Source organism: Embleya sp. NPDC055664, assembly GCF_053618075.1.
In genome coordinates this window covers 233790-291460 of record NZ_JBSHGZ010000008.1, presented here as the reverse complement: position 1 = coordinate 291460, position 57671 = coordinate 233790, and the positions used below count along the sequence as shown (strand labels likewise).

Genomic DNA, 57671 nt, shown 5'->3' with positions numbered 1-57671 from the left:
CGGCCTGGCCGTGTCGGGCCTCGCCTCGGTGCTGCTGGGCCTGCTGTAGGGCCGGTTTTCCCGCCCCCGGCACGCACCGGGTCGATCCCGGGACGCACGCGAGCGGCCCTCGACCCGGGTGGGGTCGAGGGCCGCTCGCGTGTGCGTACCGAAGGGTCAGGCCGTCGGGCCGATCCGGTCGATCAGGATCGGGGTCGGCTCGAACGTGGTGCCCGTCGGGGCGATCGTGACCGCGTCGGACAGGATCTCGGTCGCGTACTCGAAGCGCTCCGGGGTGTCGGTGTGCAGCGTCAGCAGGGGCTGACCGGCGACCACCGTGTCGCCCGGCTTGGCGTGCAGTTCGACGCCCGCGCCCGCCTGGACCTGCTCCTCCTTGCGGGCCCGACCCGCGCCCAGGCGCCAGGCGGAGACGCCGACCGCGTAGGCGTCGAGCCGGGTCAGCACGCCGGACGAGGCGGCGGTGACCACCTGCGTCTCGCGCGCAACCGGCAGCTTGGCGTCCGGGTCGCCGCCCTGGGCCCGGATCATCCGCCGCCACACGTCCATCGCCGAGCCGTCGCGCAGCGCGTCGGCCGGGTCGATCCGGGTCTGCCCGGCTGCGGCCAGCATTTCCCGGGCCAGCGCCACGGTCAGCTCGACCACGTCCGCCGGACCGCCGCCGGCCAGCACCTCGACCGACTCGCGGACTTCGAGGGCGTTGCCCGCGGTCAAGCCGAGCGGGGTGGACATGTCGGTCAGCAGCGCGACCGTCTTGACCCCGTGGTCCACGCCCAGCCGGACCATGGTGCGGGCCAGTTCGCGCGCGTTGTCCAGGTCCTTCATGAACGCGCCCGAGCCGACCTTGACGTCGAGCACCAGCGCGCCGGTGCCCTCGGCGATCTTCTTGCTCATGATCGAGCTGGCGATCAGCGGGATCGCCTCGACCGTGCCGGTCACGTCGCGCAGCGCGTACAGCTTCTTGTCGGCCGGCGCCAAGCCGTCGCCCGCCGCGCAGATCACCGCGCCGACGTCCTCCAGCACCCGCAACATCGCGTCGTTGGACAGCGCCGCCCGCCACCCGGGGATGGCCTCCAACTTGTCCAGCGTGCCGCCGGTGTGGCCGAGGCCACGACCGGACAGCTGCGGCACCGCGACGCCGCACGCGGCGACCAGCGGGGCCAGCGGCAGGGTGATCTTGTCGCCCACCCCGCCGGTGGAGTGTTTGTCGGCGGTGGGCCGAGACAGCGTGGAGAAGTCCATCCGCTCGCCCGAGGCGATCATCGCGTCGGTCCAGCGGTTGATCTCGGTCGCGTTCATCCCGTTGAGCAGGATGGCCATCGCGAGCGCCGACATCTGCTCGTCCGCGACCTCGCCGCGGGTGTACGCATCGACCACCCAGTCGATCTGAGCCGCCGTCAGTTCACCGCGGTCCCGCTTCGTTCGGATGACCGAAATCGCGTCCATGCCGTCCATTTCCTCTCGGCCGCCGAGGCGGCCCGTTCGACTCACGAACACACGGTGCTACGCGAGGTCCTCGGGCCCGAAGGCATCCGGCAGGATCTCCCGCAGCGGCCGTATACCGTGCTTGGTTTCCAGCAACATCCCGGGGCCGCCGTGCTCCCACAGCAGTTGCCGGCAGCGCCCACAGGGCATCAGTACCGCACCCTCGCCGTCCACGCAGCAAAACGCCACGAGCCGGCCGCCCCCGCTCGCGTGCAGCGCGGACACCAGACCGCACTCCGCGCACAGCGTCAGGCCGTACGACGCGTTCTCCACGTTGCACCCGGACACGATCCGGCCGTCGTCGACCAGGGCCGAGGCGCCGACCGGATACTTCGAGTACGGCGCGTAGGCACCGCGCATCGCCGCCGTCGCCGCGTCCCGCAGCGCCGGCCAATCGATCTCCGACACGCCTGTCAGCCCTTCGTGTAGGGCTTGTTGGCCGCCGCCGGAGCGCGCACCTTGCCGACCAGACCGGCCACCGCGAAGATCGTCACCACGTACGGCATCATCTGCAGGAACTGGCTCGGGATCGACGTGTTCAGCGGCTGCAACGAGGTCGCGAGCGCGCTGGTGAAGCCGAACAGCAACGCCGCGGCCACCGCGCCCAGCGGACGCCAGCGCCCGAAGATGACCGCCGCGAGCGCGATGTAACCCGCGCCGGAGGTCATGTCCTTCGAGAAGGTGCCCACCGTGCCGATGGTCAGGAACGCGCCGCCGATACCGGCGATCGCGCCCGCCATGATCACGTTGCGGTAGCGGGTCGCGTTGACCTTGATGCCGACCGTGTCCGCCGCCGTGGGGTGCTCGCCCACCGCGCGGGCGCGCAGCCCCCAGCGGGTGTGGAACAGGCCCAGGTGCACGATCACGATCAGCGCGTACATCAGGTACACGATCACGTTCACGTCGAACAGGACCGGGCCGATCACCGGGATGTCGGCGAAGCCCGGGATCCGGATGTTGTCGAACACGCCCGGGTTGTTGTACTGCTCGGGGTCCTTTTGCAGCAGCTGTGTGTAGAGGAAGCCGGTGATGCCGGTGACCAGCAGGTTGATCACCACACCGAGGACGACCTGCTCGACGAGGTAGCGCACCGCGAAGACCGCGAGCAGCCCGCCGATCAGCGCGCCCGCGACCGCGCCCGCGGCCAGCCCGGCCCACAACGACCCGGTCACCGAGCCGGTCAGCGCGGCGGCGAACGCGCCGAACAGGAACTGACCGTCGATGGCGATGTTGACCACGCCGGAGCGCTCGCCGATCACGCCCGCGAGCGCGCCGAGCACCAGCGGCACCGCGGCCAGCAGGGTGTTCTGCAGGGCGCCCGCGAAGGACATCTGCTTGCCCGCGACCGCCCACACCAGGAACGCGATCACGAACGCGATCAGGAACAGCGCGATGCTCAGCCGGGTGGCCAGGCGCGAGCGGTCGAAGGCGATCCGCAACCCGCCCGCGACCATGCACACCACGGACATCGCGATCGCCACACCGCGCGCGGGCAGCGACAGGTCGCCCACGTGGGTGGTGTCGCGGTTGGGCACGGTCATCCCGAAGACCGCGTCCTCACCACTCGAGGTGCCGAAGCCGAACGCCCACAGCGCGTACAGCCCGACCAGGACGAACCCGATGCCCGTGATCAGGGCCTTCTTCCGGGCCGCGGCCCGCACCACGTCGGCGGCCTCGCCGGTGGGGTTCACCGGGGCCTCCACGTCGGGGGCGATCACGGTGTCCGCCACCTGCGTGCCTCCTTCAGGATTCCGCTCGGTCATGCCTGGACCCCCACGGTCTCCTTGGCGGCCAGCGGCCCGCCCTCGGCGCCCGTGCGGGCACCGCGCAGCCGGAAGATCGAGCGCACCAGCGGCGGCGCCGCGACGAACAGCACGATCACGGCCTGGATGACGATGACGATGTCGACGGACACGTTCGCGGACGCCTGCATGACCGAACCGCCCGCGCGCAGCGCGCCGAACAGCAGCGCGGCCAGCACCGTGCCCAGCGGCTTGGTCCGACCGAGCAGGGCCACGGTGATCGCGTCGAAGCCGATGCCGGCGTCGATGCTCGGGGTCAGCGTGTGTGCCGGGTTGGTCGAGCTCATCACCTGCGAGACACCGGCGAGACCGGCCATCGCACCGGCGATCACCATCGCCAGGATCTGCGCCCGGGCCACGCTCATCCCCGCCGTACGGGCCGCGTCCGGGTTGGAGCCCACCGCGCGCAGCTCGAAGCCGAGCGTGGAGCGGTTGAGCAGCCACCAGTAGATCCCGGCCGCCAGCAGCGCCAGGATGATGCCGAAGTGGATCCGCAGGTTGTCGCCGAACAGGTTCGGCAGCACCGCGTTGTCGTGCGCGTCCTTGCCGATCGGCTGCGACTGCCCGCCGCGCCGGAAGGTGTCGGTGGTCAGCAGCCAGCCGAGCATCAGCACCGCGATGTGGTTGAGCATGATCGTGACGATCACCTCGTGCGCGCCGAAGCGGGCCTTGAGAACACCGGCGATGCCCGCGTACAGACCGCCGCCGATCACGCCGGCGAGGATCACGAACACCAGGTGGATCACCGGCGGCAGGTCGACGACGAACCCTACCCACGACGCGAACACCGCGCCGGCGATGATCTGCCCCTGCGCACCGATGTTGAACAGCCCGGTGCGGAACGCGATCGAGACCGCGAGACCGCCGAAGATCAGCGGCGTGGCCTGGGTGATCGTCTCGGAGATCGGCCGGAAGTTGTCCTCGAGCGAGCCGTCGGCGAACAGGTCCGGGTTCATGATCGAACCCTTGAACATCGCGCTGTAGGCGTCGGAGACCAGGCTCCACGAGGCGGAGAGCGCGTCGCCGGGGGCGGCGGTGAAGTACTTGTACTGGTCGAGCACGTCCTGGTCCGCGAGGATCATCAGGACGCCGCCGACCACCAGGGCGAGCAGGATGGCCAGGAAGGTCACCACGGCCGAGTTGCCGGTGATGATCGCGTCGAGCATCGCTCGGCCCAGGGACGGCTTGGGCGGCGCGGTCGCGCTCGCCCCGGTCGCCGCCGGCTTCGCCTCGCTCGGCTCGCCGGGCGTGCTCTTGTTGTCCTCGGTCACGCTGGGTCCTCCTCCCCCGGGGTTGCGTCGCTCTCGTTCGTCTTCGTCTCGACCGGTCCGGCCGGGGCCGTGTCGGCGCGGGTCGCTCCGGCGCCGTCGGCGTGCTCCGCGCCGGGCAGCACGCCGGCCATCAGCAGGCCCAGGTCGCCCCGCGAGGTGGTCGGCGAGACGATGTCCACGATCCGGCCGCGGTACATCACCGCGATCCGGTCGGCCAGCGCGACCACCTCGTCCAACTCGGTGGACACGATGATCACCGGGGTGCCCACGTCGCGCTCGGCCACGATCCGCTTGTGGATGAACTCCATCGCCCCCACGTCCACCCCTCGGGTGGGCTGCGAGGCGATGAACAGCCGCAGCGGGCGCGAGAGTTCGCGCGCGACGACGACCTTTTGCTGGTTGCCGCCGGACAACGTGCCGGCCGGCGAGTCGATGGTCTGGGTGCGGATGTCGAACTCCTCGACCCGCTTGCGCGCGTTGTCGCGCACCGCGCCGGGCACGATCGACCCGCGCCTGCCGAACGGCGCCTGGGTGACCATGTCCAGGACCAGGTTCTCGGCCACCGTGAAGTCGCTCACGATGCCGTCGTGCTGCCGGTCCTCGGGGACGAAGCCGACCCCGGAGCCGAGGATCTGCCGAGGGCTCATGCCCGCCAGGTCCTTGCCGTCCAGGCTGATCGACCCGGCCGCGGGGGTGCGCAGCCCCAGGATCGCCTGGGTCAGCTCGCTCTGGCCGTTGCCGTCCACGCCCGCGATGCCCAGGATCTCGCCCTCGCGCAGGTGCAGGTCGACCCGGTCCACCACGGCCTGGCCGTTGACGTCGAGCACGGTCAGGTCGTTGATCTCCAGGCGCACCGCGCCCGGCTCGGCCTCGGTCTTGTCGACCACCAGCTTGACCGGCCGGCCGACCATCAGCGACGCGAGTTCCTTCTCCGAGGAGGCCGGGTCGGCGGTGCCGACGACCTTGCCGCGACGGATCACGGTGATCCGGTCGGCGACGGCCTTGACCTCCTTGAGCTTGTGCGTGATGAACACGATGGAGTGGCCGGACTCGCGCAGCGCGCGCATCACCCGGAACAACTCCTCGGTCTCCTGGGGTGTGAGCACCGCGGTGGGCTCGTCCAGGATCAGCACCTTGGCGTCGCGCACCAGCGCCTTGAGGATCTCCACCCGCTGTTGCAGACCGACGGGAAGATCCTCGACCAGCATGTCCGGGTCGACCTTGAGGCCGTACTCGTCGACGAGGTCGAGCACCTTCTTGCGGGCCCGACGGCGGTCCAGCCAGCCCATCGGCTTGGTTTCCTCGTGGCCGAGCATGACGTTCTCGGCGACGGTGAAGACCGGGACCAGCATGAAGTGTTGGTGGACCATGCCGATGCCCGCGTCGATCGCGTCACCGGCGGTACGGAACTTGCGGGGGGTCCCGTCGACGACGATCTCGCCCTCGCTGGGCTCGTAGAGCCCGTAGAGCACGTTCATCAGGGTCGACTTGCCGGCACCGTTCTCACCTAGAAGGCAGTGGATCTCCCCCGGCTCGACGGTCAGGTCGATGTGGTCGTTGGCGACCAGCGACCCGAACCGTTTCGTGATTCCGCGCAGTTCGAGCTTCAACGCGGAGACCTCCTCGGCTATGCCCCCCGCGAGGGGCCGCTACGGGTTCGACCCGGGTCCCCTCGGGGCCCGGGCGGGACGGACACGGGCGCCGCGGAATTGCTTCCGCGGCGCCCGATCGCTTAAGTCAGCTCTTCGGCTGGTTCTTCGAGGTGATCTTGATCTTTCCGCTGACGATGTCGCCCTTGACCGCGGTCAGCTCGGACTTCAGGTCGGCGGGGACCTTCGCGTCGAAGTCGTGGAACGGGGCGAGGCCGACGCCGTTGTTGGCGAGAGTGCCGATGGTGGCCTTGGTGGTGAACTGGTTGTTCGCCGCGGCCTTGACCGCGTTGAACACCTGGGACTTGATGTCCTTGGTCACCGTGGACAGGAACACCGACTTGTACTGCGGGGCGCTCTCGTAGCCGTCCTGGTCGACCCAGATGACGCTCGCCTTGCCGCCGCTCTTCTGCACCGCGGAGGCCGCGCCGAGACCGGTCTGGCCGGCGACGGGCATGATCACGTCGGCGCCCTGGGCGATGAAGTCGTTGGCGATGCGCTCACCGTCGGCCGGCGAGTCGAACTTGCCCGCGAGCGAGCCGTCGCCCTTGACGTCGTCCCAGCCGATGACCTGGACGTTCTTGCCCTTGACCTGGTTGTAGTACTTCACGCCCTGGACGTAGCCGTCCATGAACACCGTGACCGGCGGGATCGGCAGCGCGCCGAAGGTGGCGACCTTGCCGGACTTCGAGTAGCCCGCGGCGAGGTAGCCGCCGAGGAAGCCGGCCTCGGCCGTGTTGAACTCCAGGCCCTGGACGTTCGGCTCGATGCTGGACGAGTCGACGATCGCGAACTTCTGGTCCTTGTGCGTGGACGCGGCGGCCTTGGTCGCGTCGGCCATCAGGCCGCCGACCGCGACGATCAGCCCGCACTTGTCGTTCACGAGGCTGTTGAGGTTCGGCACGTAGTCGTTCTCGGTCTTCGAGGTGATGTACTTCACCTCGACGCCCAGCTCCTGCTTGGCCTGCTGCAGGCCCGCCCACGACGACGCGTTGAACGAACGGTCGTCGATGCCGCCGGTGTCCGTCACCATGCATGCCTTGAAGTCGATCTTCGCCGCCTGCGTCCCACCGGGGGTGGCGCTGGTGCCCGAGTTCGACTTCTTGTCGTCGGGCTTGCTACCGCACGCGGCGGTGGCGGTGAGGGCGAGAGTGACGCCGACCGCAGCCGCGGTCACCTTGGATACCCGGCGCACGGGTGTCTCCTTCCGATGAGCGCCCCTTCGGGCGCTGCTCCCAGATGCAGACTCTGACGCGCTTGGATCCCTGGTAAACGCGCGTAGACCTGCTAACCGTCGGAGAGCATACCTAGTAAAAGAATATGAGCGACAAAAACCGTGAATCGCCACCGCAACACGCCCCGTTAGCCCGGCCGAGTTGACGAGGCCGAGACGGGTCGGCGCGGAACCGGGCAGTCCGCGACATGACAAGACGTGACAAGACGGAAAAGACCCGGTGCCGCACGACGTCGAACGGCACCGGGTCGGAACATTACAGACTCACGAACGCGACAGGAACGGGGACCGGAGTCGCGATGGTTAACAGTTCCGCATACGTCCGTTCCGGACCCGGCCGGCCGTACGGGCGGCGCCGGGTCCGGTCGGGGTCAGCGGAAGGGGCGCAGCGCGAGCCCGGTGAACAGCTCGACACCGATCCCGATCGCCCGCTCGTCGACGTCGAACTGCCCCTGGTGCAAGTCGTATACGGGATCTCCGACCGGTCGCACGCCGAGCCGGGTCAGCTCGCCGGGAACCCGTTCGAGGAACCACGAGAAGTCCTCGCCGCCGAGGCTCTGCTCGGTGCCCTCGACCGCACTCGCGCCCAGCACGCCGGTGGCGATGGTGCGCATCGAGGCGACCGCGTCGGGGTCGTTGACCACCGGCGGCACGCCGCGGTGGTGCTCCAGCTCCCACTTCGCGCCGTAGGTCGAGGCGATCACGTCCACCAGCTCGTGCATCAGATCCGGGGCCTGCCGCCACGCCTCCAGGTCCAGGCAGCGCAGGGTGCCCTCCAGCTCGCCGTGCTGCGGGATCACGTTCGGCGCGGAGCCGGACTCGATCCGCCCCCACACCAGGCTCGCGCCCGAGCGCGGGTCGATCCGGCGCGAGAACGCCGAGGGCAGCTCCGCGGCGAGCTTGGCGAGCGCGGTGACCAGGTCGGTGGTGCGGTGCGGGCGGGCGGTGTGACCACCGGCACCCGTGAGCGTGATCACCACCCGGTCGCAGGCCGAGGTGATCGCCCCGGAGCGCAGCCCGACCCGGCCGACCTCCACCTTGGGGTCGCAGTGGATCGCGTGGATCTCCGAGACGCCGGCCAGCCCGCCGGCCTTGATCACGTCGAGCGCGCCGCCCGGCAGCTTCTCCTCTGCCGGCTGGAAGATCAGCCGGACCGGACGCGGCAGCAGTCCCTCGCGGGCGAACTCGGCCAGCACCAGAGCAGTGCCGAGCACGATCGAGGTGTGCACGTCGTGTCCGCAGGCGTGCGCACGGCCCGGCACGGTCGAGCGGTACGGCACATCCTTGACGTCGTCGACCGGCAGCGCGTCGATGTCGCCGCGGAACGCGATCAGACCCTCGTCGGCGCGACCGCCGGGTGAGGCACGTTCGGGTCTGATGTCGCACACCAGGCCCGTCCCGGGCAGCAGTCGCGGGCGCAGACCCGCGCGCACCAGCCGTTCCCGGACGAGCCCGGTGGTACGGAACTCCTCCCGACCCAGCTCTGGGTGCATGTGCAGATCGCGCCGAAACGCAATCAGCTCGTCGGCGAAAGCCGCGGCCTTGCCGGCGGCCTGGGCGTGGAGGGAGTCGCTCACCCACGCAAGGGTACGTTGCATTGGTCTTCGCGACGTGGTAGGGAGCGAATTACCCCCGTTCGGGTGAGAAAAAAGCCTCCCGCCGGCGCATGCGCTACGGCCGGTAGGGGTATGACTTACCGCTCGTTCCCACATTGGAACACTTCTGCCCACTCGCGCCGCTATAAACCAAGCGCCCGATTGCTCAGGACTCCCCTTGCCGCCCATGGAACGCGTCCAGGATGCGAGACGCGGCAAGGGTCGCGGTGAGATGGCCGGCCCGGACGTCGCGTTCGAGGGCGGGCACGATAGCCCGTACCGAGGGGTGCTCGCGCAACTCGGCGAGGAGCGCGTCGTGCACCGTCGCCCAGGTCCAGTCGACCTGCTGGCGGCGACGCAATTCGGCCAACTCGCCCGTGGCCTCCAGGGTCCGCCGGTGTTTGAGGACGGTGTCCCAGACCTCGTCCAGCCCCTCCCCGGACAACCCCGAACAGGTCAGCACCGGCGTCGTCCACGACTCCCCGGCCCGGCGCATCAGCCGCAGCGCGCCCGCGAGTTCGCGGGCGGCCCGGCGCGCGGCCAGGGCATAGTCGCCATCCGCCTTGTTCACCGCGACCACGTCGGCCAGCTCCAGGACGCCCTTCTTGATGCCCTGGAGCTGATCGCCGGTGCGGGCCAGGGTCAGGAACAGGAAGCAGTCGACCATGTTCGCCACGGTCGTCTCGGACTGACCCACGCCGACCGTCTCGACCAGGACCACGTCGTAACCGGCCGCCTCCATCAACACGATCGACTCGCGGGTGGCCCGAGCCACCCCGCCGAGCGTGCCGGCGGTCGGCGAGGGCCGTACGAACGCGTGGTCGTCCACCGCGAGCCGGCCCATCCGGGTCTTGTCGCCCAGGATGCTGCCGCCATGCCGGGAGGAGGACGGGTCCACGGCGAGCACCGCGACCCGATGGCCCACGCCGGTCAGCCGGGTGCCCAGCGTCTCGATGAACGTGGACTTGCCCACGCCCGGCACGCCGGTGATGCCCACCCGGTGGGCACCGCCGGCGTGCGGCAGCAACTTGACCAGCAACTCCTGCGCCAGGTCGCGGTGGTCGGCCCGGGTGGACTCGACCAGCGTGACCGCCCGGGCCAGGATCGTGCGATTGCCCGCGAGCACACCCTCGGCGTACGCGCCGACGTCGATCACCCGTGCCATCAGTCGACCGGCAGCTCGTGGTCCAACTGCTTGTACAGGCCCCGGAGCAGGTCCACCGCGGCGTCCGCGATCACCGTGCCGGGCGGGAAGACGGCGGTGGCGCCCATGTCGAGCAGCGGCTGTACGTCGGCGGGCGGGATCACCCCGCCGACCACGACCATGATCTCCTCGGCGTCCAGCGCGGCCAGCTCCCGGCGCAGGGCCGGCACCAGGGTGAGGTGACCGGCCGCGAGCGAGGACACGCCGACCACGTGCACGTCCGCCTCGACCGCCTGTCGGGCCACCTCGCCCGGCGTCTGGAACAGCGCGCCGACGTCCACGTCGAAGCCGAGGTCGGCGAACGCGGTGGCGATCACCTTCTGCCCCCGGTCGTGCCCGTCCTGGCCCATCTTGGCCACCAGGATGCGCGGCCGGCGGCCCTCCAGCTCCTCGAACCGGGCGACCAGCCCGCGAGCCGTCTCCACGTTGGCCGACATGCCCACCTCTTCCCGGTAGACCCCGGTCAGCGTGCGGATCTGCGCCTGGTGCCGGCCGTACGCCGACTCCAGCGCGTCGGAGATCTCGCCGACGGTGGCCTTGGCCCGGGCCGCGTCCACGGCGAGCGCGAGCAGGTTGTGTTCGAGATCACGCGGCCTGGTGCCCTCGACGTCCGCCTGCGCGGCGCCGGAAAGCGCGGCCAGCGCCCGGCGCACGGCGTCGTCGTCGCGCTCCTCGCGCAGTCGGCGCAACTTCTCCAGCTGGCCCTCGCGTACTGCGTTGTTGTCGATTTTGAGTACGTCGATCGCCTCGTCGCTGGCGACCAGGTACTTGTTGACGCCGATCACCGACTGCCGGCCCGAGTCGATCCGGGCCTGGGTGCGCGCCGCCGCCTCCTCGATCCGCAGCTTGGGCAGGCCCTCGGCGATCGCCGACGCCATGCCGCCCGCCCGCTCGGCCTCGGCGATGTGCTCCCGGGCGCGCACCGCGAGGTCGTGGGTGAGGCGTTCGATGTAGGCCGAGCCGCCCCACGGGTCGATCACGTCGCACGTGCCCGACTCCTGCTGGAGCAGCAACTGGGTGTTGCGCGCGATCCGGGCGGAGAAGTCGGTCGGCAGCGCCAGCGCCTCGTCCAGCGCGTTGGTGTGCAGCGACTGGGTGTGGCCCTGGGTCGAGGCCATCGCCTCCAGGCAGGTGCGCACCACGTTGTTGAACACGTCCTGGGCGGTCAGCGACCAGCCCGAGGTCTGCGAGTGGGTGCGCAGCGAGAAGGACTTGGGGTTCTTCGCGCCGAACGACTTGACGATGTCGGCCCACAGCAGGCGCGCCGCGCGCAGCTTGGCGACCTCCATGAAGAAGTTCATCCCGATCGCCCAGAAAAACGACAGGCGCGGCGCGAACGCGTCGATGTCCAGGCCCGCCTCGACGCCCGCGCGCAGGTACTCGATGCCGTCCGCGAGCGTGTAGGCCAGCTCCAGGTCGGCCGTGGCCCCGGCCTCCTGGATGTGGTAGCCGGAGATGGAGATCGAGTTGAACTTCGGCATCTTCTGCGAGGTGTACGCGAAGATGTCGGAGATGATCGACATCGAGGGCTTGGGCGGATAGATGTAGGTGTTGCGGACCATGAACTCCTTGAGGACGTCGTTTTGGATCGTCCCCGTGAGCTGTTCCGGTGCCACCCCCTGCTCCTCCGCCGCGACGATGTAGAGCGCGAGCACGGGCAGCACGGCGCCGTTCATCGTCATCGACACCGACATCCGGTCCAGCGGGATGCCGTCGAAGAGTTGGCGCATGTCGTAGATCGAGTCGATCGCCACGCCCGCCATACCGACGTCGCCGGTCACGCGCGGGTGGTCCGAGTCGTAGCCCCGGTGGGTGGCCAGGTCGAACGCGATCGACAGGCCCTTTTGGCCCGCCGCGAGGTTGCGCCGGTAGAAGGCGTTGGACTCCTCGGCGGTGGAGAAGCCCGCGTACTGGCGGATCGTCCACGGCTGGTTGACGTACATCGTCGGGTACGGCCCGCGCAGGAAGGGCGTGATGCCCGGGTAGGTGCCCAGGAAGTCGAGCCCTTCCAGGTCCTCGTCGGTGTACAGCGCCTTGAGCGGGATGCCCTCGGGGGTGTCGTGGGTCAGCGCGTCGGCGTCCTTGCCGGTCTCCTCGCGCACCGCCTCGCGCCACGCGTCGAGGTCGCCGGACGCGGGCGCGTCGAGCTCGACCTGGGTGAAGTCGGGAATGCTCATTTCGCCCCCTCCGGGGTCGGCGAGAGGTTGTCGTACGTGGTGTGCAGCACGTCGAGCGCGTCGCATCCGCTGTACACGTACCCGTCCACGTCGGCGCCGTGCGCCTTTTGCCCCGCGAGCAGGATCCGGCCCGCTCCGGCGGCGCGCAGCGCGGCGGCGACCGGGGCCGCGAGGGTGGCGTAGAGCTTCTCCGAGGAGGTCAGCACCACGGTCGCCGGGCGGCCCGCTTCGGTCCAGCGCGCGACGATCGCCTCGGCGGCGCTCTCGTCACCCTCGGTGGTACCCGCCTCCACGGTGGCGATGCCGCCCGCCGCGAACAGGTTGGCGGCGAAGCCGGCCCGCGCCGTGTACTGCGCGAGCGGTCCCAGGGTGGCCAGGAAGACGGTCGGCCGGGCGCCGGTGGCGGCGAGCAGGGCGTCGGAGCGGTCGCGCAGCGCCTCGTACGCCTCGGCGTAGCGCACCCGGGGCAGCCCGGCGGCGGAGACCGGGATCTCGGGCGCGGGTTCGCGCACGACGGGGGCCTCGGTCAGGTTCGGGAATTCGCTGACCCCGGTGATCGGGTCGGTCCGGGTCGCGATCGCCCGGTCCCGCTCGGCGCGCACCTCGGCGAGGCGCTCGGCGAGCCATCCCGAGTCGAGCGCCGCGACGATGCCGCCCCGCCGCTCGATCTCCTGGAAGAACGCCCATCCGGCCCGGGCGAGGTCGTCGGTGAGTTGTTCGACGAACCACGAGCCGCCCGCCGGGTCGATCACCTGTGCGAGGTGCGACTCCTCCAGGAGCAGAGCCTGGGTGTTGCGGGCGATGCGCCGGGAGAACGCGTCGGGCAGCCCGATCGCGGCGTCGAAGGAGCGCACGGTGACCGCGTCGGCGCCGCCGACGCCGGCCGCGAAGGAGGCGACCGTGGTGCGCAGCATGTTGACCCACGGGTCGCGCCGGGTGGTCATCGCCCACGAGGTCAGCGCGTGCTGGCGCTGGGCACCGGCCGCGGGCGACGCGCCGGACGCCTGGGCCACCCGGGCCCAGAGCCGGCGCGCGGCGCGCAGCTTGGCGATGGTGGGGAACTGTTCGGCGGTGGCGGCGAAGCGGAACTCGATCAGCCCGAGGGCGGTGTCCACGTCGAGTCCGGCGGCGGTGAGCGCGCGCAGGTACGCGACGCCGGCGGCGGTGGCCGCGCCGAGTTCCTGCCCGTCCGAACCGCCCGCCTCGTGATACGGCTGGCCGTCGGCGACGATCGCCTGGATCCCGGCGAACTCCGCGTGGGCGCGCGCCGCCAGCTGCGCGACGGCGCCCAGGTCGGCGCCCGAACCGGTGCGCGCGTGCGAGGAGATCGGGTCGGCGCCGAGGTTGCCGCGCAGTTCGGCGGGCGCCACGCCGCTCGCCCGGAACACCGCCAGCAGGGCGTCGGCGGCCGGAACGAAGTCGGCGCCGGTGGCCAGGGCCACCGGCGCCAGGTCGAGCAGCACACCGTCGAGCGTGCGGGCCAGGTCGCCCGGGGCCAGGGCGTCGGCGCCGACGTACAGGAAGACGGAGGTGACCCCGTTCTCCAGGTCCGCGAGCACGCTCTCGTTGGCCCGCGCCGGATCGGTGTCGGCGTGCGCCTGGCGTACGTCCCAGCCGTCGGCCGCGTGACCGGCCGCGCGCGAGCCCCGGACGAACGGGCTCAGGCCGGGCAGGCCCGGCCGCGCCGCGGCCTCGGTGTAGAGCGGGGACAGCGTGATGCCGTCGTAGGTGGTGGTCGCGAGCAGGTCTTCGGGGCGCTCGGGCGTGTCGTTCTCGCCCAGCACCTTCGATTTGCGGAGCACGCCGGCCACGAGGCGCTGCCATTGGTCCCGCGTGGGTTGCGGGAATTGGCCAGCGAAGGTGGATCCGGTAGACGTGCCGCCATCGACAGTAGCCTCCGTCATGCGTCGCATCGTAGGGACCGAGGCGGCGGATGAATACGCACGACTGATGTGATGTCAGCCCTACCGGCGGGTCACCTCACCGACCTGCGCGTTCGTGCTTGCGGTGATCTTTCGTCCGGGCGTGGCCCGCTTTCCCCCATACGAGTGCTGACGGGGCGTCAGGAAAATGGTGCCCCGCTACGCGCACGTCACCCGGATGGTTCCACTCCGCCATGCGGAATGGATCACATCGCGCGCCCTGGCACAAGAGGGCCCCCGATCGGTGGCTACCATGGCCGGGGCCGGGCGACCGATACCCGGCCGGGCCGACCGACAACCAGAGGGTCCGACACCGAACGCGGACACCCTCCCAGCCGGCCGTGTCCCCTCATGTACCGCACCCGGAGGGTAGTTTCCGTGCCGGCTGGAACGCTCTACCGCGGCCGGGAAGGCATGTGGTCCTGGGTGGCTCATCGAGTCACCGGCGTCCTCATCTTCTTCTTCCTGTTCGCGCACGTCCTCGACACCGCACTCGTTCGCGTATCCCCCGAGGCGTACGACGAGACGATCGACATCTACAAGAACCCGTTCGTCAACCTGCTCGAGTACGGGCTCGTCGCGGCCATCCTGTTCCACGCGCTCAATGGTCTGCGGATCATCGCGGTGGACTTCTGGGAGAAGGGCCCGCGCTACCAGAAGCAGATGCTCTGGACGGTCGTCGGCGTCTGGGTCGTGTTGATGGCCGGCAGTGCCTACCCGATCCTGCAGCACTCGATCAAGACCATCTTCGGGAGCTGAAGTGTCCGCCACCATCGAAAACGCACCCAAGATCCACGGCGGCGGACCGTCGATCGAGTCGCCGCGCAGCAAGCGTTCGCCGCGTTCGACCAAGACCAACTTCGAGCTGTACGGCTGGCTGTTCATGCGGCTGTCCGGCGTGCTCCTGGTCGTCCTGGTCCTGGGCCACCTGCTCATCCAGCTCGTCCTGGACGGTGGCGTGTCCAAGATCGGCTTCGCGTTCGTCGCGGGCCGCTGGGCGTCGCCGTTCTGGCAGTCGTGGGACCTCATCATGCTGTGGCTCGCCGAGCTGCACGGTGTCAACGGTCTGCGCACGATCATCAACGACTACGCGGAGCGGGATCAGACCCGGTTCTGGCTCAAGGCGCTGCTGTACACGTCCGCGCTGATCGTGCTTTTCCTGGGGACGCTGGTGATCTTCACCTTCGACCCCAACATCGGCAACTGACCGCGGCCGATCCCAGCACCCGAGGACTGAACGAGCATCATGCAGACCCACAAGTACGACACCGTCATCGTCGGCGCGGGCGGCGCCGGCATGCGCGCGGCCCTGGAGTCGAGCAAGCGCAGCCGTACCGCCGTACTGACCAAGCTGTACCCCACGCGTTCGCACACCGGCGCCGCGCAGGGCGGCATGTGTGCCGCCCTCGCCAACGTCGAGGAGGACAACTGGGAGTGGCACACGTTCGACACGGTCAAGGGTGGTGACTACCTCACCGACCAGGACGCCGCGGAGATCATGTGCAAGGAGGCGATCGACGCCGTCCTGGACCTGGAGAAGATGGGCCTCCCCTTCTCCCGGACCCCCGAGGGCCGGATCGACCAGCGCCGCTTCGGCGGGCACACCCGCGACCACGGCAAGGCGGCCGTGCGCCGCTCCTGCTACGCGGCGGACCGCACCGGCCACATGATCCTCCAGACGCTGTTCCAGAACTGCGTCAAGCAGGACGTCGAGTTCTACAACGAGTTCTACGTCCTGGACCTGCTCCTGGCCGAGGACGAGGCGGGCAACAAGTCCACCTCGGGCGTGGTCGCGTACGAGCTGGCCACCGGCGAGATCCACGTCTTCCAGGCCAAGTCGGTGATCTTCGCGACCGGCGGCTTCGGCAAGGTCTTCAAGACCACCTCGAACGCGCACACCCTCACCGGCGACGGCATGGGCATCGCGTGGCGCCGGGGACTGCCGCTGGAGGACATGGAGTTCTACCAGTTCCACCCGACCGGTCTCGCGGGCCTGGGCATCCTGCTCACCGAGGGCGCCCGCGGCGAGGGCGGCATCCTGCGCAACGCCGACGGCGAGCGCTTCATGGAGCGCTACGCGCCGACCATCAAGGACCTCGCGCCGCGCGACATCGTCGCGCGCTCGATGGTCCTGGAGGTGCTGGAGGGTCGCGGCGCCGGTCCGAACAAGGACTACGTCTACCTCGACCTGACCCACCTGCCGGCGGAGCAGATCGAGGAGAAGCTGCCGGACATCACCGAGTTCGCGCGCACCTACCTGGGCGTCGAGCCGACCACCGAACTGGTCCCGGTGTACCCGACCGCGCACTACGCGATGGGCGGCATCCCGACCAACGTCGAGGCCGAGGTGCTGTCGGACAACACCACGGTGGTCCCGGGTCTGTACGCGGCCGGCGAGGTCGCCTGCGTGTCCGTGCACGGCTCGAACCGGCTCGGCACCAACTCGCTGCTCGACATCAACGTGTTCGGCCGGCGTGCGGGCATCGCCGCCGCCGAGTACGCGAGCACGCACGACTTCGTCGAGCTGCCCGAGGCCCCCGAGGCCACGGTCGTCGAGCTGATCGAGCGGCTGCGCGACAGCTCGGGCACCGAGCGGGTCGGCCAGATCCGCGCCGAGATGCAGGAGACGATGGATGCCAACGCCGGCGTCTACCGCACCGAGGAGACGCTGAAGCAGGCGCTCTCCGACATCAAGGGCCTGCAGAAGCGCTACCTCGACGTCTCCATCCAGGACAAGGGCAAGCGGTACAACACCGACCTGCTCGAGGCGATCGAGCTGGGCTTCTTGCTCGACCTCGCCGAGGTCCTGGTCGTCGGCGCGCAAAACCGCAAGGAGTCGCGCGGCGGCCACGCCCGCGAGGACTTCCAGGCGCGCGACGACGAGAACTACATGAAGCACACGATGGCGTACCGCGAGGTCGACGCGAAGGGCGAGCACTCGATCCGCCTGGGCTACAAGCCGGTCGTGGTCACCCGCTACCAGCCGATGGAGCGTAAGTACTGATGACTGCCGTAGTGGAAGAGACCGCGCCCGGCACCGGGCACGGCAGCACGGCCGCCGAGCGCGACCACACGCCGATCGTGATCACGCTGCGGATCCGCCGGTTCAACCCGGAGACCGACGCGGAGCCGTACTGGCAGGACTTCAAGGTCGAGGCCGACCCGACCGAGCGCATCCTGACCGCCATGATGAAGATCAAGGCGGAGCAGGACGGCTCGCTCACCTTCCGCCGCTCCTGCGCACACGGCATCTGCGGCTCGGACGCGATGCGGATCAACGGGCGCAACCGGCTGGCCTGCAAGACCCTGGTCAAGGACTTGGACATGGCCAAGCCGATCACGGTCGAGGCGATCAAGGGTCTGAAGCTGGAGAAGGACCTCGTCGTCGACATGAACCCGTTCATGCAGGCGTACAAGGACGTGATGCCGTTCCTGATCACGTCGGGCAACGAACCGACGCGCGAGCGGCTGCAGTCGCCCGAGGACCGCGAGCGGTTCGACGACACCACCAAGTGCATCCTGTGCGCGGCGTGCACCACGTCGTGCCCGGTGTTCTGGAGCGACGGGCAGTACTTCGGCCCGGCCGCGATCGTCAACGCGCACCGGTTCATCTTCGACTCGCGGGACGAGGGCGCCGAGGAGCGCCTGGAGATCCTGAACGAGAAGGAGGGCGTGTGGCGCTGCCGCACGACCTTCAACTGCACCGAGGCGTGCCCGCGTGGCATCGAGGTCACCAAGGCGATCCAGGAGGTCAAGCGCGCGCTGATCTTCCGCCGCGTGTGATCGATCCGCACCGACGAGGGCCCGGAACCGTGCTTCGGTTCCGGGCCCTCGGGCGTTCGTGGTCGGTGTGCGTCAGCCCGCTTCGACCGCGCGGACGCGCTCGCCGTGGCGCAGGGTCGCGGCGCGCAGCGCGGTCTCGGCGTCGACGCCCTGACGGGCGGCCAGTTCGGTGACGGCCAGGAGCAGGTCGCCGATCGCCTCGGGGCCGGCGTAGTCGTCGGCGTCGACGGCGGTCGGCAGCGCCGGGGTGGGCACGGTCAGGCCCGCCCTGCCGGTGCGGGACAGGAACTTCGCCGCCAGTGCCAGGGCCGGCTGGCTCATCGCGATGCCGTCGAGGGCCGATGCGCGATGCGACTTCTCCGCGGCCTTGAGTGCGTCCCAGTTGGCCTCGACCGCCTCCGGGGTGTCGGCCTCCACGTCGGCGAACACGTGCGGGTGGCGGCTGATCAGCTTGTCCACGATGCCGCCGGCCACGTCGTCGATGCCGAACGGGTCGGCCTCGTCCTCCTGGGCGACCCGGGCGTGGAAGAACACCTGCATCAGCACGTCGCCCAGTTCCTCGCGCAGGTGCTCCCGGTCCCCCGAGTCGATCGCGTCGACCAGCTCGTAGGTCTCCTCGACCAGGTAGCGGGCCAGCGACTCGTGGGTCTGCTTCGCGTCCCACGGGCAGCCGCCGGGTGAGCGCAGCCGGTCCATCACCGCGACCAGGTCGAGCAGGCGCGCGCCCGGCAGGTCCCAGGCGCCGGGCAGCAGTTCGATCTCCGGGACCGGCTCGCCGCCCTCGTCGCCCGCCGCGACCCGGGCGAGGGCCTGGCCCAGGCCGGGGTCGTCGTCGGTCGCCGCGAGCCACACGACCAGGCCCGTGCGGGCCCGGTCGAGCAGGTGCCGGGCGAGCGCGAGCGGGCCCGCGTCGAGGTCGGCGATGTCGACCTCGACGCCCGCCTCGCGCAGATACGGCAGCTGGGGGTGGTCGGCGTCGGCGGTCAGCACGCACCCGGTCGGCGTGCCGGCCGCCTCGCGCAGCGTGCGCCAGGCGGGCCAGCTCAGCAGGCCGGGGGCGACCCGGTGGGTGCCGGCGAGCAGGACGAGGCGGGCGGGCGGCGCGGCGGTAGGCGAGTCACTCACCCGGCCAGCCTACGGTCCGGCTCAGGTGCCGCTCGCCGCCCCGGGCTGGGCGTCCACGGAACCGGCCGCCGGCTGGGTGCCCGGGGCCAGCCACGAGTAGGTCGCGGCGGTGGTGGTCAGCTTCGCCGAGTCCCAGGTGCCGTACCTCGGGTTCACCTTGATCTTCATCGAGGCCGCCACGTCGCCCAGGTAGGCGTCCAGCTGCGCCTGGCCGTCGGCGGTGCCCAGGTCGATCCCGCGCACCCGGGCGATCTCCGCCTTCAGCGCCTCGGTCCGGACGAAGTCGTCCACCTCGGCGGGCAGCACGCCGATCCGCACCAGGCGGGCCTCCAGGTTCTGCGGGCCGCCGAGCCGAGCCTCCAGCGTGCGGCGGGCCTGGAGCACCTGGGTCGCGTTCAGGGCGACGTGGTTGCGCCCGGCCGCCTCGGCGATCACCCGACGCGAGATGAGCTGGACCAACTCGGCCTGGTTGGCCTCCAGTTGGGCACTGGTGCCGTTGAGCGGCAGGTTCTGCCGGGAGAACGCCTGCTCCAGCTTGTCGACCTTGGCGTTGAGGGTCGAGATCTCGATGCGCTCCCCGCCGACCATGGCGGCCGCGCCCGTCTTGGATTCCGAGCAGCCGGAGAGCGCGAAGCCGGTGACCAGCACCAGCCCCACCGCGGCCACCCGGGCCCGGGACGCGGCCCGCCGCCGGCGGTGCGCGGAATCGACAGGGACGGAACGCGACGTGCGACTCACACGAACTCCCAATGCTCGATGGCGCTGTACGGCGGTACGACTGTCGGCCACGGCGGACTGCGACCCATGACCAACGATCAAAGATACGGGTGGGCACGCCCGAAGTCCGCACATTCGCCAAGATCATCCGCGCCGGCCGACAACCCGGCGCGGCTCCCGGACCGCCGACGACACGCCGGTCCGGGAGCCGCGGAGCCGACTCGGGCTACTTCTTCGCCGCCGCGATCGGCTCCAGCAGGATCGCGTCCACCAGATCCCGCGCCCACGTCAACAGCGCCCCGTCACGCAGCGGTTGCCCGCCGATCCGGGCGGTCATCGGCTTGGGCACCAGGATCTGCTGGGTCGCCGCCTTGACCAGCGTCTTCGGGTAGAGCCGCTGGAGCCGCAACTGCTGCGACTCGCGCAGTTCGACCGGGCCGAACCGGACGAAGTTGCCCTGGAGCGTGACGTCGGCGATCCCCGCGGTGCGTACGTGCGCCCGGAACCGGGCCACCTCCAGCAGGTTCTCCACCGGCTGCGGCAACGGCCCGTAGCGGTCCACCAGTTCGGCCCGCACCGCGTCGATGTCCGCCTCGCAGGTGATCGCCGCGATCCGCCGGTACGCCTCGAGCCGCAGCCGCTCGCCGGGCACGTAGTCGTGCGGGACGTGCGCGTCGATGGGCAGCTCGACCCGGATCTCCGGGACCTCCTCCGCGCCCTCGCCGCCCGCCGCGAGTTCCTTGTACTGGTTGACCGCCTCGCCCACCATGCGCACGTACAGATCGAACCCGACGCCCGCGATGTGCCCGGACTGTTCGCCGCCGAGCAGGTTGCCCGCGCCGCGGATCTCCAGGTCCTTCATCGCCACGAACATGCCCGCGCCCATCTCGGTGTGCTGGGCGATGGTGGCGAGGCGCTCGTGCGCGGTCTCGGTCAGCGGCTTCTCCGGCGGGTACAGGAAGTACGCGTACGCCCGCTCGCGGCCCCGGCCCACCCGGCCGCGCAACTGGTGCAGCTGGGACAACCCGAAGTTGTCGGCCCGCTCCACGATCAGCGTGTTGGCGTTGGAGATGTCGATGCCGGACTCGACGATCGTGGTGCAGACCAGGACGTCGAACTCCTTCTCCCAGAAGTCGACCACCACCTTCTCCAGCGCGTTCTCGTGCATCTGGCCGTGGGCGATGGCCACCCGGGCCTCGGGCACCAGTTCGCGGATCCGGCCCGCCGCGCGGTCGATCGACTCGACCCGGTTGTGGATGTAGAAGACCTGCCCCTCGCGCAGCAGTTCGCGCCGGATCGCGGCGCCCATCTGCTTCTCCTCGTACGGCCCGACGAAGGTGAGCACCGGGTGCCGCTCCTCGGGCGGCGTGGTGATCGTGGACATCTCCCGGATGCCGGTGACCGCCATCTCCAGGGTGCGCGGGATCGGGGTCGCGGACATGGTCAGCACGTCGACATTGGCGCGCAGCTTCTTCAACTGCTCCTTGTGCTCGACGCCGAAGCGCTGCTCCTCGTCGACGATGACCAGGCCCAGATCCTTGAACCTCGTCTCGGCCGCGAACAGCCGGTGGGTGCCGATCACGATGTCGATCGAGCCCTCGCGCAGGCCCTCCAGGACCGCCTTGGCCTCGGTCTCGGTCTGGAACCGGGACAGCGACTTCACCACCACCGGGAACTGCGCGTAGCGCTCGGAGAAGGTGGAGAAGTGTTGCTGGACGAGCAGCGTGGTGGGCACCAGGACGGCCACCTGCTTGCCGTCCTGGACCGCCTTGAACGCCGCGCGCACCGCGATCTCGGTCTTGCCGTAGCCCACGTCGCCGCAGATCAGCCGGTCCATCGGGATCGGCTTCTCCATGTCGCCCTTGACCTCCTCGATCGAGGAGAGCTGGTCGGGCGTCTCGACGTAGGGGAAGGCGTCCTCCAATTCGCGCTGCCACGGGGTGTCCGGGCCGAAGGCGTGTCCGGGCGCGGCCATCCGGGCCGAGTAAAGCTTGATCAGGTCGCCCGCGATCTCCTTGATCGCCTTCTTCGCCTTGGCCTTGGTCTTGGCCCAGTCGGCGCCGCCGAGGCGGTGCAGCGACGGGCTCTCGCCGCCGACGTACTTGGTGACCTGCTCCAGCTGGTCGGTGGGCACGAACAGGCGGTCGCCCGGTTGGCCGCGCTTGGCGGGGGCGTACTCCAGGACCAGGTACTCGCGCTGCGCGCCCTGCACCGTGCGCTGGACCATCTCCACGTAGCGCCCCACGCCGTGCGACTCGTGCACCACGAAGTCGCCGGGCTTGAGCTGGAGCGGGTCGACCATGTTGCGCCGTCGGCTGGGCAGCCGGCGCATGTCCTTGGTCGAGGTGCGCTGCCCGGAGACGTCCTCCTCGGTCAGCACCAGGGTGCGCAGCGACTCGGAGGCGAAGCCGTGTCCGATGCAGCCGGTGGTCACGTGCACCACGCCGGTCTCCGGCACCTCGGCGAGGTCTGCGTCGAGCCGGGCCGGCACCCCCTCGCCGGACAGCGTCTCGACGAAGCGCGCGGCCGGTCCGTGGCCCTCGGTGACCAGTACCACGCGCCAGTCGTCGGCGAGTCGGCCCTTGATCTCGGCCAGCACCCGCTGCGCGTCGCCGCGGTAGGCCTCGACCTCGACCGCGCCGATCTCGGTACCGGAGTCGTCGGCGTCGGCGCCGAACGGGCTGAGCGACCACCACGGCACACCGATCCCGGCGGCGTGCTCGCGCACGTCGGCCAGGCTCCACAGGGACGCGGCGCCCAGGTCGATCGGGCTCTCCCCGCCGCCCGCCGCCGCGGCCCAGGACGCGTCCAGGAACTCGCGGCTGGTGGCCACCAGGTCGGCGGAGCGGGTGCGGACCCGCTCCGGGTCGCAGACCAGCACGTGACTGCCCGCGGGCAGCACGTCGAGCAGCAGCTCCATGTCGTCCACCAGCGCGGGGGCCAGCGACTCCATGCCCTCCACCGCGATGCCCTCGGCGATCCTGCCGAGCATCTCGACCAGCCCCGGATGCTCCACCAGGAGTTCGCGGGCCCGCTCGCGCACCTCGTCGGTGAGCAGCAGCTCACGGCAGGGCGGTGCCCACAGGCCGTGTTCGGCGGTCTCCAGGGAGCGCTGGTCGGCGACCTTGAACCAGCGGATCTCCTCGACCTGGTCGCCCCAGAACTCGACCCGGAGCGGGTGCTCCTCGGTCGGCGGGAACACGTCGAGGATGCCGCCGCGCACGGCGAACTCGCCGCGCTTCTCCACCAGGTCGACGCGTGCGTAGGCAGCTGCGGCCAAGCGCTCGACCACGGTGTCGAGGTCGATCTCCTGCCCGGCCACCAAGGCCACCGGCTCCAGCTCGCCCAGGCCCTTGACCTGCGGCTGGAGCACGCTGCGGATCGGCGCGACGACGACCTTGAGGGTGCCGGTGCCGGCGTCGGCGCGCTCGCCCGAGGTCGGGTGGGCGAGCCGGCGCAACACCGCGAGCCGGCGGCCGACGGTGTCCGAGCGCGGGGACAACCGTTCGTGCGGCAGCGTCTCCCACGAGGGGTATTCCACGACGGAGTCCTCGGGCAGCAGCGACCCGAGAGCCGCGACGAGGTCCTCGCACTCGCGGGTGGTGGCGGTGACCGCGAGTACGGGTCGATCCGCGCGGGCGGCGACGGCGGCCACCACGAAGGGGCGCAGCGCCGGTGGTCCGACGAGGTCGAGGGCGGTACCGCGGCCCTCGGACGCGGCCCGCACCGCCTCGGCGACGGCGGGGTCCTGGACGACGATGTCTAGCAGACCGGTCAGACTCATGGGCCGGTTGGATCCTCCGCAACGCGAACGGCCCCGACCTTGGAAAAGGACCGGGGTTCCCCGACAACCCTACGCCCGAAGGGGTCGGTGTCGCCCGCGATGACAACGTGTGACTGTGACCAGCACCGCCCACCCCTCCCCCTTGGCAATGTGACTGATAGGGGGTCCAATGGCCTGCGAACAGGAATCTGACGGGTCGTCGGATTTCCGGCGGGCGGCCGTCGGGAGTCCGGGCAGCGGCTGGACCAGGGGAGACGACGGACACGATGAGCAGCGCGCAGCAGAAGCTCTACATCGGCGGCGAATGGGTCGAGCCGGAGCGCGGTCACTACGAGGTGATCAACCCGGCCACCGAGGAGGTCGTGGGCCTGGCGCCCGAGGCGTCGGTGGAGCAGGCGAACGCGGCGACCGCGGCGGCGGCCGAGGCGTTCGGCACCTGGTCGCGGACCACCCCCGAGGAGCGTTCCCGGATCCTGGACCGGGCCGCGGACCTGTTCCTGAAGATGGGCGGCGAGGTGGTCCCGCTGGCCTCCGCCGAGACCGGCGCCACGCTCTCGGTCGCGGGCATGATGCAGCTGGGCACCACGTACTCCCGGTTCAAGCGCTACGCCAAGGGCGCGCTGGAGCCGACCGAGTTCCCGCTCGCCCCGCAGCCGACCCCCGAGACCGCGCTGAGCCGGGCGGGCATCTTCGGCGCCGTGGAGGTGCGCCAGCCGGTCGGCGTGGTCACCTGCATCACCTCGTACAACAACCCGCTGGCGAACACCGCGGGCAAGGTCGCGCCGGCGCTGGCGATGGGCAACACGGTCGTGGTCAAGCCCGCGCCGCAGGACCCGCTGGCGGTGTACCGGATGGCCGAGGCGCTGGCCGAGGCCGGGCTGCCGGCGGGTGTGCTGAACGTGGTCACCGGCCAGGGGGTGGACGTGTCCGAGGCGACGGTGGCCTCGCCGCACGTGGACATGATCAGCTTCACCGGCTCGACCGCGATCGGCGCACGGATCGCCGAGGTGGCCGGTCGTAGCTTCAAGCGTCAGCTGATGGAGCTGGGCGGCAAGGGCGCGTGCATCGTGCTCGACGACGCCGACCTGGAGGCGGCGGTGCACGGCATCGGCACGGTGTGGAGCTTCTACGCGGGCCAGATCTGCACCGCGCCGACCCGGGTGATCGCCCAGCGCGGCATCTACGACCGGCTCGTGGAGCGGCTCGCGGAGCACGCGAACGGGCTGAAGGTGGGCAGCCCGCTGGATCCCGCGACGCAGGTCACCCCGGTCATCTCCGCGGTGCAGCGCGGCCGGGTGGAGGCGCTGATCGCCAAGGGCCGCGAGGAGGGCGCCCGCCTGGTGGTCGGCGGCGAGCGACCCGACTTCGCGAAGGGCTTCTATGTGGCGCCGACGCTGTTCGCGGACGCGACCAACGAGATGACCATCGCGCGCGAGGAGTTCTTCGGCCCGGTGGTCACGGTGATTCCGTTCGACGGGGACGAGGAGGAGGCGATCCGGATCGCCAACGACTCGGACTACGGCCTGATCTCCTACGTCTTCGCCGGGGACACCACCCGCGCCTACGGCATCGCCCGCCGGCTGCGCTCCGGCGGCGTCGGGGTGAACACCGTCGGGCGCAACATGGAGGCCCCGTTCGGCGGCTTCAAGCAGTCGGGCGTCGGCCGCGACGGCGGCTCCTACGGCCTGGCCGCCTACAGCGAGATCCAGAGCATCGTCTGGCCCAGCGCCTGACCGGCGCGACACGGACCGCGAGCGGCCCCGGGATCCTTCCCCGGGGCCGCTCGCCCGTTTCCGGCGGCCTCTTCGTGTTCGCGTCCGGGACGTCTCGGGTTCGTCGGTTTCCCGCGTGGGGGTGAGGTCGTGGCCATAACCTGAGGGGCGGTTCGCGGCGCTCGGTCGCGGGCCCGTCAGGGGGGATCTCTCGCAATGTCGCAACCGCAACGTCTGGTCCGGGCCTGGTCGGTGCGCGCGGGGGCCGCGCGTACCCAGGTGGAAGCCGGGGTGCGGGCGCGACGATGGTTGTGGTTTCGCGAGGCGTTCCCGGACATCGAGCGGTTGCGCGTGGTGGACCTGGGCGGCTCCGCCGAGTTCTGGTGGCACGCTCCGGTACGGCCCGCGCACGTGCGGGTGATCACGACGGCCGAGCGGGCCGCCGAACCGGCCCCGTGGCTGGCCGTCGAGGCCGGCGATCCGCTGGCCTGGAACGGCGGTTGCGACCTGGTGGTGAGCGACGGCCTGCTGGACCGGCTGGCCGCGCCGACCGACCGGGCCCGGCTCGCCGACGTCGTGCACGCCTCGGCCGAGCGCTACTGGCTGCGCACCGCCGCCCGCGAGCACCCGCTCGATCCGCAGACCTCGCTGCCCGCCGTGCACCTGCTGCCCGGTCGGGTCCGGACCCGGATCGACGGCTCCGCGCCGAGGGTGTTCCCGGCCCGGCGCGCGGAGTTGGCCTCGCGCTTTCCCGGATCGGTGGTCCGCGGCGAACGGGTGGCCGGGCTCGTGTCGTCCTGGGTGGTGGCCAAGCCGCGTGCCGATCACGTGCCCGGCCGCCCCTGACGTTGCATCACCAGCCGCTCGGGGGTGGGCGGTTGCGCGAGGAGGGGGATTCTCGGATGCGTGTTGTCATCGCCGGTCAGGGATATGTGGGACTGCCGCTGGCGGTTCGGGCCGCGCAGGTGGGCCACGAGGTGGTCGGCTACGACGTCGACCGGGAGCGGGTCAAGCGGCTGGCGGCGGGTGAGTCCTACGTCGAGGACATCCCCGCCGCCGAGGTGCGCGCGATCTCGGACGCGGGCCGCTACCGCGCCACGAGCGAGCCGAGGGATCTGGGCGGCTACGACATCGCGGTGATCACCGTGCCCACGCCGCTGCGCGAGGGCGTACCGGACCTGAGCTACATCGAGGAGTGCGCCCGCACGCTCGCGCGGTATCTGCGCCCGGGCGCGTGCGTGGTGCTCGAATCGACCACCTACCCGGGCACCACGGAGGAGTTGGTCGGCCCGATCCTGGAGGAGGGCTCGGGGCTGACCGCGGGCCGCGACTTCCACTTGGGCTACAGCCCGGAGCGGATCGACCCGGGCAATCCGACCTGGAACCTGGTCAACACCCCGAAGGTGGTCTCGGGGGTGGACGCCGCCTCGCTCGCGGTGGTGGAGGGCTTCTACGGCTCGCTGGTCGAGCGGGTGGTGCCGGTGTCCTCGCCCAAGGAGGCCGAACTGGTCAAGCTGATCGAGAACACCTTCCGGCACGTGAACATCGCGCTCGTCAACGAGGTCGCGATGTTCGCCCACGACCTGGGCATCGACGTGTGGGAGGCGATCGACGCCTGCTCCACCAAGCCGTTCGGGTTCCTGCGCTTCACCCCGGGTCCCGGGGTCGGCGGGCACTGCCTGCCGATCGACCCGTCGTACCTGTCCTGGCGGGTGCAGCGTGCGCTGGGACAGAGCTTTCGTTTCGTGGAGTTGGCCAACGACGTCAACAACCACATGCCCGACTACGTGATCCGCCGACTCACCGCCGCGTTCAACGCCCGGCGGCGCTCGGTCAACGGCTCGCACGTGTTGTTGGTGGGGCTCGCGTACAAGAAGAACACCGGCGACGCCCGGGAGTCGCCGTCGACGCACGTGGCCCGGCTGCTGTTGAACCTGGGCGCCGAGGTCAGCGCCGCGGATCCGCACGTGGAGCAGTCCCAGGTGGTGGACGCGCGGTTGCGGCGGGTGGAGTTGACGCCGGAGACGGTCGCCGCGGCCGACGCGGTCGTCCTGCTCGTCGACCACGACGACGTGGACCCGGAGTTGTTGCGCACCGCCGACTACGTGCTCGACTGCCGTCGGGTGCTCGGCGCGGGGCCCAACATCGAGGTGCTGTAGCGGTGTTGCAGGCGGTGTCGTAGGCCCGTCGCGGCCGGCGCGCGGTGGTCGGGGGTGTCGACCACCGCGCGCCGCTCCGGTCCGTCCCGGGCCCCTGCGGCCCGTTCGCGTCGCTCCCCCTGCCCCTACTTGTATTCGATGATCTTCGTCTTGTGCCCGGTGGCCTTGGTGTGCGCCTTGGCCGCCACCTGTGCCGCGTCCTTCGACCGGTACCGCTGGCGGGCGCCGTCCGACTTCGACGGACAACCGCCTTCTTGGCAGAGCCATCCCCAGGTACTCATGGACAACCTCCAGACATCACAGGCGCCACTCGCGTCCCGACCGAGGACGCGAATGACTTGGACGGCCACACCGCAGCACCTGCGGCCGCCGTGCGACCGACACTCGACACGTCATGACACGCTCGTGACGGAACCCGGACGTTCCGGAGAAAAACGTTTTCCTTTTGAATGCTTACCGCTTCGCTATCGACATACAAAGGATGCAATACCGCGATCAATGATCTTTTCTGCCTATTACGACGAAAGAGTGATACGAGATAGCTCGCCGGGGTGACGACGCGCAAGGAGCGGCGGTCGATTGCCGATAAGCGCGACACGTTATGTCAACCGGATCGCCTCGAACGCATGTCTTCGGCCCCGGCGGCGAATGTCACGGATTCGGGACATGCGGACCGGCACGATCGACGGCCGCGAGCGGACCGGGCTCGGCGGCCGGGCCGACGCGCAGCGGCACCGTCCCGCCCGAGACGCACTCCCCGGTGTCCAGCCGCCACTTCCAGTGGTGTCGGGGGCACTCCAGCACCCCCGCCTCGATGTCCGCGTGCGACAGGTCCTCACCGGCGTGCGGGCAAAAGCGCTGCATCCGCACCCCGCACCGCTCGATCGACTCGCCGTGCGCGGCCGATTCGCGTTCGCGGACCATCTGCATGGTCTGCGCCGGGTGTTCGCCGTAGCGCAGCAGGCTCATCAGGGTCAGGTCGAACACGTCCGGATCGCGGGCCAGGCCGAGCCGCATGGACAGCAGTGCCTCCTCCCAGCCCACCTCGCCGTCCACGATCGCGCGCAGCACCCGCTGCGGCACCTCGATCGTGTAGGCGGGGTCGACCGGTTCGTCCTCGAACACGATGTCGCCCGCGATCCGGCCCAGCCGCACCGACCACGAACCGCCGTCCGAGGTCAACCGCACGTCCTTGCGCCACGCGCCGAGGAAACGCCTGTTCCAGCTCTGCAACCGGGCGAAATAGGCGTCCAGTTCGGCCGGCGTCACCGGCTCGAAGGGCGGCTCGGCGTACGCCCGCCACTCCCGCTCGCGGCGGTCCCGATAGGCGCTCAGATAGGCGTCGGTGCGCCAGTGCGCCACCGGGCCGGTCGGCGCCGCGAGGTCGTCTCCCGGCGCCGCCTCGATCACCCGCACTCTCGGGCAGGCCGCCGCGAAGTCGGCCGCGAACGCCTCCCACAGCGGGAAGATGGTCTCGTCGCGGTCGTTGTACCGCGCCAGTTCCGGGTCCAGGAACACCGGTGGGCCGGCCGAGGGCAGATAGGACCGCGCGCCGGTCAGCCGGACCTTGCGCACCAGCGTGTCGAACAGGTCCGAGCGCACCTCCGCGGTCTTCTTGCGCTGCACCTCCTCGGGGTACGCATAGGCGTTCGGATACCACATCGCGCCGGAGAACTGCGCGGACAACAGGTCGATCTCGTCCGGGAGTTCGCCGAGCGGGGTGCTGCAGTCGTTGAGGTCGAGGAAGCGGTATCCGTCGAGGTCGACGAGCAGCCCGCTGTCCTCCTTGTGGCTGGTGTCGAGGAACATCGTCAGGGTCAGCCCGGGCACGGGCGTGAACGACTCGCGGTGGCCGAGCACCACCTGCTTCCCGAACCCGAGCGCGGTCATCCGCCGGACCAGCGACTTGGACCGGTAGCGGGGCAGCACCACGGTGACGCCCCGGTCCAGCCGGTCGAGCAGCCGCTCGTCGAAGTGGTCCTCGTGCAGGTGCGAGAGGTAGAGGAAGTCGGGCCGGGCGGCCACCACCTCCGGCAGCAGTTCGCGGTTGTCCGGAAAGGGGAACCACGAGCCGAGGAACGCGGGATGGAACCACGGGTCGATCAGCAGCGAGACCCCGGCGTGCGCGACCACGAAGCCCGCGTGGCCGAGATAGCGAATCGCGCCGGGCGCCGGCGGATCGGGCCTCGGCGCGACCGGCCGCGCCCGGCGGCGCTCGGACCCGGGCGTCACAGCCGGCTCAGCGCTCCCGCGAGCACCTCCGCGACACGTTCCTGCTGCCCGGCGGTCAGCTGCGGGTACAGCGGCAGCGAGAGCAGTTCCTCGGCGGCCCGCTCGGCGACCGGGAAGTCGCCCCGGGCATGGCCGAGTTCGGCGAACGCGGGTTGCAAGTGCACCGGCACCGGATAGTGCACGCCGGCGCCGACGCCCGCCTCGTTCAGCAGCGCGAGCACCTTGTCCCGCTCGGGCACCCGGACCGCGTACAGGTGCCACACGTGCTCGTTCCCGGGCGCGGTCCGGGGCAACCGTACGCCCTCGATGCCGGCCAGGAGCGTGTCGTAGCGCACCGCCGCCGCCCGCCGACGCACGTTCCAGTCGGCGAGCCGGCGCAACTTTGCGCGCAGCACCACGGCCTGGATGGTGTCCAGGCGCGAGTTGAACCCGAGCCGGGTGTGCACGTACTTGCGCGAGGAACCGTGATCGCGCAACTCGCGCAATATTCGGGCGTGTTCCTCGTTGCCGGTGCACACCGCGCCGCCGTCGCCGTACGCGCCCAGGTTCTTGCCCGGGTAGAAGCTGGTGGCCGCGATCGCGTCCGGACCCCACGCCCCGGGGGCCACGCCGTCCTGGGTGGCGCCCTGGCACTGCGCGGCGTCCTCGACCAGGAACACCCCGCGCGCCGCGGCCAGCGCCCGCAGCGCGCCCATCGGGGCCAGTTGCCCGTTCAGGTGCACCGGCAGCAGGGCCCGCGGGCCCGACGAGTCGCCCAGCGCCTCGGCGGCCCGCTGCGGGTCGAGCAGGAGGTGGTCCTCGTCCACGTCGGCCAACACCGGCCGCGCGCCCGCCCGGACCACCGCCTCCGCGGTCGCCACGAACGTGTTGGCGGGCAGCACCACCCCCTCGCCCGCGCCGACCCCCAGCACCCGCAGCGCCAGTTCCACCGCGTCGGTGCCGTTGGCCACGCCCACACAGTGCGCGGCGCCGGTGAACGCGGCGAACTCGGCCTCGAACTCCGCCACATCGGGCCCGCCCACGAACGCGCAGGTGTCCAGGACCCGGGCGATGCCGGCCGCCACCTCGGTCGCCACCTCGGCGTGCGCGGCGGCCAGATCCACCAGCGGGATCCGGCTCGGCTCAGCACTCATGCGTGTCTCCCCCACCTCGTCGCTCCGATTCGGCGAGGTCCGGCGCCGCGCGCAGTCGGCGCGCCGGCACCCCCGCCCACACCTCGGCCGGCGGCACGTCCCGCGTCACGACCGAGCCCATCCCCACCAGCGATCGGGCGCCGATCACCCGGTGCTCGCGCACCAGCGCACCGGCCCCCAGGTACGCCTCCCGGCCCACCGAGACCCCGCCCGCCAGCCGCACTCCCGCGGCCAGCGTGGCGAACTCGCCCACGTCGTCGTCGTGGGTCAACACCACCTGCGGCATGGTGTGCGCGTGTGCGCCGACCCGGACCCCGGTGGTCAACACCGTCTGCGCCATCAGCACCACGCCGGGGCCGACCTCGCAGGTCCTCGGGACCACCGCGCTCACGTGCACCAGGGTCGCCCAGCGCTCCGCCGGCAGCCCGAGCCGGGCCACCACCCGCGACCGGCTCCACCAGTGCGCAGGGCTGCCGGTGCACACCACCACGAGGGCGTCGGGCCACTTGTGCACCACGTCTGCCCCGCCGAGCACCGGCACGCCGTCCACCTCGGTGTCCTGCCGGGCCGGGTCGTCGTCCAGGAACCCGAGCAGCCGCCAACCCGAACTCCCGCGCGGGGCCCGGAAGTCCGGCAGTGCGGCGGCCACCTCCCGGGCGAACCCCCCGGCGCCGACGAGGAGCAGATCGCGAAAGGACACTAGACCGCCGCCCGCACGCCCGCCGCCGCCCGCACCGCGGCGACCACTCGGTCCTGCTGCGCCTCGGTCAGCTCGTGGAACAGCGGCAGAATCAGCGAGTCGCGGGTCAGTCGCTCGGTGACGGGCAGCGGTACGTGCTCGACGTCGGCGTAGGCCGGCTCCAGGTGCGCGGCCATGATCCCGCGTCGGGCGGAGATGCCGGCCCGGGCCAGCTCGCCGAGCAGTTCGTCGCGCGACATCGGGAAGTCCTCGGGCAGCAGCACCCAGAACGCCTGGAAGTTGGTCAGCCCGTACGCGGGATCCGCGGCCGTCTCCAGGCCGGCCACATCGGCCAGCGACTGCCGGTATCGGGCCGCCAACTCCCGTCGCCGCTCGACCATCGCGGCGAGCCTGCCGAGCTGCACCAGACCGATCGCCGCCTGCACGTCGGTCATCCGGTAGTTGAAGCCCAGTTCGTCGTAGCTCTCCACCACCGGCGCCCCGCCCGCCCGGTCCGCCGCGTCGCGATCGGCCGCGCTCACGCTCATCCCGTGCTCGCGCAGCCGGCGCAACCGGGGCGCATGGCCCGCGCGCGCCAGCGTGAGCATGCCGCCCTCGCCCGTGGTCAGCAGCTTGCGCGGGTGGAACGAGAAGGTCGCGGACATCGCCCCCGCGCCGACCGGCCGGCCCTTGTAGGTCGAACCCGCCGCACAGGCCGCGTCCTCCACCACCACGATGCCCCGGCGGTCCACCAGGGCCCGCACCGCGTCCAGGTCGGCCGGGATGCCGCCCTGGTCGACCAGGATCACCGCCCGCGTGGCCGAGGTCAGCACCGGCTCGATCGTCTCCGGCGTCAGGTTGCCGGTGGCCCGCTCGACGTCGGCGAACACCGGGCGCGCGCCCACGTAGCGCACCGCGTTGGCGGTGGCCACGAAGGACAACGACGGCACCACCACCTCGTCACCCGGCCCCACCCCGGCGTTGATCAGCGCCAGGTGCAGCGCGGTGGTGCACGAGGACACCGCGATCGCCTCCGGCACCCCCAGCCGGTCCGCGAAGGCCCGCTCGAAGGCCGCCACCCGAGGCCCCTGGGCCACCCACCCGGAGCGCACCGCGTCGGCCGCCGCGGCCGCCTCCTCGTCGCCCATCCAGGGCCGCATCACCGGAATTCGTTCCATGCCCATCGTGTCCTCCCCCAGCACCGTCCGCGCCGAACCCTTGACCCAGCTCCGCGTCCGCACGCCCGAGCCGCACCGAACTCCCCCGGTGCGCACATCGGTTCAGACCGCGTCCCGCCACCACGCCACCAGTCGGCGCAGCCCCTCGTCGATGTCCACCTCGGCGGTGAAGCCCAACTCCCGTGCGGCCTTGGTGGTATCGGCCAGCCGTCGGGTCACCCCGCCACTGGCCCGGGCCGGCCCGTACTCGATGCCCAGGTGCTCGGCGCCCATCACCACCAGCAGCCGCTCGGCCAGCGAGCCCAGCGAAGTCTCGCTCCCGGACGCGATGTTGAACACCTCACCGCTCGCGTCCGCCCGCGCGGCCAGGAGATTGGCGCGCGCGATGTCGTCGGTGTACACGAAGTCCATCGTCTGCAGGCCGTCGCCGAAGATCAACGGGGGTTCCCCCTTGCCGATCCGCTCCATCCAGCGGATCAACACCTCGGTGTACAGGCCGTGTACGTCCATCCGCGGGCCGTAGACGTTGAAGTAGCGCAGCGCCACGTAGTCCAGGCCGTACATCGCCCGGAAGCTGCGCAGCAGGCCCTCGTTGAACAGCTTGGCCGCGCCGTAGAGCGTGTCGTTGTCGTACGGGTGGTGCAGCTCGGTGGTCGGGAAGTGCTCGGCCAGCCCGTACACCGACGCGGAGGAGGACGTGACCACCTTGCGCACGTCGGCCGCGACCGCCGCCTCCATCACGTCGTAGGTGCCGTCCACCAGCACTTCCAGGGCGAGCCGGGGCTCCTCGACACACTGCGTGATCCGGATCGCGGCGAGGTGGAACAGTACGTCGACACCCGGCGTCAGCCGGGCCAGCAGCGCCCGGTCGCGGATGTCGCCGTCCATCAACTCGACCCGCTCGTCGGCCAACGCCCGGGCCAGGTTGCCCCGGTGACCCCGGGTCAGGTTGTCGAGCACGACCACCTTCGCCGCGCCCTCGTCGAGCAGGCGATCCACGATGGTGGATCCGATGGTCCCGGCCCCGCCGGTGACCAGGCAGTGCGATCCGGCGATCTCGACACTCGTCACGATGGTTCCCCCACGGCGACGGTGACGCCGCCCAGTTCCAGGCTGCGCGAGGCGGCCTCCAGCAGTTCCAGTACCCGCAGTCCCGCCCGCCCGTCGGTGAGCGCGGGTCGGGCCCCGCCGATCGCCTCGGCGAACTCGGCCATCACCGCGCGCAGCGCCTCGCGTTCGGGCAGCGCCGGCAACACCACGTCGCCCATCCGGTAGGAGATCAGCTTCTCCCGGCGGGCGTCGTGGTCGAGCGCGGTGTCCTCGATCCGGTCGACCCCCTTGTCGTGCACCTGGAGCCGGGCCGCCGGGTTGGTGTCGTCCCACACCAGCGTGCGCCGCGAGCCGCCGATGATGGTGGTGCGGACCTTGGTCGGCGAGAGCCAGTTGACGTGCACGTGCGCGATGGCGCCGTTGCTCAGCCGCAGCACGAGGTAGGCCAGACAGGCCCGGCCGGTGCCCAGCGGGTCCGCGCCGTGCGCGGACACCGACACCGGGCGCACCCCCGGCGGCAGGATGAAGTCGAGGATGGACAGGTCGTGGGGCGCGAGGTCCCACAACACGTCCACGTCGGGCTGCACCAGGCCGAGGTTGATCCGGACCGAGTCGAAGAAGCGGATGTCGCCCAACTCGCCGCCGTGGATCGACTCGCGGATGTGCCGGACCACCGGCATGTAGCAGAACGTGTGATCGCACATCAGGGTCAGCCCGGTGCGCTCGGCCAGTTCGACCAGCTTGACCGCCTCGGCGTACGCGGCCGTGATCGGCTTCTCGACCAGGACGTGTTTGCCCGCCTCGAGCGCCGCCGCGACCAGTTCGAAGTGCGTCGCGGCCGGCGTCGCGATGGCGACGGCCTGTACGGCCGGGTCCGCGAGCACGTCCCGATACGACGTGCTCACCCGGACCGTGCTGTACTCGCCCAGGACCGCTCTGGCCCGTGCCTCGTCGAGGTCACACAACCACTCCACCCGCAGCGCCGGCGTGGCCTGCGCGTTGCGGATCAGATTGGGCCCCCAGTAGCCGGCCCCGATGACGGCCAGCCCGATGGGCCGACCGGATCCGGAACCAGACCCGGAATTCGACATGACGGAACGTCAACTCCCCTGCACCCCCCGGCCGCACGGGCCCAGCCGCCGCACGGCACCCCCACCCGAACGAAGCTAGCGCCCGATCCGGCCCGGCGCCGGTCAACCGGGAAATCCGCGGGGGTCGGACCGGCCTGCGAAGATCCTTGGCGGAGTCCCGGTTGCACGTGACGCCGAGGCGTTTGGCACGCTGTTGCACGCACAGTCACCGATCCGGGCGCCGGCACGATCCCAGCATCGACACAAGCGGCCCGCCCGGCAAGCAGCACATGAACGAGAAGGGAACGCCACGTGGCCGCGGGTACCCCGACGACGACACTGGCGAAGGAACGTACGGCGGAAGTGGATCCGACGATCGAACCGGCCCCCGAGACCCCGGAGCGGGGCACACCGCGGGGGACGCGCGAGAGCATCCTCCCGGCCGTGGCCGCCGCGCTGATCATCGGTAAGCGGATCAGCACCCGGGCGGGCGCCAAGGGCGATACCGTGCCGAACCCGCATCCGCTGGTCCGGGACTTCCTGCTGGCGCTGCCGCCCGAATCGCGCGAGCGCTGGCGGGGCCGCTGCCCCGAGGTCGAACTGGTCTCCGAGCACCTCTTCGAGGCCGAGGCGGCGCGCAGCAAACGGGCGGCCCGGCGGCCGTTCACCGTGCAGGAGGCGCGCCGCTCGCTCAAGGGGGCCAAGCTGACGCTGCGCCGGATCCGCGAGGACGGCGACCCGCAGCACGACACCTACCAGCCGCCGTGCCGATCCTGCGCGCCGATGCTCGACCACTTCGGCGTCACACCGACGGAAAGCGGCTGACGTGTCCCGGTTCTCCTCCGACGTGGTGCACGAACTCAAGCGGGCCGGCTGGACGGTGGGCCGGCGCCGGCTGACCCAGGCCGAGACGTGGGCCCGACAGATCAGCGACCACGAGTCGCCCGACGGGCACCGGCACAGCGTGTTCCCGGCGGCGCTGGTGGCCTGGGCCGAGTTCGGCACCCTGCACTTCGCGATCGGCGGCGCGGGCAAGGACGTCCTGCGCCGACCTTTCACCATCGATCCCACCCGGGGGCTGCACCTGCCCCGCACGCTGACCGACGTGGGCCGCGCGCTCGGCACCCCGCTGGCGCCGCTCGGCGACGAGGACGGCGGCAGCGCCTACCTGGCCATCGACCCGGGCGGTCGGGTGTTCGGCCTCGACCACACCGGCGAGTGGTTCATCGGCTCATCGATGGACGCCGCGATCAGCACGCTGGTCCTGGGGCACGCCCCGGTACGCATCCGCGACGACGGACGCTGGTAGCCGGGGCGGGCGGGCGTACGCATGCGAAAGGGCGGCTCCCCGTGGGGGCGCCGCCCTGCGTCGTCGTGGCTCGCTCAGGTGTTGAACCGGTTCTGCGCCCGCTCCAGCCCCTCGCGGACCAGCGCCTCGCACGCGTCGGCCGCCCGGTCCACCTCGAACCCCAGCTCCTTGCGCTCGGTGGCGGAGAAGTCCCTGAGCACGAACGCCGCGACGTCCATCCGGCCCGGGGGTCGCCCGATGCCGAACCGCACCCGCAGGTAGTCGGGCCCGAGCGACTTGGTGATCGACTTCAGGCCGTTGTGCCCGTTGTCGCCACCGCCGCGCTTGAGCCGCAACACGCCGTAGTCGACGTCCAGCTCGTCGTGCACCGCGACGATGTTCGCGACCGGGATCTTGTAGAAGTCGCGCAGCGCGGTCACCGGACCGCCGGACAGGTTCATGAACGACATCGGCTTGGCCAGCACCACCCGGTGTGGGCCGATCCGGGTCTCCACCACCTGGGCGCGCGACTTGTGCGCCTTGAATTTCGACCGATCCCGCTCGGCGAGCAGGTCGACCACCATGAACCCGACGTTGTGGCGATTCCCGGCGTATTCGGGGCCGGGATTGCCGAGGCCCACGACCAGCCAGGGACTGTCGTCCGTGGTGGCGTGGGCCTGCGACTCACTCATGATGCCGTTGTCCCCGCGTTCGTTGCGCGTGTGTCGACTCAGGCCTCTTCGGCCGCGGTCTCCTCGGCGGTCGGCTCGGGCGCCGACGGGGTGAGGATGTGCAGGATGACGGCCTCGGGGTCGCCCGCGAGCGCGGTGCCCTTCGGCAGCTTGATGTCCTTGGCGTGCACCGAGGCGCCCGGCTCCAGGCCGGTCACGTCGATCTCGATGGTGCCGGGGAGGGCGGTGGCGTCGGCCTCGACGGGGAGCGCCGGGACGACGGTCTCCAGCAGGCCGCCCGGGGCGATCTCGCCGACGGTGCTGACCGGAACCTCGACCGTGACCGTCTCGCCCTTCTGGACGATCAGGAGGTCGACGTGCTCGAGGTGCCGCTTGATCGGGTGCCGCTGGACGTCCTTGGGCAGGGCGAGCTGCGCCTTGCCGTCGATGTCCAGCGAGAACAGCACGTTGGGGGTCTTGAGCGCGAGCATGAGCTCGTGGCCCGGAAGCGCAAGGTGGAGCGGAGCGGAGCCGTGACCGTAGAGGACGGCCGGCACCTTACCCGCGCGACGGGCGCGACGGGCGGCACCCTTGCCGAACTCGGAACGCGGCTCGGCGACGATACGGACCTCGGACACGACGGGTACTCCTCGAACGACGCGGTGGCGGATGGCGGGGCGGGGTCCCCATGATGCGGATCGACTGCGGACGGTGATCGCCGGAGCCGGTTCGTAGGTGCCCGAGTGGCACCGGGTCCCCTGCAAAAGCCTTGGAGGAGTACACGACACACAACTACCGCGTCGATCACGGAGCAAGTAGCGCGCATCCCTCGCCGGGCAACCCCGTTAGCCTACCCGCTCTTCTCGGTCGACCCGAAATCGGGTCGCGACAAGCACCACTCGAACGAGTGATGGCGCGCCCCCCGGTCGGGGCACGATACCGCGAAGAGCGAGCGGGCACACATACGCCGCCCGGCCGAACGGACGGGCGGCGTACGCGAGTTGGAGCAGTCGAGACTCGGCATCCCGCTAAGGTGCCGAATGTCGACAAGACCTTCGGATCAGCTGTGGCCCTCGAACAGGCTCGTGACCGAACCGTCCTCGAAGACCTCACGGATCGCGCGGCCCACCATCGGGGCGATCGACAGGATGGTCAGCTTGTCGAACCGACGCTCCTCCTCGATCGGCAGCGAGTTGGTCACGATGACCTCGCTGATCCGCGAGTTCTTCAGCCGGTCCACGGCGGGGCCGGAGAGCACCGCGTGGGTGGCGGCCACGATCACGTCGGCCGCACCGTTCTCGTACAGCGCGTCGGCGGCGGCGCAGATCGTGCCACCGGTGTCGATCATGTCGTCGACCAGCACACAGGTACGGCCGGCGACGTCACCGACCACCTCGTGCACGGTGACCTCGTTGGCGATGTTCGGGTCGCGGCGCTTGTGGATGATCGCCAGCGGGGCGCCGAGGCGGTCCGTCCACTGGTCGGCCACCCGGACCCGGCCGGCGTCCGGGGAGACCACGGTCAGCCGCTCGCGGTCCACCCGCTTGCCCACGTGGTCGGCCAGCAGCGGCAGCGCGAACAGGTGGTCCACGGGGCCGTCGAAGAAGCCCTGGATCTGCGAGGTGTGCAGGTCCACGGCCATCAGTCGGTCGGCACCCGCGGTCTTGAACAGGTCCGCCATCAGCCGCGCCGAGATCGGCTCGCGACCGCGGTGCTTCTTGTCCTGACGGGCGTAGCCGTAGAACGGGACGATGACCGTGATGCGCTTGGCGGAGGCCCGCTTGAGCGCGTCGATCATGATCAGCTGTTCCATGATCCACGTGTTGATCGGAGCCGTGTGGCTCTGGATCACGAACGCGTCGGCACCTCGTACGGAGTCCTCGAACCGTACGTAGATCTCCCCGTTGGCGAACTCGAAGGCCTTGGTGGGAACGAGGTCCGCACCGAGCTCCGAGGCCACCTCCTTCGCAAGTTCGGGGTGGGCCCTGCCCGTGAAGAGCATGAGCTTGCGCTCAGGCGTCACCTTGATCCCGCTCACAGCACCGTCTCCTTGCCATTCGCCTCGGCAGAACCGTCGTTCGGCCCGGCCGTTGTGTGCACGTCACCCGCGTCGCCCTGGCTCGACGCGAGCGCGCGTTCGGCGGCCTGCGCCGAGGCCGTACCCGCGCGTTTGCGTGCGACCCACCCGTCGATGTTGCGTTGGCGCCCCCGCGCCACCGCCATCACACCGGGTGGGACATCTTCGGTGATCGCCGATCCGGCGGCCGTGTAGGCACCGTCGCCGATCTCGATCGGGGCGACCAGCATGGTGTCGCTGCCCACGCGGACGTGGTCGCCGACCACCGTGTGGTGCTTGTTCACGCCGTCGTAGTTCACGAAGATCGTGGCCGCGCCGATGTTGGTGCCCACTCCGATGGTCGCATCCCCGACATAGGTCAGATGCGGCACCTTCGATCCCTCGCCGACCACGGCGTTCTTCATCTCCACGAAGCCGCCGGCCTTGGCCTTGGCGGCGAGGCGGGTACCGGGCCGCAGGTAGGTGTATGGCCCCACGGTCGCCTCGGGGCCGATCTCGGCCCCCTCGCTCGTGGCGTTGTACACGTGTGCCCTCGGCCCGACGACCGTATCGCGCAGCGTGCAGTTGGGCCCCACCACGGCCTCGGCGGCGATGCTGGTGACGCCGTGGAGCTGGGTGTTGGGGTGCACGACCGCGTCCGGCTCGAACGTCACGTCGACGTCGATCCAGGTGGTCGCGGGGTCGATCACGGTGACCCCGGCGCGCATCACGGCCTCGATCAGGCGGTCGTTGAACACCCGCCGCGCCTGGGCGAGCTGGACCCGGTCGTTGACGCCCAGGATCTCCCGGTGGTCCACGGCGGCCGCGGCGCCCACCCGGTGTCCGGCCTCGCGCAGCACGTGCAGCGTGTCGGTGAGGTATTCCTCGCCCTGGCTGTTGTGCGGGGTGATCTGGCCCAGCGCCTCGCGCAGCAGCTTGCCGTCGAACGCGTACACGCCGGAGTTGATCTCGGCGATCGCGCGCTGCGCGGCGGTGGCGTCCTTGTGCTCGACGATCGCGGTGACGGCGCCGCGCCCGTCGGGGGTGTTCTCCCGGACGATCCGGCCGTAGCCGGTCGGGTCGGGCACCACCGCGGAGAGCACGGTGACGGCGTTGCCCTCGCTCTCGTGGGTGGCGACCAGGGCGGCCAGGCTGTCCGAGGTCAGCAGCGGGGTGTCCCCGCAGGTGACCAGGACCACTCCGTCGGGTTCGCGGCTGCTCGCGGCGAGCCCGTCCAGGGCGACGCGCACGGCGTGGCCGGTGCCGTTCTGTTCCTCCTGGACGACCACCTTGGCGGCCGGGTCCAGGACGGAGAGGTAGCCGGCGACCTGGTCGCGGCCGTGGCCGACGACGACGATCAGGTCTTCGGGATCCAGTCGTCGGGCGGCCTCGACCACGTGTCCGACCATGGCCCGACCGGCCAGGGAGTGCAGGACCTTCGGAGTGGTCTTGGAGCGCATGCGGGTGCCCTCACCCGCAGCGAGTACGACGACGGCAGCCGGGCGGATGGGGCTCACAGAGCAAGGCTCCTCGGCATCGCTGGCGGGGGGATGCCCGACGACTCCGAAGGCCGACTTCGGAGAAACGAAACGACGGCACGACGAAGCCGAGCCGAACAAACCGGGCCCTATGAGGATAGCGCCGTCGGCGGGAGCCTCCACGCGCCGATGCGGCCTGCACGACCGAAGGGCTCCGCTACCAGGATTTGAACCTGGACCAAGGGGACCAAAACCCCGTGTGCTGCCGAGTTACACCATAGCGGAATGAATCGGGCATTCCGCCTGAGCAGCGGGTTCATCCCGTTTTCACGGCACCCACTATGCCGGCCCCCCGGCATCCCGTGCGCGAATAACCCCCCGGAAACCGGGCCCAAGATCGCCGAAGCGCCGTCGGCATGCTCGCGGACACACCTGGAAAACGTCCTCCTCGGGGTGCGCAAGGCAAGAATGAGAAGGCGTACAGACCCCTCGCTTTCCGCTCATGACCTGCCATACTGACGGAACTTACGGCTCCGTAGGTTACGTCGCCGTAGCGTTGCCTGTCCCCGATCCGAGGGAATCCCTATGACCGTTTCCTCCTCCGGTTCCACCGGCGCCGGCGTGCTCGAAGCCGAACGGAGGTCCGCCGACTCCGCCACCCGCGGCACGCTCGGCGGCGAGCGCAAGCACGCCGCCGAGCAGATCGCGCTGGCGCTCTTCATCGGCGTCCCGTTCCTCGCGCTGGTGGCAGCCGTGCCGGTCGCCTGGGGATGGGGGCTGTCCTGGCGCGACGTGGTGCTCGCGGTGGTGATGTACGCCATCACCGGCCACGGGATCACCATCGGGTTCCACCGCTACTTCACCCACGGGTCGTTCAAGGCCAAGCGCCCGGTCCGGATCGCGCTGGCGATCGCGGGCAACATGGCCGTACAGGGGCCGCTGGTGCGCTGGGTGGCCGACCACCGCAAGCACCACAAGTTCTCCGACAAGGAGGGCGACCCGCACTCGCCGTGGCGCTACGGCACCGGCGTCGGCGCGCTGTCCAAGGGCCTGTGGTGGGCGCACATGGGGTGGCTGTTCGACGTCGAGCAGACCTCGCAGGAAAAGTACGCGCCCGACCTGCTCAAGGACCGCGACATGATTCGCGTCTCCCGCCAGTTCCCGCTGTGGGTGGCGGTCTCGCTGGGCGCTCCCGCGCTGGTCGGCGGGCTGTGGGCGTGGTCGTGGCAGGGCGCGGTGACCGCGTTCTTCTGGGCCGGCCTGGTCCGGGTCGCGCTGCTCCACCACGTGACGTGGTCGATCAACTCGATCTGCCACGCGGCGGGCGAGCGTCCGTTCAAGTCGCGCGACCGTTCCGGCAACGTGTGGTGGCTGGCCATCCCGTCGATGGGCGAGTCCTGGCACAACCTGCACCACGCGGACCAGACCAGCGCCCGGCACGGGGTGCTGCGCGGTCAGCTCGACAGCAGCGCTCGCACGATCCGCTGGATGGAGAAGCTGGGCTGGGTCTGGGACGTGCGTTGGCCGGACCGGGAGCGGGTCGCCGCACGGCGCGCGGCATGATGGGGCAGTGACCGAGACCAGCAGGCGGAGTGCACCGCGCGGCGGCGGTCGTGTGCGCATGACCGGAAAAGAGCGCCGGGAGCAGTTGATCGACATCGGTCGAACGCTGTTCGCGGAGCGTGGCTACGACGCGACGAGTGTCGAGGAGATCGCACACAAGGCCGGTGTGTCGAAGCCGGTGGTCTACGAACACTTCGGCGGCAAGGAAGGGCTGTACGCGGTCGTCGTGGACCGCGAGACGAGCGCGCTGCTCGACGGGGTGACCGGCGCGCTGACCGGCGGCCACCCCCGGGAGCTGCTGGAGCAGGCCGCCTTCGCGCTCCTCGACTACATCGACCAGAACACCGACGGCTTTCGCATCCTGGTCCGGGACTCGCCGGTGGCCCAGTCGACGGGCACCTTCGCGTCGCTGATCAGCGACATCGCCTCGCAGGTCGAGGACGTGCTCGGCCTGGAGTTCAAGTCGCGCGGCTACGACCCGAAGCTGGCCCCGATGTACGCCCAGATGCTGGTCGGGATGGTCGCCCTGACCGGCCAGTGGTGGCTCGACGTCCGCCGCCCCAAGAAGGCCGACGTCGCGGCCCATCTGGTCAACCTGGCCTGGAACGGCCTGTCCGGCATCGAACCGAAGCCGAGACTGGTCGGCCGCCGCAGCTCGTGACCCGATCCGGGGTCTTCGGCATGTGAGACGGGGACGCCCCTGGGGCGGTCCCCGTCTCGTGCGTGCGATTGCCGTGCGGCAGATCGGGTGCCGCCGAAGATGGTGTCGCTACGAATAGTATCCCCGGCGATACCATTCGTAGCCATGCTTGTAGAGGTACGCTTCTTAGAACTGTACTTCTATAACTGCGAGGACCGGTGGACAAACCCGTCGAGATGTTCGATCGCGATCACGAGTGGTCGGCGCTGGGTCGGTTCATCACGGACACGCAGCCGGGCGCCACGCTCGGGGTGGTCTCCGGGCGTCGCCGCCAGGGCAAGACGTTTCTTCTGGACGCCGCCTGTCGGGCGGCGGGCGGGTTCTACTTCGGTGCGACCGAGGCCACCGACGTCGAATCCCTGCGCAGGATCGGCGCGGCTCTCACCGCCCATGTCCGACCCGCGAGCCCCTATCACTTCGCCGACTGGTTCGAGGCCGTCGACGTGCTCCTTGCCCTCGGCGCGGAGCGCCCCGTGCCCGTGGTCATCGACGAGTTTCCCTATCTGGCCAGGGCCAATCCGGAGTTGCCTTCCGTACTTCAGGAAGCATTTCGACCTCTGCGGGAGCAACGCACCGCGTCCCGAGCGCGAGTGCTGTTGTGCGGATCGGCCCTGTCGTTCATGGGGAAACTTCTGTCCGGCAACGCGCCGTTGCGTGGTCGTGTGGGCCTCGAACTGATCATCCGTCCACTCGACCACCGGCTCGCCGCGCGCTTTTGGGACATCAGCGATCCGCGACTGGCCATGCAGGTGAACGCGATCGTCGGAGGCACTCCGGCCTATCGGCGCGAGTTCGCGCGCGGCGACTCGCCCACCGGGCCCGAGGACTTCGACGACTGGGTCGTGCGCACGGTGCTCAATCCCGAGACGCCGCTCTTTCGCGAGGCCCGCTACCTGCTCGCCGAGGAACCCGATCTACGGGACACCGGCCTGTACCTGTCCGTCCTGGCGGCCATCGCCGACGGCAACGGCACCCGCGGCGGGGTGGCCGGCTACCTCGAACGCAAGGCCACCGACATCTCGCACCCGATCAACGTCCTCGAGGACGCCGGACTGCTCCACCGTGACGCCGACGTCTTCCGCGACAACCGCTCCACCTACCGCATCGCCGAGCCGCTGATCGCCTTTTACCACGCCATTATGCGACCGGTGTGGGACCAGTTGGAACGCCCCGGAAGTGCCCGTCGGGTCTGGCAAGCCAGTCACCGTCGCTTCGCGAGCAACGTCCTGGGGCCGCACTACGAGCAGGTTTGTCGCGACTGGACCCTGCACCATGCCGATCCCGACCTGATCGGCGGCCTGCCCGCGCGGGTCGGGCACGGTGTCGTGCACGACGCCAAGGCTCGGGTCGGCCACGAGGTCGACGTCGCCGTCATCGGCATCGCCGACGGCGGCAGACCACCGTTGCTCGCGATCGGCGAGGCCAAGTGGAACGACACGATCGGCATCGCGCACATCGATCGTCTCCGCGCCATTCGCGACCTCGTCCGGCAGGCCGGCCGCTACGACACGAGCGAGACTCGGCTGCTCTGTTTCAGCGGCGCCGGCTTCAACGACAAGGCCCGTGCCGCCGCCGCGGCCGACCCCGACATCCGACTCGTCGACCTCGACACGTTGTACGGCCCGACGTCGCATTGAGGTCGGCGCCGGCGTCGCGCCCTGTGGCGCGGTGACGGCCGCGGAGTTTCGGGGACTCCGCGGCCGTCGGGGGCGGGGTGGGGGGTCAGCCCAATACCGCGCGCAGTTGGTCGAGGGACCATTCCAGGTCGTCCTTGGAGATGACCAGGGGTGGGGCGATGCGGATCGTTTGGCCGTGGGTGTCCTTGACCAGGACGCCGCGGTCCATCAGGGCCTGGGAGACGTCGCGTGCGGTGCCGTGTGCCGGGTCGATGTCGACGCCCGCCCACAGGCCGCGACCGCGGACCGTGGTCACGGAGTGGCCCACCAGCGCGGCGAGTTCGCGGTGCAGGTGGTCGCCGAGGTCGGCGGAGCGCTGCTGGAACTCGCCGGAGCGCAGGATCTCCAGGACCTCCAGGCCCACCGCGCAGGCCAGCGGGTTGCCGCCGAACGTGGAGCCGTGCTCGCCGGGGGCGAACACGCCGAGCACCGCACGGGACGACACCACGGCCGAGATCGGCAGGATGCCGCCGCCGAGCGCCTTGCCCAGGATGTACATGTCGGGCACCACACCCTCGTGCTCGCACGCGAACGTGCGGCCCGTGCGGCCCAGCCCGGACTGGATCTCGTCGGCGATGAACAACACGTCGCGCTCGGCGGTGACCCGGCGCACCTCGGCCAGGTAGCCGGGCGGCGGGACCAGCACACCGGCCTCGCCCTGGATCGGCTCGAGCAGCACCGCCACCGTGTCGTCGGTGATCGCCGCGCGCAGCGCCGCCGCGTCGCCATAGGGCACGACGTCGAAGCCCGGGGTGTACGGGCCGAAGTGCCGGCGCGCCTCCTCGTCGGTGGAGAAGCTGACGATCGTGGTGGTGCGGCCGTGGAAGTTGCCCGCCGCCACGATGATCCTGGCCCGCCCGTCCGGCACGCCCTTGACCTCGTAGCCCCACTTGCGCGCGGTCTTGACAGCGGTCTCCACCGCCTCCGCGCCGGTGTTCATCACCAGGACCATCTCCATGCCCGCCAACTCCGCGAGCTGCTCGCAGAACGGCGCGAAGCGGTCGTTGTGGAACGCCCGGCTGGTCAGCGTGACCCGGTCCAACTGCCGCTTGGCGGCGTCGATCAGGCGCGCGTTGCCGTGCCCGAAGTTGAGCGCGGAATACCCGGCCAGCATGTCCAGGTAGCGCCGGCCCTCGACGTCGGTCATCCAGGCGCCGTGCGCCTCGGCAACCACGATCGGCAGCGGGTGGTAGTTGTGCGCGCTGTGCTCCTCGGCCAACGCGATCAGTCGGGTGCTCTCGGCGCCGGGGCCGCCCGGGCGACCGACCCCAAACTTGTGCTCGGGGGAGGAGGGGACGGGGGTGTGCTGCGTGCTCATGACGTCCTTTCGCAACGGTGGAGAGCCGTGGGAATCGCTACGAGAGTGGAGAACGGCGATACCGGGAGATGCCGGGAGGAGGTTCGGTACGAAGGCGGGGAAATCCCGCAATCAATGACAAGACGGAGAAAAGTCACCCGGGTGGGTACGGACGGGATACCCCGCGGGGACGGCGGATCAACGGGCGGCGCGCAGTTCCAGGACGCAACCGCGCACGCTCGCGCCGTGGGCCGCGAATGCGGACATGTCCAGCTCGATCGTACGGAATCCCCGCTCCGCCAACCGGGCGGCGAGCGCGGGTGTCGTGTCGCCCATCACCACGCTGCGCCCGTCGGAGACCGCGTCGAGGCCGAGCGCCACCGCGTCCGCCTCGTCCACCTCGATCCGTTCCGGGAACACCCGGGTCAGCCGGCGCAGCGCGGTCGGGGTGAACGCCCCCGGGTAGTAGGCCGCGGTGTGCCCGCCCAGCACGGTCAGCGCCGAGCCGAGTCGGGGAAAACGCGGGTCGGCCAACTCCAGCGGGACCACGGGCAGGCCGAAGAACGCCTGCGCCTCGGCATGCGCGGCCACCTCGGTCGACGGCCCCACCGCGGCCAACAGCCGGGGGCCGACCGGGATCAGGTCGCTCTCGCCCTCGTGGACGAACACCGGCTCCAGCGCGGAGCGGAAGCCGTGCCGGGCGAACCACTCCAGATACGCCGGCGTCGCGGCCGACCGCGCCGCCGCCCGCGGCCGTGCGCCGAGCACCCGCCTGCCCACCACGGTCGCCGCCCGCGAGGCGAAGACCATGTCGGGCAGCCCCGGTCGGCCCGGCACCAGGCTCACCCGATGCCCGAGCCCGATCAACACCGCGCGCAACCGCTCCCACTGACCCATCGCAGTCGTGGTGCGCGCCGTGAACCCGGTCGCCGGCGGCGTCTCGTCCAGATAGACCGGCGGACACATCACGTAGTGCCGCAGTTCGGCCGCCCGCGGGGCGACGAAGCCGCGTCGCCGCTGTCGGGACACCCGCGCCCGCTCGGCTCCGGGCGATATGTGCTCCGACCGCAGGTCGGAACGGCCCGATCGACCGCAGCGCGAGGTGAGGCGCACGCGATATCCCCTTCTCGCGGACGGCGGCGGCAGGCGCGCGCCCGGGATTTCCGCGGCCCACGCCCGTCCGACCCTGCCGATGGTGATGCCGTGCAGTCGGCGGCAGGCCGGGGCCGCACCCGATCGTCACCGTGGATAGGCGGTCGGCGACCCTCTGTGTCGGCCCTGGACAGCCTAGGTTGCCGCCACCGGAGGCGTAAAGGCGGCTGCGTTGTCCCATACCGCACGATCGTTGCGCATTTCCCCGGGCGCTCACCCGCTTTGTTGTGCGCCCCGCGCGGACGTCGCGTGGCTCCCCTGACCGGAACCACGTCACGCGCCTGAGAGAATGGCGGCATGGCCTCGACGCGTCCCCGTGTTCTGTCCGGAATCCAGCCGACCGCGGATTCGTTCCACCTGGGTAACTACCTGGGCGCGATCCGGCAGTGGGTGCCGTTCCAGGACAGCCACGATGCCTTCTACATGGTGGTCGACCTGCACGCGATCACCGTTCCGCAGGACCCGAAGCAGTTGCGCGAGCGCACCCGGATCTCCGCCGCGGAGCTGCTCGCTGCCGGTCTGGACGCGGACCGCTGCACCCTGTTCGTGCAGAGCCACGTACCCGAGCACGCACAGCTCGCGTGGGTGATGAACTGCATGACCGGCTTCGGCGAGGCCGCGCGGATGACCCAGTTCAAGGACAAGTCCGCCAAGCAGGGCACCGACCGCACCACCGTCGGCCTGTTCACCTACCCGGTGCTCCAGGTCGCCGACATCCTGCTCTACCAGGCCGACGCGGTCCCCGTCGGCGAGGACCAGCGCCAGCACGTGGAGCTGACCCGCGACATCGCGCAGCGGTTCAACTCGACGTTCGGCGAGACGTTCACCGTCCCCAAGCCGTTCATCGTCAAGGAGACGGCCAAGATCGTCGACCTCCAGGACCCGACGATCAAGATGAGCAAGTCCGCCTCGACGCCCAAGGGCATCGTCAACCTGCTCGACGACCCCAAGGCGAGCGCGAAGAAGATCCGCAGCGCGGTCACCGACACCGGCACCGAGGTGCGCTTCGACGAGACGGAGAAGCCGGGGGTGTCCAATCTGCTCACCATCCACTCGGCGCTCTCCGGCACCTCGATCCCCATGCTGGAGGAGCGCTTCGCGGGTCGCGGCTACGGCGACCTGAAGAAGGAGGTGGCCGAGGTGCTGGTCGATTTCGTCACCCCGTTCCAGGAGCGGGTACGCGGCTACCTGGACGACCCGGCCGAGCTGGACGCCGTCCTCGCCCGGGGCGCCGACAAGGCCCGCGAGGTGGCGTCGCGGACGCTCGCCGAGACCTACGACCGAGTCGGCTTCCTGCCCCCGGTCACCGGCCGGTCGGGAGGCTGAGGCGCAGCACATGGCCAAGCGCACCATCGGAGTGTCGATCGCGATTCCCGAGCCCTACGGCAGCGAGTTGCAGGCTCGCCGCGCCGGGTTCGGGGATCCGCTCGCGAACGCCATTCCGACCCACGTGACCCTCCTGCCGCCGACCGAGGTGGCCGACGAGGCGATGGCCGAGATCGAGGAGCACCTGCGCGCGGTCGCCGCCGGCGAGGCCCCGTTCGACATACACCTGCGCAGCACCGGTACGTTCCGACCGACCTCGCCGGTGGTGTTCGTCCAGGTCGCGCGCGGCATCCCGGAGTGCGAGCGGATCGAGGCCGCGGTGCGATCCGGGCCGCTGGAGCGCGAGTTGCACTTCCCGTACCACCCGCATGTGACCGTCGCGCATCACCTGCCCGATCACATGCTCGACCTGGCGTTCGCGGAACTCGTCGACTACGACGCGGTCTTCCCGATCTGGGGCTTCAGCCTGTACGAGCACGGCACGGACGGGGTGTGGCGCCCGCAACGTGACTTCGCGTTCGGCCAATCGTTGCCAGGTCCGCTGCCCGTGTGATGCCGTCCCGGCCGCGCGGGACGTCACAGAGTGGAGTCGCGTGTGGGCAGGGCGTCGGGCGGGCAGCAGTCATCCGTGGCGATCAAGGAGCGGCTGGCGAGGATCCCGATCATCGGCCCCACCTGGCGGGCCTATTCGCGCTATGGCGATCGACAGGGCAATCGACTCGCCGCCGCGGTGACCTACTACGGGTTCCTGTCGCTGTTCCCGTTGATCACGCTCGCGGCGGCGGTGGTGGCCGCGGCACTCGACCCCTCCCAGGTCCGCCGGATGCAGAACAAGATCTCCGAGCAGATCCCCGGTATCGCCGACAAGTTGGACCTGGACGCGCTGGTGCGCAACGCGGGCGCGGTCGGGGTGATCGGCGGCGCGCTGCTCCTGGTGTCCGGGACGGGGTGGGTGGATGCGACGCGTTCCTCCATCCGGGCGATCTGGGATGTGGAGGAGGAGCCGGGCAACGTCGTCGTGCGCAAGATCGCCGACGTCGGCGTACTGATCGGCCTGGGGCTCGCGTTGGCGTTGTCGGTCGGCGCGTCCACGTTCGCGACGGTGGTGATCCGGCACGTCTCCGACTCGATCGGGCTCGAACACCAGCCGGTCGGCCGGGTCCTGCTGCAGATCGCCGCATTCGCTGTCGCGGTCGGCGCGAGCGTGGTGCTGTTCCTGTACCTGCTCGTGGGGATGCCGCGACTGACCATGCACCGCTCGGTCGCGATCAAGGGTGCGTTGATCGGGGCGGTCGGCTTCGAGTTGCTGAAGCTGTTGGTGTCGTCGTACATCGCGGGGGTCGCGGGCAAGAGCGCGTACGGCGCGTTCGGCGTCCCGGTGGCACTGCTGCTGTGGATCTACTTCGTGATCCGCCTGCTCCTGTTCTGCGCGGCCTGGACGGCCAACGCCCAGGAGGCCGGCGAAGCCGCGGACAACATCGAGGCCGCCGCCGAAAAGGCCGCCGCAGAACCCCCGTTGGACCTGTCCAAATACAAACCCAAGCCCACCCACCCCATCCGCACCTACGCCTTGGCGGTAGCCGGCACAGCCACCCTGGGCATCCTCCTGGAACGCTTCACCCGAAACCGCCCACCAACCGACACCTGAGCCCACCTACAAACCACAGCACACCACCAAAGCCAACCACCCCATCCCACCCGGCACTTGAGCCCACCCGCGAACCCCGACACATCGCCAAAGCCAACCCCTTCAGCCCGCCCGGCGCTTGAGCCCATCGGTAAAAGCCAAGCATCGTGGCGAAACCAACCACCCCAGCCCGGCCGACGCTTGAGCCCACCCGCGAACCCCAGCACGCCGGCGAAGCCATACACCCCAGCCCACCCGGCGTTTGAGGCCGCCTGCAAACCGCAGCACGTCGGCAGAGCCAACCCCTTCAGCCCGGCCGGCGCTTGAGGCCACCCGCGAACCCCAGCACGTCGGCAAAGCCAACCCCTTCAGCCCGGCCGGCGCTTGAGGCCACCCGCGAACCCCAGCGCGTCGGCAAAGCCAACCCCTTCAGCCCGGCCGGCGCTTGAGGCCACCCGCGAACCGCAGCACGTCGGCGAAGCCGACCACCGCAGCCCGGCCGGCGTTTGAGGCCGCCCCACCCCTACGGCAGGATGTCGTCCTCGAACCGCACGCCCGAACCCCCCTCGCGCCGCCGAAGGGCGAACAGCACGCCGCCGCCCACCACCAGCGCCGCCGGCACCCCGAGCCCCGCCCACAACACCCAGTCGAACCCGCCGTCGTCCGAGGCGGCCGACGCCTTCGCAGTCTTGGCGTCGCCCGGCTTCCCGTCGGCCGCCTTCGTGCCCTTGTCGTTCTTGTCCCCCGGCGCCGCCAACGGCTCCACCAGCATGCCGACCGGCTTGGCCTGGGCCATCGCGGCGAAGCCCCAGTCGAGCAGCTTCCCGGTGTCCTCGTACGTCTTGCCCTTGCCCTCGACGTGCATGATGCTCACGAGCAACGTATGCCCGCCGCGCTGCGCGCCGCCGACGAAGGTGTTCCCGGCGTTGGTGGTGTAGCCGTTCTTGACACCGAGCATGCCCGGATACTGGCCCAGCATCGTATTGGTGTTCTGGATCTGGAACTTGGCCCCCGCGACACCGGGAAAGTCGGCGACCTTGGTGCTCGCGTACGAGCGGAAGTCGTTGTTCTTGAGCCCTTCACGGGCGAACAGCGCGAGGTCGTACGCGCTGGAGACCTGCCCCGGCGCGTCGTAGCCGTCCGGCGAGACCACGTTGGTGTCGCCCGCCTGAAGCTGCTTGGCCCGCTCGTTCATCTGCCGCACGGTGGTGTCCACACCACCGTTCATCGCGCACAGCACATGCACCGCGTCGTTGCCCGAACGCAGGAACACCCCGCGCCACAGGTCCTCGACCTTGTAGGTCTCGTTCTCCTTTATCCCGACCAGGCTGCTGCCCTCGCCGAGATTGCGCAGCTCGGCCGGCGCCACCTGGTGGGTGGTGTTGCGGTCGATCTTGGGCAGCACCGTGTCCGCGAACAACATCTTCAGCGTGCTGGCCGGCGGCAACTTCCAGTGCGGGTTCTTCGCCGCCAGGATCTTCCCGGTCTCCGCGTCGGCGACCACCCACGAGTAGCCCTCGACGGCGGGCGGCGGCGGGCTCCCGGGCGGCAGGTCGCTCTGTACACCCGGTTGGGCCAAGCGCGCGCCACCCACATCCGACATCGACGCGGGGGGCTGCGGCTCCGGCGTGCCCGGGGCGGCCTGCGCCATCGAGGCGGAACCCAACACGAAAGCGATCGCCCCCGCGCACGCAACGGCCGGCTTGCGAGAAGCCCGGAACCAGTAAGACATGCGATGAGCGTACTGGCGGCCCCCGGCTGCGGTTCGGCGACCGCGCCGCCGCATACTGAACCGGGACAAATTTGCTGAACTTTTGACCGGGAAACGGGTGCTTCACGTTGAGGATCGGCCGCGGTACATCCGCCTGTCTGGTGTTGTTCGGCGTCTGGAGCTGGATCCTGTGGCCGAACTTCCTCAGGAACATCTGGGCCGACGACCGCTCCTGGAACGACGGCCCGACCGCGTTCTTCCTGATCCACCTGGCACTGACGATCGTCTCGTTCGCGGCGGGCAACGCGATCGGTTGGCTCGGGATCAAGGGGCTGCGCGCCACGCGGACGTCGCGGACGTGACGGACGTGACGGACGACCCCGCGGGCTGCCCCGCGCATCCGGTGCCGGCCGGGCCCGAGCTGTTCACCCGGGAGTTCATCGCCGATCCGTATCCGGCGTACGCGCATCTGCGCGAGTACGCGCCGGTCCATCGCACCACGCTGCCCAGCGGGGTCGAGGCGTGGTTGGTCACCCGATACGCCGACGCCCGGCAGGCGCTCGCCGATCAGCGGCTGAGCAAGGATCCGCGGCGGTCGGAGGCGGCCTGGAAGCAGGGCAAGGTCGGCGTGCCCGGCGAGCAGCGCTCGGGGGTGGGCGCACATCTGCTCAACCTCGACCCGCCGGACCACACCCGGCTGCGCCGCCTGGTGTCCAAGGCGTTCACGCCGCGCCGCGCCGAGGAGTTCCGCCCGCGCGTACAGGCCCTGACGGACCGGCTGCTCGACGACTTCGCCCGGACCGGCGAGGCCGACCTGATCCACGACTTCGCGTTCCCGCTGCCGATCTACGCGATCTGCGACCTGCTCGGTGTGCCGGACGAGGATCAGGCGGACTTCCGCACCTGGGCCGGGATGATGATCCGGCACGGTTCGGGGCCGCGCGGCGGGGTGGCCCGGGCGGTGCGGCACATGCGTACGTATCTCGCCGAGTTGATCCACCGCAAACGCGCGACGCTCACCGACGCGGACGACGACCTGATCTCGGGGCTGATCCGGGCGAGCGACCACGGCGAACACCTGACCGAGGACGAGGCCGCGGCGATGGCCTTCATCCTGCTGTTCGCCGGCTTCGAGACCACGGTCAACCTGATCGGCAACGGGCTGCTGACGCTGCTCACGCACGACCGGGAACGGCTCGCGCTCCGGGCCGATCCCGAACTGCTCGCGCCCACGGTCGAGGAACTGCTGCGCTACGACGGCCCGGTCGAGGTGGCCACGTGGCGGTTCAGCACCACCGAGGTGGAGATCGGCGGGACCCGGATCCCGGCGGGCGAGCCGGTGCTCGTGGTGCTCGCGGCGGCCGACCGCGACCCGCTCCGGTTCCCCGCGCCCGACCTGCTCGATCCGGCCCGCGCGGACAACCAGCACCTGGCCTTCGGGCACGGCATCCACTACTGCATCGGCGCACCGCTGGCCCGGCTCGAGGGCCAGATCGCGATCGGCACGCTGCTGCGCCGGCTACCCGATGTGCGGCTCGCGCTGCCGGCGGACGAACTGCGGTGGCGCGGCGGGCTGATCATGCGTGGCCTGCAGCGGCTGCCGGTGACGTTCACCGCGGAGACGGACGGCCGCGCGGCGGGTGGGCCTGCGGGCGGCTGAGCCGAAGTGCGCTCGACCGGAAGGCGGTTCGTCTCCGGTGGATCGGGGCGGACGTGGGGCGGCGGGGTGACGGATCGTCATCCGTCACCCCGCCTGTACCCGAGCACCCTTCTCCCCGAATCGCCCCCGACCCCGGTCTTCCCACCCCTGGTCCCCGCCCCGATCCCGCCCCTGGTCCCATCCCGATCCCGCCCCGGTCCCACCCCCGGGTTTCCCCACCCGTCCCCCAACCTTCGAGTCCCCCTGCGCGCGTTCCCCCGCCTCACATCCCGGTGCTCGCCACCCCCACGCCCCCCGGCGTTCCACCCCCCGGATCACCGTCACTCGTCCGCTCCGGCGTTACTTCCCCAAGACGCCTTCGCGGATCCGGACGATGCTCCTCACCCCCGACCCCCCGCGTCCCGGGCTAGTCGTGCCCGGTCAGTGCCGCGAGGTCGGCGGGCGTGGGCCGACGGCGCCGCGTACTGCGAACCGGGTGAATGGTGGAGGTCATGCCCTGCTCCTGTTCCCCGAGGCGAACCCTTGCGGTCTCGCTCCCAACAGGGACTTGTCTACAGGGCGTCGTTCCCGACACACAACGGGTCCTTGACACATTTGATCACTTAGAGTGAATCCCGACCATGAAATGGTCAAAGAGGTTTGTTTCAGGCGTGGTTGTCGAACGGCGCGACGATCGAACGCAACAACCCGGCCAGCGCCGCCTGCTGATCGACCGTCAGGCCCGCCAGGATGGCCCGTTCGTGTTCCAGCAACTCGGCCATCGCCGCGTCGACCCGATCCCGGCCGTCGTCGGTCAGCCGGACCAGCACCCCGCGCCGGTCGTCGGGGTCGGGCAGGCGCAACACCAGGCCCTTGGCCGCGAGGCGGTCGATACGATTCGTCATCGTCCCGGAGGTGACCAGCGTCTGGGTGAGCAGCTGGCCGGGCGAGAGCTGATACGGCGCGCCGTCGCGGCGCAGCGCGGAGAGCACGTCGAATTCCCACGGTTCGAGGTCGCGCGCGGAGAAGGCGGTACGCCGGGCACGGTCGAGGTGCCGCGCCAGTCGGGTCACCCGGCTCAGTACTTCGAGGGGTTCGACGTCGAGGTCGGGGCGCTCCCGCTTCCATGCCGCGACAAGCCGGTCGACCTCGTCTTTCATGAGGTCATTCTAGCGAATCGTTCGATGCCGAGCCTCTTGATGTCGAGATAAGAATCAGCAATATCCGTCATGTTCCGAGAGGATGCGGCCACCTTATGGCCGTACCGCACCAAGAAGGGCCGGAACCCGCGTGCCGAGACGGCGAAGTCGGCGTCCCGGCACGGTAATCCCTTGGTCTCCGGGCCGCGCCGGCCGGCAGGGTGGGGCGCATGGATCGCACCCGACGTGTCGCGAACGCGGCGCGCTCCCTGCACGGTTTGGCCCTCGGCGACGCCTTCGGCGAGCAGTGGTTCGGCTACCGGGGCGCCGAGCTCGCCGAGCGGCTGACCGGCCGCATCGCCCCGCAGGCCCGCCTCTGGTACTGGACCGACGACACCGCGATGGCGCTCTCGCTGCTGCGCATCCTGCACCTGTGCGACGCGGTGGACCAGGACGCGCTCGCGGCGCATTTCGCCGCGTCGTACGAGGCAGATCCGTATCGCGGCTACGGCCCGTCGATGCACGGCGTGCTGCGCGCGATCCACGAGGGCGAGCCGTGGCGAGAGGTGACGCGCCGCCAGTTCGAGGGCCAGGGCTCGTGGGGTAACGGCGCGGCGATGCGGGTCGCGCCGCTGGGGGCGTGGTTCGCCGACGACGGGCTCGCGGTGGTGGCGGCCGCGGCGGAGCGGTCCGCCGAGACCACGCACGCGCATCCGGAGGCGGTGGCGGGAGCGGTCGCGGTGGCGATCGCCGCGGCGCTGGCGACTCGGGGGCGGGGCGAAGCGGCCCCGGATCCGGTGGAGTTCCTGGTCGAGGTGGCCGGACACACGCCAAAGAGCGACGTGGCGGCGGGCCTGCGGGCGGCCTCCCGGCTGCCCGCCCACGCCTCGGTCCGGCACGCGACGGGCGTACTGGGCAACGGCTCGCGGATCAGCGCCCCCGACACGGTCCCCTTCGCCCTGTGGACCGCCGCCCACCACCAGGACTCCCTCCCGGAGGCCCTGTGGCACACCGCGACCGGCATGGGCGACGTCGACACCACCTGCGCGATCACCGCGGGCGTCGTCGCCTCCCGCACCGCCCTGGCCGACATCCCGGAACCCTGGCTCACCGCGCGCGAGCCGATCCCGACCTGGGTCGACACCGGCGGAACGGCGACGCCGACCCGCTCCTGACCGGACCGGGGTATCGGGCGCCCCCAACTCCGCGGATCCCGCTCCGCCCCCGCGGTCGGAGCGGGATCCGTCAGTGCGCCAGGTCCGGGCGGCGCGGCGCGGGATCCGTCAACGAGCCAGGTCGGGACGGTACGAGCCCGCCACCCATGCGCGGGTGGCGACGCCGACCCGGTTGAGGGTGTTGATCGCGGCGATCGACCAGACGATCTGGCCCATCTCCACGTCGTCGAAGTACTTCGCCGCCTCGTCCCAGACCGGCGTCGGCACGTGGCCCTCGGTGAGCAGCGTGACCGCCTCGGTCAGGGCCAGCACCGCACGCTCGCGGGCGGTGAAGAACGGCGTCTCGCGCCACACCGGGATCGCGTGCATACGCTGCTCGGTCTCGCCGAGTTCGCGGGCGTCCTTGGTGTGCATGTCCACGCAGTAGGCGCAGCCGTTGATCTGCGACGCGCGGATCTTGATCAGCTCCGCGACGATCGGGTCCAGACCCTCGGCCGCCGCCTTGCTCAGCGCGATGGCGGCCTTGTACGCGGCGCCGTGCAGGGGCTTGAGGGGCAGTCGGGCCGGGTCGCCGGCGACGGGGGTTTCCTCGGTCACTTCCTGAATGCTCATGACCACGACCGTACGTACGGATCGGACCACGATTAAGGTCCAATCCCATGCGGAGTTCCTGGGCCATCGGCGATGTGGATCTGTACCTGGAACCCGGCCCCGTGCGCGGTCGCCGGATCGGACTGGAGCGTGCGCTGCGCGCGGCGATCGTGGACGGCCGGCTCGCCCCCGGCACTCGGCTGCCCTCCTCGCGCACCCTGGCCGTGGATCTGGCGATGGCCCGCAACACGGTCGCCGAGGCGTACGCCCAACTCGTCGCCGAGGGTTATCTGATCGCCCGCCGGGGCGCCGGCACCCTGGTCGCCGAACGCCCGGCCGACCCGGTGCCGGTGCCGGTGTACGCGCGCGCCTCGGCCCCGCGCTTCGACCTGCGGCCCGGACGCCCGGACCTGTCCGCGTTCCCCCGGGCCCGCTGGGCCGCGGCCCAGCGACGCGCGCTGGCCGCCGCCGGACCCGACGCGTTCTGGCCGCAGGCCGACCCGCGCGGCCGGATCGAACTGCGCGAGCGCCTGGCCGACTATCTCGGCCGGGTCCGGGGCGTGCGCACCCGGCCGGATCGCATCGTGGTGTGCGCGGGCTACACGCAGGGCCTGTACCTGCTCGGCCACACGCTGGCCGCCCGCGGTGCGCGCCGGATCGCGATGGAGGACCCGGGGTTGCCGTTCCTGCGCGAGATCGTGGCCCGCACCGGCGTCGAGGTCGGCGCCGTCGGGGTGGACGGGCAGGGCGCCCGGATCGACACCGCCGGCGACGCGGACGCGATCGTGCTGACCCCGGCCAACCAGGCCCCGATGGGCGTGCCGCTGCACCCGGACCGGCGCGCGGCGGCGCTGCGCTGGGCCGCGGAGACCGGTGGCGTGGTGATCGAGGACGACTACGACGGCGAGTTCCGCTACGACCGCCACCCGGTCGGCGCGCTCCAGGGTCTGGGCGCCGAGCACGTGGTGTACGCGGGCACCGCGAGCAAGATGCTCTCGCCGGGCCTGCGGCTCGGCTGGCTGGTGGTGCCGCCGTACCTGCTCGACGACCTGCTCGCGGTCCGCGACCGGCCCGAGTTGACGGTGGGCACGCTGGACCAGCTCACCCTGGCCGAGTTCATCGCCGCCGGCGACCTGGACCGGCACGTGCGCCGCGCCCGCCTGGCCTACCGCGACCGCCGCGACCGGCTCGTCGCGGAGCTGGCCCGGCGGGTGCCGGCCGTACGGGTGTGCGGCATCGCGGCGGGCCTGCAGGTGCGGCTCGAACTGCCCGAGGGCGGCCCGGGCGAGGAGGAGACGCGCGCGCTGCTGGCCCGGCGCGGCGTGGCGGTGCACCGCATGGGCTGGTACCACCGGGCCCCGTACGCCGAGCACCCGCCGGGGCTGGTCGTCGGCTATGCGGCGCCCACCGCGGCCGCCTTCGCCGGCACGCTGGAGGCCCTGGTCGCCGCACTGGCCGAGCTGTTCGGGCCGCGGACCGCGCCCGGGCGCGCCCGGCTCCCCGAACACACCGGGGGGGGGGGGGGGGGGGCCCCCCCCCCCGGGGGGGGCCGGTGTGGCGGGGGGGCGCGGCGGCGCGCGCGCCGACCCAGAAGGCCACGCGAGCGCCCCGGAGCGGCGGCCGC

At 70.9% G+C, this 57671-nt stretch carries 49 protein-coding genes and 1 tRNA gene (1 of these 50 only partly in view); 20 read left to right on the top strand and 30 right to left on the bottom strand.

Features of this window, described 5'->3' with window-relative positions:
* Window positions 1–49, top strand: the 3' end of a protein-coding gene (locus ACWGR4_RS17455; protein ID WP_380005183.1) for a PH domain-containing protein. Its footprint begins 539 nt before the window's first position; 49 of the gene's 588 nt are visible here — the last part of the coding sequence; its start codon lies off the left edge, out of view; it ends in the stop codon at window positions 47–49.
* A gap of 107 nt (window positions 50–156) precedes the next feature.
* Here ACWGR4_RS17455 and ACWGR4_RS17450 read toward each other — a convergent pair whose 3' ends face one another.
* The 10 genes from ACWGR4_RS17450 to ACWGR4_RS17405 form a co-directional block, all read right to left on the bottom strand.
* Window positions 157–1443, bottom strand: a complete 1287-nt coding sequence (locus tag ACWGR4_RS17450) for a thymidine phosphorylase (protein WP_452133993.1) — start codon at window positions 1441–1443, stop codon at window positions 157–159.
* Window positions 1444–1500: 57 nt separating this feature from the next.
* Window positions 1501–1890, bottom strand: a complete 390-nt coding sequence (locus ACWGR4_RS17445) for a cytidine deaminase (RefSeq protein ID WP_126637490.1) — start codon at window positions 1888–1890, stop codon at window positions 1501–1503.
* A 5-nt stretch (window positions 1891–1895) separates the two neighbouring features.
* Window positions 1896–3212 (bottom strand): ABC transporter permease, encoded by a 1317-nt coding sequence (locus tag ACWGR4_RS17440; RefSeq protein WP_452133992.1) that lies wholly within the window; start codon window positions 3210–3212, stop codon window positions 1896–1898.
* A gap of 29 nt (window positions 3213–3241) precedes the next feature.
* Window positions 3242–4555 carry an ABC transporter permease gene (locus ACWGR4_RS17435; protein WP_380005190.1) on the bottom strand — a complete coding sequence of 438 codons (1314 nt, stop codon included), beginning with the start codon at window positions 4553–4555 and terminating at the stop codon, window positions 3242–3244.
* Entirely contained in the window at window positions 4552–6165 is a 1614-nt protein-coding gene (locus ACWGR4_RS17430; protein WP_380005192.1) for an ABC transporter ATP-binding protein, read from the bottom strand. The genes ACWGR4_RS17435 and ACWGR4_RS17430 overlap by 4 nt, the downstream gene beginning before the upstream one ends.
* Window positions 6166–6292: 127 nt before the next feature.
* Window positions 6293–7399, bottom strand: a complete 1107-nt coding sequence (locus ACWGR4_RS17425; protein WP_380005194.1) for a BMP family lipoprotein — start codon at window positions 7397–7399, stop codon at window positions 6293–6295.
* A 410-nt stretch (window positions 7400–7809) separates the two neighbouring features.
* A complete protein-coding gene (locus ACWGR4_RS17420) occupies window positions 7810–9015 on the bottom strand; it encodes an amidohydrolase (protein WP_380005196.1) in 1206 nt (401 codons plus the stop codon).
* Window positions 9016–9199: 184 nt separating this feature from the next.
* Window positions 9200–10198 carry a methylmalonyl Co-A mutase-associated GTPase MeaB gene (meaB, locus tag ACWGR4_RS17415; RefSeq protein ID WP_380005198.1) on the bottom strand — a complete coding sequence of 333 codons (999 nt, stop codon included), beginning with the start codon at window positions 10196–10198 and terminating at the stop codon, window positions 9200–9202.
* The gene (gene scpA, locus ACWGR4_RS17410) at window positions 10198–12414 is read right to left on the bottom strand and encodes a methylmalonyl-CoA mutase (RefSeq protein ID WP_452133941.1); all 2217 of its coding nucleotides are present in this window, start codon (window positions 12412–12414) and stop codon (window positions 10198–10200) included. Before scpA ends, meaB begins: the two co-directional genes overlap by 1 nt.
* Window positions 12411–14318, bottom strand: a complete 1908-nt coding sequence (locus ACWGR4_RS17405) for a methylmalonyl-CoA mutase family protein (protein ID WP_452134210.1) — start codon at window positions 14316–14318, stop codon at window positions 12411–12413. The genes scpA and ACWGR4_RS17405 overlap by 4 nt, the downstream gene beginning before the upstream one ends.
* 396 nt (window positions 14319–14714) lie before the next feature.
* Between ACWGR4_RS17405 and sdhC the strand changes: the two genes are divergently transcribed.
* The 4 genes from sdhC to ACWGR4_RS17385 are packed head-to-tail and all read left to right on the top strand — an operon-like array spanning window position 14715 to window position 18119.
* Window positions 14715–15095 (top strand): succinate dehydrogenase, cytochrome b556 subunit, encoded by a 381-nt coding sequence (gene sdhC, locus ACWGR4_RS17400; RefSeq protein WP_078979260.1) that lies wholly within the window; start codon window positions 14715–14717, stop codon window positions 15093–15095.
* A gap of 1 nt (window position 15096) precedes the next feature.
* On the top strand, window positions 15097–15543 hold the full coding sequence (locus ACWGR4_RS17395) for a succinate dehydrogenase hydrophobic membrane anchor subunit (RefSeq protein ID WP_126637499.1): 447 nt from the start codon (window positions 15097–15099) through the stop codon (window positions 15541–15543).
* 39 nt (window positions 15544–15582) lie between these two features.
* Entirely contained in the window at window positions 15583–17340 is a 1758-nt protein-coding gene (gene sdhA, locus ACWGR4_RS17390) for a succinate dehydrogenase flavoprotein subunit (RefSeq protein WP_380005206.1), read from the top strand.
* Complete coding sequence (locus ACWGR4_RS17385) at window positions 17337–18119, top strand: succinate dehydrogenase iron-sulfur subunit (RefSeq protein ID WP_452134072.1); 783 nt, start codon at window positions 17337–17339, stop codon at window positions 18117–18119. Before sdhA ends, ACWGR4_RS17385 begins: the two co-directional genes overlap by 4 nt.
* 72 nt (window positions 18120–18191) lie before the next feature.
* Here ACWGR4_RS17385 and ACWGR4_RS17380 read toward each other — a convergent pair whose 3' ends face one another.
* The 3 genes from ACWGR4_RS17380 to mfd form a co-directional block, all read right to left on the bottom strand.
* Window positions 18192–19244, bottom strand: a complete 1053-nt coding sequence (locus ACWGR4_RS17380; protein WP_452134135.1) for a MazG family protein — start codon at window positions 19242–19244, stop codon at window positions 18192–18194.
* A 21-nt stretch (window positions 19245–19265) separates the two neighbouring features.
* Window positions 19266–19982, bottom strand: a complete 717-nt coding sequence (locus tag ACWGR4_RS17375; RefSeq protein ID WP_380005212.1) for a SurA N-terminal domain-containing protein — start codon at window positions 19980–19982, stop codon at window positions 19266–19268.
* Between the two features lie 205 nt (window positions 19983–20187).
* Window positions 20188–23745, bottom strand: a complete 3558-nt coding sequence (gene mfd, locus ACWGR4_RS17370) for a transcription-repair coupling factor (RefSeq protein ID WP_380005214.1) — start codon at window positions 23743–23745, stop codon at window positions 20188–20190.
* A 266-nt stretch (window positions 23746–24011) separates the two neighbouring features.
* On the opposite strand from mfd, the gene ACWGR4_RS17365 reads away from it, so the two are divergent.
* The 3 genes from ACWGR4_RS17365 (at window position 24012) to ACWGR4_RS17355 (ending at window position 27616) form a co-directional block, all read left to right on the top strand.
* Window positions 24012–25478, top strand: a complete 1467-nt coding sequence (locus tag ACWGR4_RS17365; protein ID WP_452131851.1) for an aldehyde dehydrogenase family protein — start codon at window positions 24012–24014, stop codon at window positions 25476–25478.
* Between the two features lie 195 nt (window positions 25479–25673).
* Window positions 25674–26303 (top strand): hypothetical protein, encoded by a 630-nt coding sequence (locus tag ACWGR4_RS17360; RefSeq protein ID WP_380005219.1) that lies wholly within the window; start codon window positions 25674–25676, stop codon window positions 26301–26303.
* Window positions 26304–26359: 56 nt separating this feature from the next.
* Window positions 26360–27616, top strand: coding sequence for a nucleotide sugar dehydrogenase (locus ACWGR4_RS17355; protein WP_380005222.1), 1257 nt, complete (start codon window positions 26360–26362; stop codon window positions 27614–27616).
* A gap of 125 nt (window positions 27617–27741) precedes the next feature.
* On the opposite strand, the gene ACWGR4_RS17350 is transcribed toward ACWGR4_RS17355, so the two are convergent.
* The 7 genes from ACWGR4_RS17350 to ACWGR4_RS17320 form a co-directional block, all read right to left on the bottom strand.
* Entirely contained in the window at window positions 27742–27897 is a 156-nt protein-coding gene (locus ACWGR4_RS17350; RefSeq protein WP_380005224.1) for a hypothetical protein, read from the bottom strand.
* Between the two features lie 370 nt (window positions 27898–28267).
* Entirely contained in the window at window positions 28268–29848 is a 1581-nt protein-coding gene (locus ACWGR4_RS17345) for an MBL fold metallo-hydrolase (protein ID WP_452131852.1), read from the bottom strand.
* Window positions 29845–30981 carry a DegT/DnrJ/EryC1/StrS family aminotransferase gene (locus ACWGR4_RS17340; RefSeq protein ID WP_452131853.1) on the bottom strand — a complete coding sequence of 379 codons (1137 nt, stop codon included), beginning with the start codon at window positions 30979–30981 and terminating at the stop codon, window positions 29845–29847. Before ACWGR4_RS17340 ends, ACWGR4_RS17345 begins: the two co-directional genes overlap by 4 nt.
* Window positions 30971–31681 (bottom strand): acetyltransferase, encoded by a 711-nt coding sequence (locus ACWGR4_RS17335; RefSeq protein ID WP_380005231.1) that lies wholly within the window; start codon window positions 31679–31681, stop codon window positions 30971–30973. The genes ACWGR4_RS17340 and ACWGR4_RS17335 overlap by 11 nt, the downstream gene beginning before the upstream one ends.
* Window positions 31681–32844 carry a DegT/DnrJ/EryC1/StrS family aminotransferase gene (locus tag ACWGR4_RS17330; protein ID WP_380005233.1) on the bottom strand — a complete coding sequence of 388 codons (1164 nt, stop codon included), beginning with the start codon at window positions 32842–32844 and terminating at the stop codon, window positions 31681–31683. Before ACWGR4_RS17330 ends, ACWGR4_RS17335 begins: the two co-directional genes overlap by 1 nt.
* Before the next feature lie 96 nt (window positions 32845–32940).
* Window positions 32941–33909: an SDR family NAD(P)-dependent oxidoreductase gene (locus tag ACWGR4_RS17325; RefSeq protein WP_452131854.1), complete on the bottom strand. Its 969-nt coding sequence runs from the start codon at window positions 33907–33909 to the stop codon at window positions 32941–32943.
* A complete protein-coding gene (locus tag ACWGR4_RS17320; protein WP_452131855.1) occupies window positions 33906–34979 on the bottom strand; it encodes a Gfo/Idh/MocA family protein in 1074 nt (357 codons plus the stop codon). Before ACWGR4_RS17320 ends, ACWGR4_RS17325 begins: the two co-directional genes overlap by 4 nt.
* Window positions 34980–35270: 291 nt before the next feature.
* Here ACWGR4_RS17320 and ACWGR4_RS17315 point away from each other — a divergent pair, with 291 nt between their 5' ends.
* Together ACWGR4_RS17315 and ACWGR4_RS17310 are read left to right on the top strand one after the other, a co-directional pair.
* Entirely contained in the window at window positions 35271–35783 is a 513-nt protein-coding gene (locus ACWGR4_RS17315) for a YwqJ-related putative deaminase (RefSeq protein WP_380005239.1), read from the top strand.
* 1 nt (window position 35784) lies between these two features.
* Complete coding sequence (locus ACWGR4_RS17310; RefSeq protein WP_126637512.1) at window positions 35785–36267, top strand: SUKH-3 domain-containing protein; 483 nt, start codon at window positions 35785–35787, stop codon at window positions 36265–36267.
* Window positions 36268–36341: 74 nt separating this feature from the next.
* On the opposite strand, the gene pth is transcribed toward ACWGR4_RS17310, so the two are convergent.
* The 5 genes from pth to ACWGR4_RS17285 form a co-directional block, all read right to left on the bottom strand.
* The gene (gene pth / locus ACWGR4_RS17305) at window positions 36342–36938 is read right to left on the bottom strand and encodes an aminoacyl-tRNA hydrolase (protein WP_380005242.1); all 597 of its coding nucleotides are present in this window, start codon (window positions 36936–36938) and stop codon (window positions 36342–36344) included.
* Between the two features lie 38 nt (window positions 36939–36976).
* Window positions 36977–37555, bottom strand: a complete 579-nt coding sequence (locus ACWGR4_RS17300) for a 50S ribosomal protein L25/general stress protein Ctc (protein WP_078975636.1) — start codon at window positions 37553–37555, stop codon at window positions 36977–36979.
* A gap of 422 nt (window positions 37556–37977) precedes the next feature.
* Window positions 37978–38955, bottom strand: coding sequence for a ribose-phosphate diphosphokinase (locus ACWGR4_RS17295; RefSeq protein ID WP_452131856.1), 978 nt, complete (start codon window positions 38953–38955; stop codon window positions 37978–37980).
* Window positions 38952–40490 carry a bifunctional UDP-N-acetylglucosamine diphosphorylase/glucosamine-1-phosphate N-acetyltransferase GlmU gene (gene glmU / locus ACWGR4_RS17290; RefSeq protein WP_380005246.1) on the bottom strand — a complete coding sequence of 513 codons (1539 nt, stop codon included), beginning with the start codon at window positions 40488–40490 and terminating at the stop codon, window positions 38952–38954. The genes ACWGR4_RS17295 and glmU overlap by 4 nt, the downstream gene beginning before the upstream one ends.
* A gap of 173 nt (window positions 40491–40663) precedes the next feature.
* Window positions 40664–40736, bottom strand: a tRNA-Gln gene (locus tag ACWGR4_RS17285).
* Window positions 40737–41036: 300 nt separating this feature from the next.
* On the opposite strand from ACWGR4_RS17285, the gene ACWGR4_RS17280 reads away from it, so the two are divergent.
* From ACWGR4_RS17280 to ACWGR4_RS17270, 3 genes are all read left to right on the top strand, one after another.
* Window positions 41037–42014 carry an acyl-CoA desaturase gene (locus ACWGR4_RS17280; RefSeq protein WP_452131857.1) on the top strand — a complete coding sequence of 326 codons (978 nt, stop codon included), beginning with the start codon at window positions 41037–41039 and terminating at the stop codon, window positions 42012–42014.
* A gap of 58 nt (window positions 42015–42072) precedes the next feature.
* Window positions 42073–42675 carry a TetR/AcrR family transcriptional regulator gene (locus ACWGR4_RS17275; RefSeq protein WP_101897050.1) on the top strand — a complete coding sequence of 201 codons (603 nt, stop codon included), beginning with the start codon at window positions 42073–42075 and terminating at the stop codon, window positions 42673–42675.
* A 197-nt stretch (window positions 42676–42872) separates the two neighbouring features.
* Window positions 42873–44351, top strand: a complete 1479-nt coding sequence (locus tag ACWGR4_RS17270; protein WP_452131858.1) for an AAA family ATPase — start codon at window positions 42873–42875, stop codon at window positions 44349–44351.
* Between the two features lie 85 nt (window positions 44352–44436).
* On the opposite strand, the gene rocD is transcribed toward ACWGR4_RS17270, so the two are convergent.
* Both rocD and ACWGR4_RS17260 read right to left on the bottom strand, forming a co-directional pair.
* A complete protein-coding gene (gene rocD, locus ACWGR4_RS17265; protein WP_380005254.1) occupies window positions 44437–45708 on the bottom strand; it encodes an ornithine--oxo-acid transaminase in 1272 nt (423 codons plus the stop codon).
* A gap of 177 nt (window positions 45709–45885) precedes the next feature.
* Entirely contained in the window at window positions 45886–46800 is a 915-nt protein-coding gene (locus ACWGR4_RS17260; RefSeq protein WP_452131859.1) for a dimethylarginine dimethylaminohydrolase family protein, read from the bottom strand.
* Window positions 46801–47136: 336 nt separating this feature from the next.
* Here ACWGR4_RS17260 and trpS point away from each other — a divergent pair, with 336 nt between their 5' ends.
* The 3 genes from trpS to ACWGR4_RS17245 are packed head-to-tail and all read left to right on the top strand — an operon-like array spanning window position 47137 to window position 49813.
* A complete protein-coding gene (gene trpS / locus ACWGR4_RS17255; RefSeq protein WP_380005258.1) occupies window positions 47137–48165 on the top strand; it encodes a tryptophan--tRNA ligase in 1029 nt (342 codons plus the stop codon).
* 10 nt (window positions 48166–48175) lie between these two features.
* Window positions 48176–48718 (top strand): 2'-5' RNA ligase family protein, encoded by a 543-nt coding sequence (locus ACWGR4_RS17250; RefSeq protein WP_380005260.1) that lies wholly within the window; start codon window positions 48176–48178, stop codon window positions 48716–48718.
* Between the two features lie 42 nt (window positions 48719–48760).
* Window positions 48761–49813: a YihY/virulence factor BrkB family protein gene (locus ACWGR4_RS17245; protein ID WP_452131860.1), complete on the top strand. Its 1053-nt coding sequence runs from the start codon at window positions 48761–48763 to the stop codon at window positions 49811–49813.
* A 502-nt stretch (window positions 49814–50315) separates the two neighbouring features.
* On the opposite strand, the gene ACWGR4_RS17240 is transcribed toward ACWGR4_RS17245, so the two are convergent.
* Entirely contained in the window at window positions 50316–51524 is a 1209-nt protein-coding gene (locus ACWGR4_RS17240) for a D-alanyl-D-alanine carboxypeptidase family protein (protein WP_452131861.1), read from the bottom strand.
* Window positions 51525–51631: 107 nt separating this feature from the next.
* Here ACWGR4_RS17240 and ACWGR4_RS17235 point away from each other — a divergent pair, with 107 nt between their 5' ends.
* Both ACWGR4_RS17235 and ACWGR4_RS17230 read left to right on the top strand, forming a co-directional pair.
* Window positions 51632–51865 carry an SCO4848 family membrane protein gene (locus tag ACWGR4_RS17235; protein ID WP_126637519.1) on the top strand — a complete coding sequence of 78 codons (234 nt, stop codon included), beginning with the start codon at window positions 51632–51634 and terminating at the stop codon, window positions 51863–51865.
* Between the two features lie 5 nt (window positions 51866–51870).
* Window positions 51871–53163 carry a cytochrome P450 family protein gene (locus tag ACWGR4_RS17230; protein ID WP_452131862.1) on the top strand — a complete coding sequence of 431 codons (1293 nt, stop codon included), beginning with the start codon at window positions 51871–51873 and terminating at the stop codon, window positions 53161–53163.
* Window positions 53164–53807: 644 nt separating this feature from the next.
* Here ACWGR4_RS17230 and ACWGR4_RS17225 read toward each other — a convergent pair.
* Entirely contained in the window at window positions 53808–54302 is a 495-nt protein-coding gene (locus ACWGR4_RS17225; RefSeq protein ID WP_380005268.1) for a MarR family winged helix-turn-helix transcriptional regulator, read from the bottom strand.
* 209 nt (window positions 54303–54511) lie between these two features.
* Between ACWGR4_RS17225 and ACWGR4_RS17220 the strand changes: the two genes are divergently transcribed.
* A complete protein-coding gene (locus ACWGR4_RS17220; protein ID WP_380005270.1) occupies window positions 54512–55456 on the top strand; it encodes an ADP-ribosylglycohydrolase family protein in 945 nt (314 codons plus the stop codon).
* Window positions 55457–55564: 108 nt separating this feature from the next.
* Here the strand turns inward: ACWGR4_RS17220 and ACWGR4_RS17215 are convergent, their stop codons facing one another.
* A complete protein-coding gene (locus ACWGR4_RS17215; RefSeq protein ID WP_380005273.1) occupies window positions 55565–56068 on the bottom strand; it encodes a carboxymuconolactone decarboxylase family protein in 504 nt (167 codons plus the stop codon).
* A 47-nt stretch (window positions 56069–56115) separates the two neighbouring features.
* Here ACWGR4_RS17215 and pdxR point away from each other — a divergent pair.
* Window positions 56116–57671 (top strand): MocR-like pyridoxine biosynthesis transcription factor PdxR (gene pdxR, locus ACWGR4_RS17210; protein ID WP_452134209.1); only part of this gene is annotated, 1556 nt, incomplete at its 3' end.

Coding starts and splice junctions, on each gene's coding strand:
- ACWGR4_RS17450 (WP_452133993.1), bottom strand. CDS start 1,443: ATGGACGCGATTTCGGTCATCCGAACGAAGCGGGACCGCGGTGAACTG.
- meaB (WP_380005198.1), bottom strand. CDS start 10,198: ATGGCACGGGTGATCGACGTCGGCGCGTACGCCGAGGGTGTGCTCGCG.
- scpA (WP_452133941.1), bottom strand. CDS start 12,414: ATGAGCATTCCCGACTTCACCCAGGTCGAGCTCGACGCGCCCGCGTCC.
- ACWGR4_RS17405 (WP_452134210.1), bottom strand. CDS start 14,318: ATGACGGAGGCTACTGTCGATGGCGGCACGTCTACCGGATCCACCTTC.
- sdhA (WP_380005206.1), top strand. CDS start 15,583: ATGCAGACCCACAAGTACGACACCGTCATCGTCGGCGCGGGCGGCGCC.
- mfd (WP_380005214.1), bottom strand. CDS start 23,745: ATGAGTCTGACCGGTCTGCTAGACATCGTCGTCCAGGACCCCGCCGTC.
- ACWGR4_RS17365 (WP_452131851.1), top strand. CDS start 24,012: ATGAGCAGCGCGCAGCAGAAGCTCTACATCGGCGGCGAATGGGTCGAG.
- ACWGR4_RS17360 (WP_380005219.1), top strand. CDS start 25,674: ATGTCGCAACCGCAACGTCTGGTCCGGGCCTGGTCGGTGCGCGCGGGG.
- ACWGR4_RS17355 (WP_380005222.1), top strand. CDS start 26,360: ATGCGTGTTGTCATCGCCGGTCAGGGATATGTGGGACTGCCGCTGGCG.
- ACWGR4_RS17350 (WP_380005224.1), bottom strand. CDS start 27,897: ATGAGTACCTGGGGATGGCTCTGCCAAGAAGGCGGTTGTCCGTCGAAG.
- ACWGR4_RS17340 (WP_452131853.1), bottom strand. CDS start 30,981: ATGAGTGCTGAGCCGAGCCGGATCCCGCTGGTGGATCTGGCCGCCGCG.
- ACWGR4_RS17330 (WP_380005233.1), bottom strand. CDS start 32,844: ATGGGCATGGAACGAATTCCGGTGATGCGGCCCTGGATGGGCGACGAG.
- ACWGR4_RS17320 (WP_452131855.1), bottom strand. CDS start 34,979: ATGTCGAATTCCGGGTCTGGTTCCGGATCCGGTCGGCCCATCGGGCTG.
- pth (WP_380005242.1), bottom strand. CDS start 36,938: ATGAGTGAGTCGCAGGCCCACGCCACCACGGACGACAGTCCCTGGCTG.
- ACWGR4_RS17280 (WP_452131857.1), top strand. CDS start 41,037: ATGACCGTTTCCTCCTCCGGTTCCACCGGCGCCGGCGTGCTCGAAGCC.
- ACWGR4_RS17275 (WP_101897050.1), top strand. CDS start 42,073: ATGACCGGAAAAGAGCGCCGGGAGCAGTTGATCGACATCGGTCGAACG.
- rocD (WP_380005254.1), bottom strand. CDS start 45,708: ATGAGCACGCAGCACACCCCCGTCCCCTCCTCCCCCGAGCACAAGTTT.
- trpS (WP_380005258.1), top strand. CDS start 47,137: ATGGCCTCGACGCGTCCCCGTGTTCTGTCCGGAATCCAGCCGACCGCG.
- ACWGR4_RS17250 (WP_380005260.1), top strand. CDS start 48,176: ATGGCCAAGCGCACCATCGGAGTGTCGATCGCGATTCCCGAGCCCTAC.
- ACWGR4_RS17240 (WP_452131861.1), bottom strand. CDS start 51,524: ATGTCTTACTGGTTCCGGGCTTCTCGCAAGCCGGCCGTTGCGTGCGCG.
- ACWGR4_RS17225 (WP_380005268.1), bottom strand. CDS start 54,302: ATGAAAGACGAGGTCGACCGGCTTGTCGCGGCATGGAAGCGGGAGCGC.
- ACWGR4_RS17220 (WP_380005270.1), top strand. CDS start 54,512: ATGGATCGCACCCGACGTGTCGCGAACGCGGCGCGCTCCCTGCACGGT.
- ACWGR4_RS17215 (WP_380005273.1), bottom strand. CDS start 56,068: ATGAGCATTCAGGAAGTGACCGAGGAAACCCCCGTCGCCGGCGACCCG.